The sequence below is a fragment of the Blastococcus saxobsidens genome (assembly GCF_010682065.1).
GTDB classification, from domain to species: Bacteria; Actinomycetota; Actinomycetes; order Mycobacteriales; family Geodermatophilaceae; genus Blastococcus; species Blastococcus saxobsidens_B.
The window spans coordinates 169,969-212,585 of the sequence record NZ_JAAGWG010000007.1; the positions used below are offsets into that span (position 1 = coordinate 169,969).

Here is a 42,617-nt window from a genome sequence, read left to right on the forward strand (position 1 = left end):
GCACGTCGACGTCGCCCACGCTGTCCCGGTCGGCGTTCAGACCGAAGAACACCGTGCCGTCGTAGGACGTCATGCCGATCGACAGCCCCTGGCCCCGGGCCAGCGGCACGACCGGGAAGACCTGCAGCATCCGGCCGCCGGCCGCGTACAGGGGCACCTGCGGGCCGGGCACGTTCGTGACCACCAGGTTGAACAGCCGGCGGGACAGCCCGCGGGCGGCCCGGGCCCCGAGGGCGTGCAGCGTGGACGGGGCGAAGCCGCTGAGCTCGATGAGGCTGTCCGCGCCGACCGAGCGGCCGTGCTGGGTGATCCCCCGCATCGCGTAGGTCAGCCGGGTCAGGCGCACCCGCGGGTTCGGCTCACCGACCGGCAGGTCCACCAGGTGCGAGGACACGTGGCTGCCCGGCGCCCCCTCGTCGTCCTGCTCGGAGACCGGGACGAGGGCGCGGACCGACGTCCCGTTCACCACCGGCTCGCCGCGGGAGAGCAGCCACTCCCGGAGCGCCCCGGTGACCACGGTGAGCAGCACGTCGTTGACCGTGCCGCCGTGCGCCTTGCGCACCCGCTTGAGGTCGTCGAGGTCGGCGCAGGCCACGGCGACCCGGCGCTGCCGGCCGACCGGCGCGTTCAGCGGGCTGTGCGGCGCCGGCAGGATCGCCGAGGTGGCGGTGCGCAGCAGACCGCCGGCCAGCCCACCGAGCCGGGCGGTGGTGGTGCGCGCGTCGGTCACCACCGCGCGGGCCGCGCCGACGAGGGACGACGGCCGGCGCCGGTACTCCTCCAGCGCCGACCTCACCAGCTCCACGCCCGACGGCAGCGGACGCGGGTGCCACGGCGCCGGTTCGGGGGCCGGCGCGTCGGGCGAGACGTCGAGCAGCACCTGCGCGATGTCGACCGCGCCCAGGCCGTCGACGAGGGCGGGATGGGTCTTGGTCACCACCGCCACCCGGCCGCTCCCGAGCCCCTCGACCAGGTAGGCCTCCCAGAGCGGGCGGCGGCGGTCCAGCGGCCGGGAGGTCAGCCGGGAGACGAGCTCCAGCAGCTGGGTCTCCGTGCCCGGGCGGGGCAGCCCGGAGCGGCGCAGGTGGTAGGCGATGTCGAAGTCGGGGTCGTCCACCCAGACCGGGTCGGCCAGGTGCCCCGGCACCTCGGCGACGCGCTGCCGGTACCGCGGGACCAGCGACAGCCGCGCCTCGATCAGCGACGCGAGGGCGTCCAGGCCGCCGGGGGGCGTCTCGAGGATCAGCACCCCGCCGACGTGCATCGGCGTGCCGGGCTCCTCCAGGTAGAAGAAGGAGGCATCCAGGGGGCTCAGGCGCTCCATCATGCATCTCCTTCCGGGCCGGGGGCCTCACGCTACGTCGGGGGCCCGGATCTGGCGAAACGCCGCCGATCAGCCGGCCCGACGGGCCAGGAGCCCCCGGCGGCCCGCGGCGGGGGCGCGCACCCCGGCCAGCTCGGCGGCCAGCGCGCGCAGCTCGCCGCGCAGCGGGGATCCCGGCGCCACCTCGGCCAGCGTGCGGCCGGCGGCGAGCGCCGCATCGGTGGCTCGACGGTCGGCCGGGAGGAACACGCGGGGCCGCCGGCCGGTGAACCGCTCGAGCGCCGCCGCGACCTCCTCGCGCGGATCGCCGGGCACCGGGCCGCGACGGAGCTGGTTGACCACGAGCACGGGCTCGACGTCGGGCAGCACCTCGCGGAGCTGGTCGAGCGCCCGGACGCACCGCTGGAGCGCGACCGGGTCGGCGCCGGTCACGCACAGCACCGTGTCGGCGTGCTCCAGGACCGCCAGCGTCGCCCCGTTGCGCCGGGGGGCGACCGTGTCGAAGGAGAGCTCCTCGTCGTCCTCCACGCTGAACGCGCAGTCGACGACCGTGAGGCGGGCCAGGCGACGCGCCTCCTCCAGGACCGTGGTGACCGCCGAGGGGCGCAGCTCCGGCCAGCGGTCGGCGCGGGCCAGCCCGGTGAGCACCCTCAGGTGCGGGCGGACGGCCCATGCCAACGACACCAGCGCGCGCGCGTCCAGCGTGCCGGCCCCGGCCTGCCGCGCGGCCCCGGCCAGCCCCGGCGACTCGTCCAGCAGACCCAGCACCTGCGCGACGACGCCGCCGCACACGTCGGCGTCGACCAGCAGGGAGGGCACGTCCAGCCGCGCGGCCTCGTCGGCGAGACCGACCGCGACGGTGGTGCGGCCGGGAGCGCCGGTGGGACCCCAGACGGCGACCACCCGGCCACCGCCGTCGGCGGCGGGGACCGGCTCGTCCGCCGGCGCGACCGGCGCCGGCAGTGCGCCCCGCAGGTCGGCGACGTCCCGGCTCTCCACCGGCCCGCCGGAGACGGCGTCGCGCAGGGCGGCGGCGATCGCTTGCGGATCGGCGTCGGCGGGCAGCACCTGGACGACGCCGAGCTGGCGCAGCCGCTGGGCCGCGCGCTCGTCACCGGGTTCGACCAGCCCGACCACGGCGACTCCCGCCGCGTGCAGCCGGGCCACGGTCTCGCCGTCCAGCCGGCGGAGCTCCGCGGAGAGCAGGGCCGCCTGACCGGTACCGGTGGCCGCGGCGGCGAGCAGCTCGGCGACGTCGACGCACCGGCGGACGACGGTCACGCCGTGGTCGTCGCGGTCCAGGGCGCCGACGAGCTCGGACTCCCACCCCGCGCCGGTGACCGCGGTGAAGACCTGCAGCGCCATCAGCCGGCCGGTCCAGCCGGTGCGGGCGCCGGGGCCTCGGCCGCCGGCGGAGGCGCGTCCGGTGCCGGGGCCGGCGCCGGGGGCACGTCCGGCGCCGGGGGCGTGCTCGGCGCCGCGGGCGCGCTGCTCGCGGGAGCGGTCGGCCGCGCGGCGCTCCCGACCGTGACCGGGCGGTCCGCCGGGTCGACGACCGACTCGTGCGCGACCACCACCAGGGGACGGCCGGCGATGGCGGCCAGCACGTCGGCGGCGTCGTCCGCGGGGACGCTGACCACGACCTGGACCGTGGTCGTCGGCGTCGACAGCACTCCCTCGCTGCTCCCGGAGACCGCCTGCACCGGCACGCCGCCGACGACGAGCGTGACGCTGCCGACCGCCGGGCCCGTGGCGCCGGCGGCGGGGTCGGCGACCGCGTAGACGTCGATCAGCCGGCCGCGCTGGACGCCCGGGGGCAGGTAGCCGGCCTGCACGGGCAGGGCCACCTGCACCAGGTCGGCCGGCTCCTCCAGCGCCGCGAACGGCAGGAGCTCACCGGCGCGCACGCCGCGGGACAGGACGCTGCCCTCCGGCCGGGTGTTCCCCGACAGGTAGAGGGAGGCTGCCTCGTCCAGCCGCACGTCGACCACGACGAGGTCCTCGCCGGTCAGCTCGGTGCCCGCGGCGAGGTCCGAGGCGGCGCTCCACACCGGCACGGTGGCGTCGGCGGCGCTGACCACGCGGGCGCCCAGCAGGACCGAGCCCAGCACCAGCAGCACGCCCAGGACCAGGCGGAGGTCGAGCCAGCTGGGGGCGCGGACCCGGCGGGGCGCCGGCCCGGCCGGGAGCTCCCCGGGATCGACGTTGACCGGATTCCGGGCGGCGGTCACGGCGTCTCACCTCTTCCAGCACGTCGGACGCCCAGGAAGGCGCGTTGACACGCCGTTGCCGAGTGCGGACGACGTTCGAACGCAGATGATGCGACACGAATGCGTTTCCGTGCATCCGCCATCCACACGAACGTGTGTGGACAACGGTCACCTTCCACCGGTGCGGCTGACAGACTGGGCGGCGACCGGATGGAGAACGCAGATGCCCACGCCCCGTTTCCTGACCCTCGACGACGTCGCCGAGATCCTCAACGTCTCGTGGTCGCAGGCCTATGCGCTCGTCCGCCGCAAGGAGCTGCTCGCGATCCAGATCGGCGGCCGCGGCCAGTGGCGGGTCGAGGTGGACGAGCTCGAGCGCTTCATCCAGCAGAAGTACGCCGAGGCCCGGGCCGGCACGGTTCCCGAGGAGCCCGCCACTCCGGAGAGCACCCCGGCAGCCGGAGCCGAGCAGCGCGCCTGACCGCGCGTCCTCGAGCCCGCGGGCTCAGTCCCAGCCGGGCAGGAGTGTCCGGACGACGGCCACCGCGTCGATGACGACGGCGTGCACCTGCCGCACCGCGCCGGCCCGCCGCGGCTCGTCGGCCGCGTGCTCGGCCAGATCCACGTGGTCGGCGCCCACCCGGTCGATGGTCCCGGTGAGGACCGTCCCCTCGTCCAGCACGACCTGAACGGCGCTCCGGTCGCGCGCCAGTCCGCGTAGCGCCCGCCGCAGGTCCAGCCGCACCCGCACCGGGGCGTCCTCCTCATCGGCCGGTGCCGCCCGGCGACCCAGGCCGGACACCGCGCGCACCGCACCGGTCGACACCAGCTGGTCACGACCGCGCCCGTCGTCGACCAGCAGCCAGTCCACCCCGACGTCGGCCAGCACACCCGTCACCCGGCCCGCGCCCCGGCAGGTGAGGACGACCTCGCTGCCGACCGAGCCGGCGAGCCGCTCGGCGAGCCGGACAGCGCCCATCTCCGCGCGGGCCCGCGACGCCCACTCCGCGCGCCCCTCGGCGTCCTCGGCCGCCTCGAACTGGGCCTGGAGGTCCGCGAAGAGCTGCTGCCACCGCATACGCACAGCCTAGATCGTGCTGATACTTGCGTTTGCGTGCATTTGCTTGCTTTAGTGTGGTCCCGTCAACGAGAGGAGGGTCATGTCGGTACTGCGACTGCTCGGCACGGCGCTCGGCATGTCCGCGATCGCCGCCTGTCTGACGGCCCTCGCACCGTCGCTCGCCGAGTCCGTGGGGGCGCTGTCCGTTCCGCAGGCGACCGTCGACGCCGCCGGCGCCGACGTCCTCGTGCTGCATCTCGTGGGCCTGCTCGCCTGGCTCGCCTGGGCCTGGGGCGCACTGGGCCTCCTCCTGACCGCGGCCTCCGCACTGCCCGGCCTGGCCGGCGATCTGGCCGCCGGCACGGTGCGCCGGGTGCTGCCCGCGGGTGCCCGCCGCGCCGCCGCGATCGCACTGGGCATCGGCCTCGGCATCGCCCCGCCGGCGCTTGGCGTCGCAGCGGGCGCGGTCGACGGCACGACCACCACGCAGGAACTCGCGAGGCCCACCGTCCGCTCCGCCGTGCCCGACTGGGCGGCCTCCACCGTGCCCGAGCGGCAGCCGACCCACGTCCCCGACTGGGCGGCCCCCGCCCCCGCCGGGGTCCCGGACTGGCCGCAGGTCGCCGCCGGTGAGCACGTCGTCGTCCGTGGCGACTGCCTGTGGTCCATCGCCGAGCGCCGCCTGGCGGCCGGCACCGGCTCCGAGCCGACGTCCGCGGAGGTGGCCGTCGCCGTCCGGGCGTGGTGGCAGGCCAACGCCGACGTCATCGGCCCCGACCCCGACCTCCTCCTGCCGGGCCAGGTCCTGCGCCCGCCCGTCCTGCCCTGACCCGCACCTCTACCTCGCCCGACCTGGGAGCCCCGATGACCGCGCCGTCCCGCACCGCCCCGTCCACCACCCACCCGGCACTCCGGCTGGCCGTCGTCGCCACGCCGCAGCCCCCGCTCGAGGAGCGGCCGGCGCTGCGCCTGGTGCAGCCGGGGGCCACGGTCCCGCGACCGGCGCACCGGCCCGGTCCGCGGCCGCGGACGCTGGCCGCCCCCGTGCCCGACGGCGACTTCGGGCCGGTGTGGTCGGCGCGGTCCGACCTCCCGGGCGCCGCGGAGACCGGGCGCGCCCTGCTGACCACCACGCTCGAGGCGCTCACCGGGCGCCGGCCGCTCACCCAGCTGCGCCCGTTCACCGCGGCCGGCCTCTACGCCGCGCTGACCAGCGGCCGCCGCCCCGGGTGGTGCGCCGAGGGGAGCGCCCCGGTGATCCTCGGCCGGGTCCGGGTGTGCGAGCCGGTGGACGGGGTGGCCGAGATCAGCGCCGTCGCCCATCGCGCCGGCCGGGCGCACGCGGTCGCCGCCCGCCTGGAGGGCATCGACGGTCGCTGGCGGTGCACCGCCCTGCAGATCGGCTGAGCCGAGCCGGTCGCCCCGGACAGCACGACGCCCCGCCGACCATCGTGGTCGGCGGGGCGTCGTCGGGTCAGCGGATCAGTTGGCTCCGGCTCCCCCGTGGCACTGCTTGTACTTCTTGCCCGAGCCGCAGGGGCAGGGCGCGTTGCGCGGGGTCTCCTTGGTGCCGGAGACCGTCGCGGTCTTGGCCGCCTTCGCCCGACCGCCGTCGGCCGCCGAGGCGTCCAGGCTGGGCGCGGAGTACGTCAGGTTCTCCGGAGGCCGGGGCTGGTCGAGACCCTTGACCGCCAGCTCCGGACCGGTGCCCGAGGGCGCCGGCTCCGCTGCGACCGGAGCCGCGGGAGCGGCCGGCGCAGCTGCGGGCTTGGTCCGGCGGGCGGTCGCCGGGGCGGGGGTGGTCGCCGGCGCGGGAGCGGGTGCGGTCGTGCCCCCGGCGGCCTTGGCAGCGGCGGCCTGGCGGGCCAGCACCTTCGCCGTCCCCTCCTGCGCCGCGGCCAGCGCCTTGGCCTCGGCCTCGGCCTGCTTGGCCTTGGCCTCCGCCTCCTGCTCGTCCTTGGTCTTCACCTCGAGGTTGAAGAGGAAGCCGACCGACTCCTCCTTGATGCCGTCGAGCATCGCCACGAACATGTCGTAGCCCTCGCGCTGGTACTCCACGACCGGGTCGCGGTTGGCCATCGCGCGCAGGTGGATGCCGGCCCGCAGGTAGTCCATCTCGTAGAGGTGCTCGCGCCACTTGCGGTCCATGACCGAGAGCAGCACCCGGCGCTCCAGCTCGCGCATGACCTCCGCGCCGAGCTTCGCCTCGCGGTCGGCGTACGCACGGTGCACGTCGTCGAGCAGCGCCTGCTTCAGGCTGCCGGGGGTGAGGTCGGTCTGCTCCCCGCCGGCCACCTGGTCGACGAGCTCGTCGATGGTCGGGCCCACCGGGTACAGCGCCTTGAGGCCGGTCCACAGCTGCTCGAGGTCCCAGTCCTCGGCGTAACCGGTCTCGGTCGCGCCGTCGACGTAGGCGGCGACCACGTCGTCGACCATCGTGCGGACCTGCTCGTGCAGGTCCGCGCCGTCGAGCACCTTGCGCCGCTCGTCGTAGATGACGGTGCGCTGGCGGTTGAGCACCTCGTCGTACTTCAGGACGTCCTTGCGGACCTCGTGGTTCTGCTGCTCCACCTGGGTCTGCGCCGACAGGATCGCCCGGGTGACCATCTTCGACTCGATGGGCTGGTCGTCGGGCACCCGCAGGGTGTTCATCATCGACTCGAGCATCGGGCCGTTGAACCGGCGCATCAGGTCGTCGCCGAGGGAGAGGTAGAAGCGCGACTCCCCCGGGTCGCCCTGGCGGCCGGAGCGGCCGCGCAGCTGGTTGTCGATGCGGCGGCTCTCGTGCCGCTCGGTGCCCAGCACGTACAGACCGCCGGCCTCGGTGACCGCCTCGTGCTCGGCCTTCACCTGTGCCTTCGCGACCTCCAGCGCCTCGTCCCAGGCGGCCTCGTACTCCTCCGGCGTCTCCGACGGGGAGAGCCCCCGGGCGCGGAGCGTCTCGTCGGCGATGAAGTCGGCGCTGCCCCCGAGCTGGATGTCGGTGCCCCGACCGGCCATGTTGGTGGCCACGGTGACCGCGCCCGGCCGCCCGGCCTGGGCGATGATCGTCGCCTCCCGGGCGTGGTTCTTCGCGTTCAGGACCTCGTGCGGGATGCCGCGCTTGAGCAGGAACTTCGCCAGGAGCTCGGACTTCTCGACGCTGGCGGTACCGACCAGCACCGGCTGGCCGACCTCGTGGCGCTCGGCGATGTCCTCGACGACGGCCTCGAACTTCGCCTGCTCCGTCTTGTAGATGACGTCGGAGCGGTCCTGCCGGACCATCGGCCGGTTCGTCGGGATCGGCACGACGCCCAGCTTGTAGGTCTGGTGCAGCTCGGCGGCCTCGGTCTGGGCCGTACCGGTCATCCCGGAGAGCTTCTCGTAGAGCCGGAAGTAGTTCTGGAGGGTGATCGTGGCGAGCGTCTGGTTCTCGTCCTTGATCTTCACCTTCTCCTTGGCCTCGATGGCCTGGTGCATGCCCTCGTTGTAGCGGCGCCCGGCCAGCACGCGGCCGGTGAACTCGTCGACGATGAGGACCTCGCCGTTGCTGACGATGTACTGCTGGTCCTTCTTGAACAGCTCCTTGGCCTTGAGCGCGTTGTTCAGGTAGCCGATCAGCGGGGTGTTGACCGCCTCGTAGAGGTTGTCGATGCCGAGCTGGTCCTCGACGAACTCCACGCCCTCCTCGGTGACGGCGACCGTGCGCTTGGCCTCCTCCACCTCGTAGTGGACGTCGCGCTTCATCATCGGGACGATCCGCGCGAACTCGAGGTACCACTTGCCCGCGGTCTCGGCCGGGCCGCTGATGATCAGCGGGGTGCGGGCCTCGTCGATGAGGATCGAGTCGACCTCGTCGACGATCGCGTAGTGGTGGCCGCGCTGGACCAGGTCGGCCTTGCTCCACGCCATGTTGTCGCGCAGGTAGTCGAAGCCGAACTCGTTGTTCGTGCCGTAGGTGATGTCGGCGGCGTAGTGCTCGCGGCGCTCGGCCGGGGTCTGGCCGGACAGGATCGTGCCCACGCTCAGCCCGAGGAAGCGGTGCACGCGGCCCATCCACTCGGCGTCGCGCTTGGCCAGGTAGTCGTTGACCGTGACGACGTGCACGCCCTTGCCGGTGAGCGCGTTGAGGTAGGCCGGCAGCACGCCGGTCAGGGTCTTGCCCTCACCGGTGCGCATCTCGGCGATGTTGCCCAGGTGCAGCGCCGCACCGCCCATCAGCTGGACGCGGAAGTGCCGCTGGCCCAGCGTCCGGGTGGCCGCCTCCCGGACGACGGCGAAGGCCTCGGGCAGCAGCGCGTCGAGGGACTCCCCGTCGGCGTGCCGCTCCTTGAACTCATCGGTCTTGGCCCGCAGCTCGGCGTCGGTGAGGTCGGTGTAGTCGTCGGCGATCGACTCGACCGCATCGGCGATTCTGGAGAGCCGACGGACGAGCTTGCCCTCACCGGCACGGAGGATCTTCGAGAACACCACGTCCCCAGCGTAGGCGGCCCGGTCGGCAGTGCGGTCCCCCCGACCGCCTGGAGCGGCGCCCGGGCACCACGCGCCCCATCCGTACGCTCCCGGTATGGCCCGCGACCTCTCCGACCCCGGCCCCGGCCTGCTGGAGTTCCTCACCGAGCGGCACCTCGCCACGCTCACCACGTTGCGCGCCGACGGCACGCCCCACGTGGTGCCGGTCGGCGTCACCTACGACGCCGCGACGCGCACCGCACGAGTGATCACCTCGGGCACGTCGGCGAAGGCGCGGCACGTCCGCGACGGGCAGGGTCGCGTCGCCGTCTGCCAGGTGGACGGGCGGCGCTGGGCGACCCTGGAAGGAGCGGCGGTGGTCCGGGACGACGCCGAGTCCGTCGCCGACGCGGTCGAGCGCTACGCACGCCGGTACCGGCAGCCCAGGGAGAACCCGGCGCGCGTCGTCATCGAGATCTCGGTCGACCGGATCCTCGGCAACGCCTGATCCGGCGACCGGGCGGGGGCGCGGTCGGCCGCGCCCCCGCCCAGGGTCAGACGGTCGCCGCCTCGGGGGCGGCGGGCACCGGTGCCGCGCCGTCCTGCGCGACGGGATCGAGCCGGATCAGCCCGTAGTCGTAGGCGTGCCGGCGGTAGACGACCGTCGGCTGCCCGGTGTCGGCGCACTGGAAGAGGAAGAAGTCGTGACCGACCAGCTCCATCTCGTGGAGCGCCTGGTCGACGGTCATCGGCGTGGCGGGGTGGTGCTTCTCGCGCACCACCTGGCCGGGCAGGTGTTCGTCCAGCTCGGTGACGTGCGGCCCGGAGGCGAGCTCGCGGTCGAGCTGGAGCTGCTGCTCGATGTTCAGTTCGGGGTGCCCCGCGTCCAGGGGGCTGCCGGCGAGCCGGACGCTCTCCGGGGTACGGCGCCCGTGGTGCACGCGGCGGCGGTCGGCCGCCCGGCGCAGCCGGTTGTCCAGCTTCCCGGACGCCAGGTCCAGCGCGGCGTAGAAGTCGGGGCCGGCGGCTTCGGCCCGGACCACCGGCCCCTTGCCGCGCAGCGTGATCTCCACGCGCTGGCAGGCGGCCGACTGGCGGGGGTTCTTCTCGTGGAACAGTTCCACGTCGATGCGCGAGAGCTTGGCGTCGAACCGCTCCAGCTGACCGACCTTGTCCTCGACGTGCTGTCGGTAGTGCTCGGGAACTTCGACGTTACGACCACGGACCACGATCTCCATGAGACCTCCCGGTTGGGACGGGTATTGGTCGCTTCGACGCTAGTCCCTCCGCCGTGGTCCCGACAGTCGATCGAGGTCGTGGCCGGGGACGGTCGGGAGCCGGTACGGGCCGGGCCCGGGACACGCCCCGGGCGTCGTCCCCGACGGTCTCGGTGTGGCCGCCACGACCGCCGCGAGCACCGGTGCCGAGTCCGGTGCGAGCCCGGCCGACAGCACCCGCGCCGCCTCGCACAGCGTGGCCCCGGTGGTGACGACGTCGTCCACGAGCACGAGCAACGCCCCCGGTGGCGGGGCCGCGGCACCCGGGTCGGGCGCGAAGCTGCCGGCGAGGTTGGCCCGGCGCTGCGCCGGCGTCAGCCCGGCGGAGTCACGCACCCGCCCGCGACGGCGGAGCAGCCGCTGCTGCCGGGCCGGGACCCCGGCGGCCCGCAGCTCGGTCACCGCCCGGGACGTCAGCTCGCGCACGTGGTCCCGCCCGCGCGCCCGCAGCGCCGCCCGTGACGCGGGCAGCGGCACGAGCACCACGGGGGCGGCCGGGTGCAGGGACCCGAGGCGGACGGCGGCGACCGCGAGTGCCAGCGCGGCCCCGAGGGGCCGGGCCAGCTCGGCGCGGCCGTGCTCCTTGAAGGCGTTGACCAGCGGTCGCACGGGACCGGCGTAGGCACCCGCGGCCACGGTCGGTGGCAGGCCCACCGGGAAGCGGCGCGGCTGGGCCAGCCGCGGCACGGTGAGCAGCGCGGCGCACGGAGGGCAGACGCTGCGGCCGGGCACGCCGCAGCCGGCGCAGGTGCGCGGCAGCACCAGGTCGGCGAGCGCAGCCCCCACCTCCCGGAGCGTCGAACCGGCCATTCCCGCAGCCTATGGCCCCGTCCCGAGGCTCGGGCCGAGCCTGCGAGGCCTGAGGAGGACGGGGTCCTTCCCCTGTGGACGGGGCGCGACGCTCAGAGCGGGTAGAACGGCGCCGCGCCGGGCAACGGCTCCGCCCCGCGGACCAGCGTCACCCACGTCCCGCCGGCCAGTTGCCACATCGTGTCCTGGGCGATGACCAGGGCCTGCCGGTCGGGCGCGACAGCCAGCGACGTCGGCTGGCTGGGCAGCCCGGAGGTGGTCACCTGCACCAGCCCCCACCCGTCGACGCCCACCGCGTACGGGACGATGCGGTCCTCCCCCTCGTCCCCGGCCAGTACGAGCAGCGTGGCACTGTCCCGCCAGGCGACGTCGGTGACCTGGGCCAGGCTCGGCGCCACCTCCCGCAGGTCGCGCAGCACCACGGCGCCGTCGTCGGACCGGACGACGGTGCCCACGTACAGCCGGCGGCCCCCCGGGCCGTCGACGACGACGGCCGCGCGGACACCGTCCGGGGAGAGCTGCAGGACCTCGGTGCGGCCGAGCCCGGCCAGCGTGGGGGCGGCGACCGGCTGCGGCGGACCACCGGCAGGGACCCGCACCACCTCGGTGCCGTCCCGCACCACCCAGGCCTCGCTCCGGGTGGCGGCGACGGTGGGAGCGCTCAGCGTCGCTCCGCTGAGCACCGGGGAGAGCTCGCCGTCGTACGGGCCGGCCAGCAGCGTGGCGCCGGTCGGGTCGGGGCGGACGCCGACCAGGAAGGACAGCCGGCCGCTGGCCTCCTCGGCCGACACGGCGGCGCTGCTGAGCCCGTAGGCGCCCTCGCCGGCCGGCCCCGGGGTCGGTTCGCCCCGGAGGACCGTGCGCAGGGCACCGCCCTCCAGGTAGTGGCCGACGCCGTCGATCGGCACCGCATCGGGGTCGAAGGCCGCCCAGTCCTCGACCGTCTGCTGCTCCGGGACGTCGGCCGGCTGCACCGGCTCACCGTCCACCAGGACGACGACCTCGTTGATCCGCGGCCGATCCAGCTGGGTGAGCGTCCAGACCAGCTGGGCACAGATCTTGGCCAGCTCGGGCGACGGCTCGGCCGGCAGCCCGGTCAGCTCGACCGTCGCCAGCTGGTCCTCGACGGTGACCGCCCGGCTCAGCCGCACGCCCGCGATCGGGTTGCGGACCCCCTGGGCCAGCGGGGCCGATGGGCCGGCCAGCAGCCGGTCCACCGCCTGCGTCGGCTGCGACTCCCCGGCGATCAGGTAGCGCGGATCGGGCACCACCCGCTGCTCGGTCGGGTCGAGGAAGTACAACTGGATCTGGTCGTAGAGCCGCTCGAAGTCAGGCTGCAGCATGATCAGGCCGTCCGGGGGGTCGCTCAGCCGCCACTCGCCCTCGACCTGCTCGAGGCGGAACTCGCGGGTGAAGAGGTCGCGGCCGCTCATGGTGAAGACGCCCCGCGGGTCCACCGTGCCGACGAGGTTCGCCGTCACCGCCACCGTCCCGGAGTCGGTGATCGCGGTGGCGTAGTCGGTCCGGATGATGCTGATGCCGGTCTCGTCCTGCCAGGTCTCGGCCGCGAGCGGCGTGAGGTGCTGACGCGCCACGGGGTGCGGGGACACCGTGCTGGCCGAGGCATCGATGAAGGTGCGCACGACCTCCTCGGGGCTGGCGCCCGGCGCCGGCGGCAGCGGCTCGATGCCGACGGACTCCGCGGGGCGCTGCGGCGCCTGGGTGATGATGTTGGTCGGCGAGCTGCTGGGCACCGTCGAGCACGACACCAGGGGCAGCGCCGCGGCCAGCAGCACCGCCGGCAGCGTGCGTCGGCGACTCATCGGGGGCCTCCCGCACGGCGCAGCCGGACCGGGCGCAGCGGCAGCGGCGAGCTGGTCAGGTCCTCCCCCGCCACCAGGGGGACCGTGAGGCGGAACTGGGCACCGGCGCCGGGCTGGCCCCACACCTGCAGCCAGCCGCCGTGCAGACGGGCGTCCTCGAGGCTGATCGACAGGCCCAGGCCGCTGCCGCCGACGGTCCGCACCCGGGAGGGGTCGGCCCGCCAGAATCGGTCGAACACGTGCTGGGCCTCCCCGGCGCTCAGCCCCACGCCGTGGTCCCGGACCGTCACGGCGGCGGCCGAACGGTTGGACGCCAGGGTGATCTCCACCGGGTGCCCGGCCCCGTGCTCGATGGCGTTGCCCACCAGGTTGCGCAGGATGCGCTCGACGCGGCGGGCGTCGACCTCGGCGAGCACCGCCTCCGCCGGGACGGTGACCTGCAGCTCGCACTCGTGCCGCAGCGCCAGCGCCGTCATGCCGTCGACGACCCGGTCGACCAGCGCGCCGAGGTCGGTGGGTGCGGAGTCCAGGACGGCGGCGCCGGCGTCGTAGCGGCTGATCTCCAGCAGGTCGGTGAGCAGCGCCTCGAACCGGTCGAGCTCGGTGTGCAGCAGCTCGGCGGAGCGGGCCACGTGCGGGGCGAACTCGTCGCGGGACTCGTGCAGGATCTCCGCGGCCATCTGCACGGTGGTCAGCGGGGTGCGCAGCTCGTGCGACACGTCGGAGGTGAACCGCTGCTGCAGCTGGGAGAGCCCCTCGAGCTGGGTGATCTGCCGCTGGAGGCTGTCGGCCATGGCGTTGAAGCTGGTGGCCAGGCGGGCGAGGTCGTCCTCACCACGGACGACCATGCGTTCCTCGAGCTGGCCCTCCGCGAGCCGTTGCGCCGTGCCGGCCGCGCGCCGCACCGGGTCCACGACCAGCCGGGTGACCAGCACCGCGATGCCGACGACGAGGAGGGTCAGCGCCACGCCGCTGATGACCACGGTGCTGCGGATCAGCGAGAGGCTCTCCTGCTCCTGCTGGAGCGGGAAGGCGTAGTACAGCTCGATGCGGTCGGGGCCCTGTGCGTCACCGGAGACGGGCGAGCCCACGAGCAGCGTCGACTGCAGGTCACCGGTGGCGTCGGGCACCTGGTCGTACTTGGACGCCTGGCTGCCGGAGTCGACGGCCGCCCGCAGCTCCCGCGGCAGCGCCTCGTAGAGCGGCCGGCGGGTGGTGGTCGTCCGGTCCTGGTTGGCGGGGCGGTAGACCATGACGACGTCGAAGTCGCCGGCGGCCCCGCCCCGCTGCAGCAGCGCGTTCACGGTGCGGTCGAGGGTGGAGCGGACGCTCGCCGCGTCGCCGGTGGCGATGCCGGCCACCTCGTTCTGCGCGTACACGACGCCGGCCTGCACCTGGTCGATCGCGGCCTGCCGCTTGACGTCGAGCAGCTGGTCCCGGATCTGGCTGAACAGCACCATGCTGACGATCACCACCACCGTGCCCGCCACCACCGTGGTGATGGCGCCGATGCGGACCTGCAGCGAGGAGCGCCAGGTGGCCAGCGCACGGCGCGCCTCCCGGCGGGTGGCCTGTCGCAGCCGCCGTCGGCCGGTGCCGGCCCGCCGCCACAGACCGCGCCGGATGCGCCGCAGCTCGTCGGCCAGGGGGCGCCGGTCGGGGGCGCTCGGCCCCGACCCGGCGTCCGTCTCGGGCAGACGAGTGGCGGTCACCGCTCCATTGTCGCGGACCCGGCACCGGATCCGGGGAGCGCGCGCCCGGCGACCACGGTCAGGGCGGGCCGGCCTTGTAGCCGACCCCGCGCACGGTCAGCACGACCTCGGGCTTCTCCGGGTCGCGCTCGACCTTGGCGCGCAGGCGCTGGACGTGCACGTTCACCAGGCGGGTGTCGGCGGCGTGCCGGTAGCCCCACACCTGCTCGAGCAGCAGCTCGCGGGTGAACACCTGCCGCGGCTTGCGGGCCAGCGCCACCAGCAGGTCGAACTCCAGCGGGGTGAGAGCGATGGGCACGCCGTCGCGGCTCACCTGGTGCGCCGGGACGTCGATCTGCACGTCGCCGATGCTCAGGTTCTCGGCCTGGCCGGTCTCGCCACGGCGCAGCTGGGCCCGCACGCGGGCCACCAGCTCCACCGGCTTGAACGGCTTGGTCACGTAGTCGTCGGCGCCGGCCTCCAGCCCCTGGACGACGTCGATCGTGTCGCCCTTGGCCGTGAGCATGACGATGGGCACCGACGACTGCTGCCGGATGTCCTGGGCGATCTGCAGGCCGTTGCGGCCGGGCAGCATCAGGTCCAGGAGGACGAGGTCCGGCCGGGTCTGCTGGAAGACGCTGAGCGCGCGGTTGCCGTCGGAGACGAACGCAGGCTCGTACCCCTCGCGCCGCAGCACGATGCCGAGCATCTCGGCGAGGGCGGCGTCGTCGTCGACGACCAGGACACGGCCGCGACTGGGCCCGTTCTGGGGAGCGGTGGGTGGCACGGCGACCATTCTGCGCTGATCACGCAAGAAGTTGTCCCACCCGCCCGGGTGAGACGCCCCAGAAAGCGGGCCTTCCGGTTCCGGAAGGCTCGCTTTCTGGGGTGCCGGGACGGATCGGCCCGGCCGCAGGGACCCGAGGCGCGCGAAGCGTGTCGCGGGGAGCGGCCGGGTCCTTTCAGTAGCGGTAGTGGTCGCTCTTGTAGGGACCCTCGACCGGCACACCGATGTAGTCGGCCTGCACCTTGGACAGCTCGGTCAGCTTCACGCCGAGCGCGTCGAGGTGCAGCCGGGCCACGTGCTCGTCCAGCTTCTTGGGCAGCACGGTGACGCCGGGGGTCTGGCCCTCGTAGGCGGCGCGGTTGTTCCACAGCTCGATCTGGGCGAGGACCTGGTTGGAGAACGAGGCGCTCATGACGAAGCTGGGGTGCCCGGTGGCGTTGCCCAGGTTCAGCAGCCGGCCCTCGGACAGCAGGATGATCGTGTGGCCGTCGGCGAACCGCCACTCGTCGACCTGCGGCTTGATCGTCGTCCGGGTGATGCCCGGGGTCCTGGCCAGGCCGGCGACGTCGATCTCGTTGTCGAAGTGCCCGATGTTGCCGATGATCGCCTGGTGCTTGGTCTGACCGAGCTGCTCGGCCGAGATGATGTCCTTGTTGCCGGTCGCGGTGATGATGATGTCGGCCTTGCCGATGACCTCGTCCAGCGTGGTCACCTCGTAACCGTGCATCGCCGCCTGCAGGGCGTTGATCGGGTCGATCTCGGTGACGATGACGCGGGCGCCCTGGCCGCGCAGCGACTCGGCACACCCCTTGCCGACGTCGCCGTAGCCGCAGACGACGGCGACCTTGCCGCCGATCATCACGTCGGTGGCGCGGTTGATGCCGTCGATCAGCGAGTGCCGGCAGCCGTAGAGGTTGTCGAACTTGCTCTTGGTGACCGAGTCGTTGACGTTGATGGCCGGGAAGAGCAGGCGGCCGTCGCGGGCGAGCTCGTAGAGCCGCATGACGCCGGTGGTGGTCTCCTCGGTGACGCCGGTGATGCCCTGGCCGATGCGGGTCCAGTAGCCGCCGTCCTCGGCGAGCGTGCCGCGGAGCGTCTCGAGGATGACGCCGTACTCCTCGGAGTCGGCCTCGGTGGTGTCGGGGACGACGCCGTCGGCCTCGAAGCGGGTGCCGAGGTGGATCAGCAGGGTGGCGTCGCCGCCGTCGTCGAGCAGCATGTTCGGGCCGACGACCTCGCCGGAGGAGTCGCGGAACTCGAACAGCCGCTGGGTGCACCACCAGTACTCGGGCAGCGTCTCGCCCTTCCAGGCGAAGACCGGCACGCCGGCGGGCTCCTCCGGGGTGCCCTCGCCGACGACGATCGCGGCGGCGGCGTGGTCCTGGGTGGAGAAGATGTTGCAGCTGACCCAGCGCACGTCGGCGCCCAGCGCGGTGAGGGTCTCGATGAGGACGGCGGTCTGCACGGTCATGTGCAGGGAACCGGCGATGCGGGCGCCGGCCAGCGGCTGGGCGTCGCCGTACTCGGCGCGCAGGGCCATGAGGCCGGGCATCTCGTGCTCGGCGAGCTGGATCTCCTTGCGGCCGAACGGCGCGAGGCAGAGGTCGGCGACCTTGTGGTCGGCCTCGCCGGTGGGCGTGGTCAGCGTGCGGGTGCCAGTGCTGGCGGTCATGTCGCTCCAGTGTCCGCGCCCGGCCGTGGTCCGGCGGGCGCTGAGGGGTCGCTGAGAATGAGCGAGCATGCCGAGGCTTCGGCGGGGCTCGTGCCGCAGCCCAGGATAGGACGGCGGCCCGGAGAGGGACGGCCCTCCCGGCTCGAACGGATCGGTTGTGCCCCACCTACTTCGGCACGAATCCCGTCCGACTGGAGTCAGGACTCGCAGCCGACCCCGTCACCGTCGCGGTCGAACTTCGGCTGCCAGCCGGGGTCACCGGCCCGGATGGGTGCCGCCCCGGCGGCCTTGACGTCCGAGCAGTTGGCGTAGAAGGCACTCGGCGCGGGGGCAGGAGCCGGAGCGGGTGCCGGTGCAGGAGCCGGCGCAGGCGCGGGCGCAGGCGCAGGCGCGGGCTCGGGGGCCGGAGCGGGTGCCGGCGCGGGCTTGGGAACGGGGGCGGGAGCGGGTGCCGGAGCGGGCAGCTCCGCGACGACCCCGCCGGGCAGTGGCTCGTCCGGGCAGCTGCTCAGGACGGTGGCCATCGTGTTCTGCTCCGCCTGGGTGATCCAGGCGCCGTAGCGGACCTTCACGGCCACCTGCCGGGCGACGTAGGCGCAGCGGTACCCGCGCACCGGCGGCAGCCAGGTCGCCGCGTCGCCGTCGCCCTTCTGCATGTTCAGCGGGCCGTCGACGGCCAGCAGGTTCAGCGGGTCGTTGGCGAAGGCGGTGCGGGTGGTCGTGTCCCAGCCCTGCGCGCCCTTCTGCCAGGCGTCGGACAGCGCGACGACGTGGTCGATCTGGACGTCGTCGCTGGTGCCCTGTCCGCGGACGAAGTCGATGCTGCGGCCGGAGTAGGGGTCGGCCAGCGTGCCGGTGAGCACGACGCAGTTGCGCGTGCCCGGCTTGAAGGCCTCACCGGTGAGGTCGCGGGCGAGGACGTCGTTGCGGGTGTCGCAGCCGTTGCGGTCGGTGTCCACCCAGCCGGAGCCGAACAGGCCGCGGTCGTAGCCGGTGCGCGGGGCCCGGCCCTTCACCTCGAGTGCCGCGAGGGCGGCCAGCGCGGAGGTGGGCGCGGCCGTGCCGACCACGGCCCGGGTGCTCGTCTCGTCGAGCATGCCGGCCGCATTCGCGATGCGATCGGCCTCGACGGCCGCCTCCGCGGTCTCCTGCTCGGCGAGCGCCGCATCGGCCGCCGCCGCGGCCGCGTCCAGCTCGGCAGCGCTCAGCGAGGGCGGAGTCTCCCGGGACGAGGACTCGGTCGACGGCGCCGTCTCGGCGCACCCGCCGAGCAGGGTCAGCGCCACGAGGGCGGCGAGTGCCCCTGGGACGGAACGACGCGGACGGGTGGAGCGAGCGGTCACGACAGATCCCCCGGGGCGAGAAGACAGCGCCCCGAAGCTAGGCGCGGCGGCGCCCGCCCCCTGCCGCGACACGCTGGCCCCTTCGACGTCAGGGTCTCGCGGTCAGGCCCCGATGCATCGCGGCCGGCCGTCCGGTCCGGACGAACCCGTGACTGCTCGCCTCCGTCAGGTGCCCTCGTACAGGCGTGTCCAGGTCTGCCGGTCGGAGAGCTCGGGCAGGGCAGCGCGCCAGCTCTCGCGGGCAGCGGCGCCCTCCCGCATGAGGCGTACCAGCACCGTTCCGCCCTGCCGCGCCAACCGCAGCATCACGTCGCGGTCGAAGCGACGCAGTCGGACCCCTTCCTGGGAGGGGTCGGTCACCACCGCGGTGTCGAACAGGGAGACGTGCCACCAGTGCGCGTCGGCCGCGTTGATGGCGGCCGTCCCGCGGTTGCGGCGGCGCAGCTGCCACGCGATCCGCTTGGCCAGCACCAGCCCGAGCATCGACGGATGCCCCGCCGGCGCGGTCCGCTGCATGTCGACCGCCGCCACGCCCGGAACCGCGGAGGCGGGGTGATTGGTGGTCTCGGGGTAGGACGCCCACAGCTTGCGGACCTCCGCCGCTGTCTTCGTCCCGCCGTCGGCCAGCACGTCGGGCCCACGGAGGAAGTCCTCCACCGCACGGATCAGGAGCGCGGCCAGGCCGTAGCGCATGGACACCACGGCGTCGATGAGCTGCTTGGCCAGGTGGTCGGTGATACGCCGCCGGTCGAAGTCACTGTGCAGGGCGCTGGTGATCAGGGAGTTTCGGTAGCTGAAGTACCGGGACCAGTCGTCCCAGTTCTTCCACGAGAAGTCCGCGTGCCAGACCCCCGCGCCGGGGAGGGTCACGGTCGGGAACCCGGCCGCCCGCGCGCGCAGGCCGAACTCGATGTCGTCCCACTGGAAGAAGACGGGCAGCGGGTAGCCGATCGCCGAGACGACCTCCGAGGGGATCAGGCAGGTCCACCAGGCGTTGTAGTCACCGTCGATCCGCAGGTCCTGCTGTTCCTCGGTCACGTCCGCATTGGTGAGCGCGTCGGCCACCGGCTTGCCGGCCCGCAGGATGGACAGGTCGGCCGACTCCGCGCCGACGTGCAAGCGGTCCGGGTGGAGCAGGTTCAGCATCTGGCCGCCCACGAGCACCGGCTCGTCGGCGCGGTCGGCGAAGGCCCTCAGCCGGACGACGGTGTCGGGCTCGAGCCGGATGTCGTCGTCCATGAGCAGCAGGTTGACCCGCTCGACGGTCTCGTTGCGGACCGCCTCGTAGATGCCGCGAGTGAATCCGCCGGCCCCCCCGAGGTTGGGCTGGCGGATGTAGCGCAGCGCCGAGCCGAGAGCCTGGTGGACGTCGGCGAAGCCGGGGCGGCTGTCGACGGTGTCGGTGCCCTGGTCGACGACGTACACCGCGGCGAGCTCACCCGCGACCGCGCGGTCGGCCGCCAGCGTCTGCAGGGTCGCGAGGCAGTCGTCGGCCCGGTTGTAGGTGCAGATGACCACCGCGGTCGCTCTCCGTGGCCGGATGGCAGCGACCGACCACTCCACGTTCTCGACGAGAAGGCCCTCGGTGTCGGTCTCGAACTCGACCCACAACGCGCCGCCGTCCACGAAGCGGTCGAGTGCAAGAGCGAAGGTGAGCGACTGCTCGTGAGCGTCCTGGACGCGCTGCGTCGCGACCGTGCGCGGCTTCCCCTTGCTGTCGGAGGCCATGACGCGGACGAGCCCGGCCCCGCTCACGACAGCATGCAGGTCGACCGAGCGCGCGGAGGTCCAGCGCTGCCAGTAGGAGGCCGGGAAGCGACCGAAGTAGGTGTTGGTCGACACCGTGGCGTGGCCGTCGAGGTTCAGCCTGCCGCGCTCGCGGACCGCGACCCCGGCGACCGTCGTGAAGTACATCTCGGGAGGGACATCGGGGGTGGGCCCGTCGAACAGCGTGCGCTGGGCGAGCAGACGGCCACGGCGCTGGGCCGGGTGCCGTGCGGGGGCAGGGACTGAGGCTGGGACAGCCTGTGGCTGGACGGCCATCACCAAGGTGTCGTCTCCGTTCGAGCGCCGGCGCATGGGAGAAAGGTAACCGGGTTCGTGCCCGCTCAGCCTCCGATCTACCCCTCTCCGCCACCAAGCGACAGATCATGACTCTCTGTTCACAGCGACCGACGGAGAGCTATCTCGCGGGCTGTCGTCTCGTCAGCCCGCAGCAGGACCCGGTACTCGCGCTCCTCCCGGCCCGGGAAGTCGAAGAGCATCGAAGCCAGCACCCATCCCGCGGCCGGCCGGGAGCCGACCAGGTCGAGGACCGTCACGGCCGAGGAGTGCAGGTCACCGTCGACGTGCACGAAGTCCACGGTCCCCGAGTTGGCTGCCGGAAACGCCGGAAGGGTGTCCGCGAACCAGCCGACCACCGACCCGGCGCCGGCCACATCGGGCAGCGCACCGACGGCGAAGGCACCCGCACACACGTGCGGCCGGTTGTCCTCCGGCAGCCTTCGGAGGAGTCGAAGCCGTGGACCATCCACCGCTCGCGCTGGGCCACCACCCCGTTCCTCACCAACCTCGCCGGCAAGAGCCTGACCGGGCCGGCCATCGCTGCACCGCCGTCCGCCGGAGCGTCCGGGACGGGGGGCGACCGGAGCGGCTATCGGCCGGCCTGCCGCCTGCGCGTGCGTCGACGCTGCCACCACCACAGTCCCGACTGCAGGACCACGACCAGCCCCGCGCCGGCCGCGGCGGCGGCCCCCACCCGCAGTCCTGGTGGGGTGTACTCCAGGGCGAGCGTGTGCTCACCGGCCGGCACCGACACGGCCAGCAGACCGGCCGGGCCGTCGATCGCCGGAACCTCGTCGCCGTCGACGGTGACGGAGTACCCGGGCCACGCCAGCCGGGCGAAGAGCACCCGGCCGGCATCCTCGGCGCGGTACCGGACCACTTCATCGGCCTCCTCCGCGGAGTCGGCCAGCACCTCGATGGCGGGTGAGGTCCACGACACCCGCCCCTCGTCGGCGTACGGCTCGTCACGGACCCACACCGCGCGCACCGGGCTCCGCTCCACGACCCGCCAGCCGGGCGGGGGCTGCCCGTCGACGACCTCGTCCCCCAGCAGGTCCCGCTGCAGCACCAGGGTCGAGACGCGCAGCGCGTCGACCAGCGGCACCGGGTACCCCGGGCCAGCGGGCTGCCACAGCCGGCCGAACGCCTCCGGGCACGTGGCTCCCCGATAGTCCATGCAGAGTGCGTCGGAGAACTCCTGGAAGCCGATACCGCTGTAGCTGGCCACCGTCGCGGTGCCGGTCGCCCGCACGAGGTTGCCGAAGGTGATCTCGCCGTCCCTCATCTGCTCCGTCGTGATCACGTCGTGCCGTGCCAGTTGCAGCGCCGTCCCCTCGTAGGCCGTCGTCCCGCCGGCGAGTGCGGTCAGGTCCGAGGCGGCCCGCAGGCCGAACCCACCCGGCCGGTACGGCAGGGCAGCGGTCTGGAAGGCGACGACGGCGATCGTGCCGGCGACCAGCACGGCCCCCAGCGCCGGCAGACCGCGCCGCCGGCCGACCACCACGGCGAGGGCGGTCGCGGTCGCCACCAGCAGCAGCCCGGTGGCGTGCACCCGGTCGAGGTCGCTCGGGTGCACCGCCCAGGCGAGGTAGCCGCCGCCCAGCACGATCGCGCCGCTGGCCACGGCCCGCCGACGGGGGACGTCGGTCGCCAGGCCGGCGGAGAGCACCACCGCGAAGAGGACCGCCACCGCCAGGTAGAGGTACTCCACCAGCCGGACCGGCCAGCGGAACAACCACAGGTTCGAAGGGCCCAAGGTGGCGAGGAGGTAGAACCCGGCGATGCCGAGGAGCCCGGCCAGCGACCGCGCCCGGCGACGCAGCCTCGACCAGCGCAGCCACGGCAGCAGCGGCAGCACGAACCAGGCCAGGTAGGTCGACGGCTGGGTCTCCAGCAGCGCACCGCCCCAGTTCGTGATCGAGGGCAGGTAGGTCGGGGAGCTGGCGGCGGCGAGATCGCCCAGATCGGGCACCAGGAAGGTGTCGTTGGCCAGGACGGCGAGGTCCTGGCGCAAGGAGACCTCCCCGGCGCCGAGCAGCGGCAGGTACACCGGCAGCGCGACGAGGCCGGCGCAGGCGCCCATCACGACCAGGTGGAAGAGCCTCGTGTAGCGGCGTCGCAGGAGCAGCTCGGCACCGAGCGCCGTCAGCACGACGACCATGCCCAGCGCCCCGTAGGGGTTACCGGTCGTCATCACGAGGGCACCGGCGAGGAAGGGGACGAACGGGTTGAGGCGGCCCCGGGCGTGCCTGCGGGCCGCCCACCAGAACCAGGTCACCCAGGTGAAGGCCATGAGCCCCGCGGGCCATCCGGCGGCCTCGTACCAGAGGGTGAAGCCGGAGAACGGGACGGCGAGCGCGACCACGGCCGCAGGCCAGCGGCGGGCGCCGTGCTCGCGGGCGACGAGGAAGGTGCCCATCGCCAGCAGCCCGAGGAACTCCACCATGACCACGGCTGCCGCCTGCGCGAGGTCGTCGAAGTAGGACACGAGCACGAAGTTCGCGAGGTTGACCGGGTTCCAGATCCCGGTCAGGGCCTCGGCGGCGTAGTTGCCACCCATCCAGCCGGCCGGGTCCATGGTCACCCAGTCGCCGTTCCGCAACCGCTGGCCGAAGACGTGCCACAAGGGGGCGAACTGCTCGTACTGGTCGCCGACGTAGTAGAAGAGCCGCTGCTGCACGTAGGGAATCGCACCGATCACCCAGGCCGCCGCGCCGATACCCAGGGTGACCAGCCATTCCGGCACCCGGCGGCTCCGGTGGGAGGAAGGACCGGGCACCGCCGCCGACGGTGCGCCGGGGACCTCGTCCGCGGGGCCGCTCCCGGTCGCCGGCGACGTCTCGGCGCCCACGGCCGCCTGGACGCCGGTCGAACCCCTCATCGGGGCACGCCCCGCGGCGTCGGAGCATCCGCACCGGGCTCGGCGTCCCGACCGGGTGCGGTGGCCGGGCGTCCGGTCAACAGTCGGCGGGAGAGCAGGAAGGTCACCGGGATCGCGGCCACCGCGGCGATGAGCGGAGCCAGCCGCTCGTCCACGGCGACCCACTCCACCAGCACGACGACACCGACCGTGGTCATGACGTAGTTGGTCGCGTTGGTCAGCGGGAAGAGGGCCAGTTTCCGCCACGTCGGGCGGGTGCGGAACGTCCAGTAGCAGTTGAGCAGGAACGACCCGACCATTGCCACCAGGATCGCTACCAGGTGTGCCACCAGGTAGTGCGACACCGTGCTCAGCAGCAGGTACGTGCCGTAGTAGACGCCGGTGTTCACCACACCGACGACGGCGAACCGGAAGGCGTGGTGCAGGGTCGTACGGTCGGCTCTCACCTGGAGGGCCGGCGGTCCGTGCCCTCCGGCGCCAGCTGGGAACGCGCGTACCGCCCGTCCGCGTCGGCGGGGACGTCGGAGGCGACCCAGTTGCCCACCATCACGGTGGTGCGCCGGGGCGCCGGCCTGAGGCGCTGCTCGTCCGGTGCCAGCTCGTCGCTCGCCTCCGCGACCAGGAAGTGTGGTCGGTGCTTGCTCTCGTAGTAGATCCGGCCGACGTACTCCCCGATCACGCCCAGGAACAGCAGCTGCAGCCCACCCAGGCCGATCACCGCGGCGACGAGCGTGACGTAGCCGGGCACCACGATGCCTCCGGCGATGGCCGCCACGACGAGGTACCCGGCGTAGCCGAAGGCGAGCGTGGTGACCACCAGACCCACGTAGATGGCCAGCCGCAGCGGAGCGTTGTTGAACGACATGACGCCGTCGATGCCGTAGTTGAGCAGCCTGCGGAGGGTCCACCGACTGGTGTCCCCGCCGAACCGGGCCTCGTTGCGGTAGTCGATGGTGGCCGTCGGGAAGCCGATCCAGGCGAACAGCCCCTTGGAGAACCGGTTGTACTCACCCAGCTGCAGCAGCGCGTCGACCGCGCGGCGGCTCAGCAGCCGGAAGTCGCCGACGCCGTCCTCGATGCGGACCTCGACGAGCGAGTTGACCAGCTTGTAGTACATCCGGGACAGCAGGCTCCGGCCGAAGGCGTCGCCCTCGCGGTTCCGCCGGGCCACCACCTGGTCGTGCCCCTGCTCCCAGAGCTCCAGCATCTCGCGCAGCAGCCGCGGCGGGTGCTGCAGATCGGCGTCCATGATCACGACGGCGTCGCCACGTGCGTAGGCCAGGCCGGCCAGCATCGCCGACTCCTTGCCGAAGTTCCGGCTGAGCGAGACGTACCGGACCCGCGGATCCGCTGCGTTCAGCTCCTGCAGCACCTGGGTCGTCCGGTCCCGGCTGCCGTCGTCGACCAGCACGAACTCGAAGTCGGCCGTGGTGCTCTCCAGCACCGCCGTGACCTGGGCGACGAGCTCGGGCAGGACCCGCTCCTCGTCGTGGCACGGGACCACCACGGACAACAGCATGCAGGCGCCTCCCAGCTATCCGGCCGACACCCCGGGCGGTCGGACACGGGGCCGGCACTGATGGTGCATCCCCGCCATACTGACCGACGCCACGCGACACCGCAGCACCGCCTACGCCGGGCCTGCCGAAGATCAGGACAGGTTGGTCGTCACCCGGTAGAGGACGGCGGGGCCGCGGGCGCTGACCGGGGCGCCGGCCGGGACGAACGCCGAGCGGCCCTTCTCCAGGCTCAGCTCACCGTCGACCGAGGCCAGGACGGCCGCCCCCTCCGTGCACAGCAGCAGCTGGGGCCCCCGGGTGGTGAGGACACCCGACTGCTCGTCCAGGTGCACGCGGGTGAGGTCGAAGTCGGCCACCGGCACCGGGTAGCGCAGGCCACCCGGACCGAGCACGGGGTGCAGCACCGGCACGCGCCCGTCGGAGAAGTCCAGCACCTCGATGAGCGCCGCGAGGTCCACGTGCTTGGCGGTCAGGCCACCGCGCAGCACGTTGTCCGAGCTCGCCATCACCTCGACGCCGGCGCCCGACAGGTAGGCGTGCAGGTTGCCCGCGGGCAGGAACACCGCCTCGCCCGGCGCCAGCTTCAGGTGGTTGCACATCAGCGAGATGACCACGCCCGGGTCACCGGGGTAGGTCTCCGCGAGCGTCGCCGCCCAGCGGTAGGTGTTGATGAACTCCGGGTCGTGCGCCGCCACGAACCGTGCGGCAGCGGTCGAGACCGCCGACACCAGCTCCGTGCGCCGCTCCCCCGTCAGCGCCAGCAGCTGCGGGATCGCCGCCCGCAGCCCACCCCGGGCGAGCGCGGCGATCGTCGGCTTGAGCTCGGGCACCTGGAGCTTGGCCAGGCAGTGCAGCGACTCCTCCACCGGCCGGAACCCGCACAGCGCCTCGAAGGTGGTGAGCGCCAGCAGCAGCTCCGGCTTGTGGAACGGGTCCTTGAACGTGCGGGTCGGGTCGTCGTGCGGGATCCCGGCGGCCTCCTCGGCCGCGTACCCGGCCGCGGCCTGCTGCGTCGTCGGGTGGGCCTGCAGCGACAGCGGCGTCTCGGCGGCGAGCACCTTCATCAGGAACGGCAGCCGCGGGCCGAACCGCTGCAGCACCGGCCCGCCGAGGAGGGTCTCGGGCTCGGCGGTGATCGCCTTGTCCAGCGGCCGCCCGTCGGACAGGACGCTCGGCTCGTCGGGGTGCGCACCCACCCACAGCTCTGCGTGCGGCCGGTCGGCGGGCACGGGCTGACCCAGGAGGTCGGGGATGACGGTCCGGCTGCCCCATGGGTAGAAGCGCACACCGTTGCTGAGCTGCCACATCGTGCTCGCAGGTTACGTGCGGGACCGCCGGTTCAGGAATGCCCGACGGCGCACCCGGTGGGCAGGATCACCCCGACGGGTCGCGGTCAGACGCCGGCCCGCACGTCCGGAGCGCCCAGCCGGGCGGCGTCGGCGGTCCGGTCGTCGGGCATCCGCTGCGACTCCCGCTCGGCCGCCACCCGCGCCTCGTAGTGCGCGATCTCACGGGCCAGGAAGTCCTCTTCCCATCCGTGCACCGTCGCCATGAGACGCGCGACCTCCGGGGCGGATTCCACGCCCCGGTGCGGCGTCTCGATCGAGATGCGGGTCCGCCGGGTCAGGACGTCGTCGAGGTGCAGCGCGCCCTCGGCGGTCACCGCGTGGACGACCTCCGCGCCGAGGTGGGCGGGAGCCCCGGGCAGCGGGAGACCGAGCGACGGGTCGGCCCGGACCAGGTCCAGCACGGCGGTCACCTGGTCGCCGTGGCGGCCCAGCAGCCGCTCGACCGCCTCCTGCGGCACCCCGTACCCGGCCGCCAGCTCCGCGGCTCGGTCCCGCACCTCCGCCCACCCGCGGGCACCCACCAGCGGCAGCTCCGCGGTGCGCGACCTCGGCGCCCCCGGCAGCCGCTCGACGGCGGCGTCGACGGCATCGGCCGCCATCACCCGGTAGGTCGTGTACTTGCCGCCGGCCACGAGCACCAGGCCCGGCACCGGCATGACGACGGCGTGCTCGCGGGAGAGCCGGCTCGTCTCGTCGGACTCCCCGGCCAGCAGTGGCCGCAGGCCTGCGTAGACGCCGACGATGTCCTCGGTCGACAGCGGCCGGGTGAGCACCCGGTTGACCTGCTCGAGCAGGTACTCGATGTCGGCGCTGCTCGCAGCCGGGTGGTCGCGGTCGAGCTTCCACGGGGTGTCGGTGGTGCCGACGATCCACTGCTCGGCCCACGGGATGACGAACAGCACGCTGGTCGGCGTCCTGAGGATCAGCCCGTTCGGGCCCACGTCACCGCCGTCGATGGCGGCCTTCGGCACCAGCAGGTGGACGCCCTTGGATGCGCGCACCTTCAGGCTCGGCGCGGACACGCCGAGCATCGCGCCGACGTCGTCGCTCCACACCCCTGTGGCGGCGATGACGGTGCGCGCCCGGACGGTGAAGGAGGAGCCGTCGGTGAGGTCCGCCACCTCCGCACCGATCACCGCGGCGTCCGGCCCGTCCCCGTCGCGGAGCAGTCCGACCACCCGGGCACTGGACAGCACGGAGGCCCCGTAGCCGGCCGCCGTCCGCACCACCGCGAGGGTGTGCCGGGCGTCGTCGACCTGGGCGTCCCAGTACTTGATGGCGCCGCGCACGGCGTCCCGGCGGAGGCCGGGAAAGGCCTCGAGGGTCCCGCGGCGGGACAGGTGCCGGTGGCGCGGGATCGCCCGGTCCCGGGCGAACGCGGCGCCCATCAGGTCGTACAGCGCGACGCCCGCACCGTAGTAGGCGCGCTGCCAGACCGGCGCGGTCAGCGGCAGCAGGAACGGCAGCGGCCGGACCAGGTGCGGGGCGATGGTGCGCACCAGCCGGGCGCGCTCCTTGAGCGCTTCGTGCACCAGCGGGAACGCCATCTGCTCCAGATAGCGCAGCCCGCCGTGGATCAGCTTGCTGGAGCGGCTGGAGGTGCCCGCGGCCCAGTCGCGGGCCTCCAGCAGACCCACCGACAGCCCGCGGCTGGCGGCGTCCAGCGCGGCACCGGCGCCGGTCACCCCGCCGCCGATGACGAGGACGTCGACGACGTCGGTGGCCAGGCGGGTGCGGTCGGCGCGCCGGCGCTCCGGCGACAGCAGCGTGCGGTCGGTCTCCCCCGGGTGCATGACTCCTACTGTCCCCCGTGCACGCGGTCCGGCGCCGAGAACCGGGTCACACCGTTTCCGTGTCTCAGTGCGCCGCGGCCCCGTCCTTCTTCTTGCGGTGCACGGTCAGGCTCATCACCAGGACGACGATCGCCCCGACGATCAGCCCGAGGATCGCGCTGCCCAGCGTGTTGACCAGCCAGCCCACGACCCCGCCGAGGGCGCCGGTCGCGTCGTGCGCCGCCTCCTCGAGGTGGTGCACGAACTCGTAGAGCGGGTGGAAGCCCAGCTCGTCGGTGCCCAGCAGGATGATGTGCCCGCCGACCCACAGCATCGCGGCGGTGCCCACCACGGTCAGGCCGGTGAGGAGCTTCGGCATCCCCTTGACCAGGCCGCGGCCGAAGGCGGCCACGCCCTTGCCCGAGCGCTGGGCCAGGCTCAGCCCGATGTCGTCCATCTTCACGATCAGTCCGACGACGCCGTAGACGAGCACGGTGATGCCCAGGGCGACGACGATCAGGATGATCGCCCGGGACACGAACGCCTCGCTGGCCACCTCGTTCAGCGAGATCACCATGATCTCGGCCGACAGGATGAAGTCGGTGCGGACGGCCCCGGAGACGATCGTCTTCTCGTCGGGCATCGCGTCCTCGACCGACGCGTGCTCCTCGGCGTGGCCGCTGAACCTGTGCCAGATCTTCTCCGCGCCCTCGTAGCAGAGGTACGCCCCACCGATCATCAGTATCGGTGTCAGCAGGAACGGCAGGAACTGGCTGAGCAGCAGGATCGCCGGCAGGATGATCAGCAGCTTGTTGCGCAGCGACCCCAGCGCGATCTTCCGGATGATCGGCAGCTCGCGGTCGGCGTTCAGGCCGTGCACGTACTGCGGCGTGACCGCGGTGTCGTCCACCACGACGCCGGCGGCCTTGATGCTGGCCCGCCCGGCCGCCGCCCCGATGTCGTCGATCGAAGCGGCCGCGGCGCGCGCGAGCACCGCCACGTCGTCCAGCAGAGCTACGAGCCCACCCGCCACGCCGAGGTCCTTCCGTCGGTCGGCGCCCGTGCGCCGTCCCAGTGATGCTGGCCTGTCCGTCCCGGTCCTGCACGGGCACCCCACCCCCGTTGCCCAGTCGGGGACGGCGGGAACGCCCGGCGCGACCTCAGCCGGGCGACGCCCGCTCGGAGTCGAGCGCCAGCGCCAGGTAGACGGCGCCGAAGTCGGCGACGGCGACCTGCCGAGCCAGCCGCGGCAACCGGCCGAAGCGCAGGGGGTCCCCGTGCTCGGCCAGCCCGCTGACCGGGATGTTGTTGGTCGCGGCGGTCCGCAGCACCTGCTGCAGCGCCTCGTCCGCCGAGCGCGGCTCGCGCTCCCCCGCGCCGTCGTGCCCGCCGGCGTCGGGATCCCTGATCGTCAGCAGGCGCAGCCGCCGGCCCTCGTCGTCCGACCGGTCGCGGAAGAAGTCGTCGCCGTCGCGCGGGGCCAGCGGCCCGCCGAGCACGGCGCAGGCGGCCACCCGCTGGTCGGGCAGCCGGAACCCGGTCACGGGCAGCCCGGCGAGGGTGGCCAGCTGGTCGGCCACCCGGGTCGCCGCCGCGCCCGCGAGCGGCCCCTCCGCGGCGATCACCGGCAGCGCGTCGAGCAGCTCCAGGGCCAGCGTCTTGGCCGGGTTGACGAACGACTCCCGCGCCGGCCCGCACTCCCCCGCCGTCTCGTCGAGGGCCGTGGCGACGCCCTCGATGTCCGCCACCCCCTCGCCGAGCAGCCCGAGGCCGGTGGCCAGCCGCAGCATCGGGGTCAGCAGCGACCACAGCGTCGTGTGCTGCACCCGACTGCTCGGCAGCGCCACGTACGGCGACCGCGCGGTGGCGCACGCCGCGTGCAGCGGCGCGTCCTCCGCACCGATGCCCACGAGCGAGACCCCGCGGCGCGCCGCCTCGTACGCCGGGTTGACGGCATAGCTGCCGGCGCCGGTGCGCGTGGCGACGACGGCGATGTCGCTGGGGCCGGCCCACACCGGGAGCGCCGGACCGGGGACGACGTCGACCGTCACCGGGCTGGACGGCCCGAGCAGGGCACGCAGCACGGAGGCGGCCACCGCCCCCTCCCGCCGGCCCACGATGATCAGGCCACGGGGACGGCCGCCGTCGGTGACCCGCTCGAGCCCGGCCTCCTCGGTCAGCCGGGTGGTCTCGCGGACCTGGGCGCCGGCGCCGGCCACCGCCGGCAGCAGCCCGCGCGGATCACGGGCACGCAGCAGTTCGAGGTCGTCGAGGACCTCCTCGGCGAGCTCGGGAGAGGTCATGACGTCCGGTCGCGCGCCTCGTCGAGGAGCAGGACCGGGATGCCGTCCCGCACGGGGAAGCCCCGGTTGCAGGTGCCGCACACCAGCTCGCTCGCCGCCTCGTCGACGGTCAGCGGGGTGTGGTGGGTGTCGGGGCAGGCGAGGATCGCGAGCAGGTCGGCGTCCAGGCCCAGCGGGCCGCTCGCCGTCGTGCCCTGGGTGCCGGTCATGACTGCTCCTGTCCGCCGCGCACGGTGCTCAGCACACGGTCGCGCAGCTCGGTCATCCGCGCCACGTCGGGCGCCTCCACGTTCAGCCGCAGCAGCGGCTCGGTGTTGCTGGCGCGCAGGTTGAACCACGCGCCGTCGGGCAGCTCGACGGTGAGACCGTCCAGCTCGTCCACCGTCGCCCCCTCGTCCTCGAAGATGCCGCGCACCTCCGCCACGCGCGCCGGCGCGTCGGCGACCGTGGAGTTGATCTCGCCCGACGCCGCGTACCGCGAGTAGGCCGCGGTCAGGTCCGACAGCGGGCGGCTCTGCTCACCCAGCGCGGCCAGGACGTGCATGGCCGCGAGCATGCCCGTGTCGGCCCGCCAGAAGTCGCGGAAGTAGTAGTGCGCCGAGTGCTCGCCTCCGAAGATCGCGTCGGTGCGGGCCATCTCGGCCTTGATGAACGAGTGCCCCACCCGCGTGCGCACCGGCTGCCCGCCGTGCTCGCGGACGATCTCCGGCACGGCCCGGGAGGTGATCAGGTTGTGGATGATCGTCGTCCCGCGACCCTTGGCCAGCTCCCGGACGGCGACCAGGGCGGTGATCGCCGAGGGGCTCACCGGCTCGCCGCGCTCGTCGACGACGAACACCCGGTCGGCGTCGCCGTCGAAGGCCAGCCCGATGTCGGCGCCGTGCTCGACGACCGCGCGCTGCAGGTCGACGAGGTTGGCCGGGTCGAGCGGGTTGGCCTCGTGGTTGGGGAACGACCCGTCGAGCTCGAAGTACATCTCGACGACGTCGAGGGGCAGGCCGGCCAGCACCACCGGGACGGTGTGCCCGCCCATGCCGTTGCCCGCGTCGACGACGACCCGCAGCCGCCGGATGGTCGACAGGTCCACGAGCGAGCGCAGGTGGGCGGCGTACTCGGCCAGCACGTCGCGCTGGGACACCGACCCGACGCGGTCGGGGACGCGCTCGTAGTCGTCCCGCTCCGCCCACTCGCGGATCGTGACCAGACCGGAGTCCTGGCCGATCGGTGCGGCGCCGGCCCGGCACATCTTGATGCCGTTGTAGCGGGCCGGGTTGTGGCTGGCGGTGAACATCGCGCCCGGCAGGTCCAGCGAGCCGGCGGCGAAGTACAGCAGGTCGGTGGAGCCGAGGCCCGCCTCCACGACGTCGAGACCGCGGGCGATCACGCCCTCGGCGAAGGCGCGGGACAGTGGGATGGAGGACTCCCGCATGTCGTGGGCCGTGACCACGGTCGTGGCTCGGGAGTCGGCGAGCACGAACTCGGCGAACGCCGCGCCGATGGCGCGGGCGGTCGACTCGTCCCAGTCGTCGGGGACGACGCCACGGACGTCGTAGGCCTTGATCAACGAGGACAGGTCCGGCACGGGCACGACCCTATCGGTGCCCTCGCCATCGGACCCGCTCGCGCGGGCGGGAAGGCTTACGGGAGGTCGGGCAGGACCCGCAGGTGACCGCGGCGGGTGCCGCTGCCGTCGTCCGCAGGGTCGCGGGGAGGCTCGGGACGGGCCGCCTCGCGGACCGCGTCGGCCAGCGCCAGCAGGTCGTCACCGGTCGGACCGGAGTCCTCGATGTCGATCTCGTGCCGGACGACGTCCCAGCCGCGGGGCACGGTCAGCCGCTCCCCGTGGAACTCGCACAGGTCGTAGCTGTGCGGCTCGCTGAACGTCGCAAGCGGACCCACGACAGCGGTCGACTCCGCGTAGACGTAGGTCAGGGTCGCCGCTGCCGGTTGCGCGCAGCCGCTGCGCGAGCAGCGACGTGACTGCCTCACCACCGGTTCCTCACGCAGGGCAGAGTAATCCCGCTGCGGGGCGCGCGACAGCAGGCGCACCGGGAATCCGGCCGGTGCGCACCATCCTGCACGATGGTCCCGTGGGCATCGTCACCGGTCGGGCGCGGGATGCGGGCCATCGCGGCGCGACCGGCGAAATCGTCGCGGAACTCCTCCGGGGCCCCGGCGTGTCGCCGCTCGCCGTAGGCTTCGGCCCGTCATGAGCACGCCCCGGCGCCGTCCCGCCCGCTCCCGCCGCGACCGTCACGGCCGCGGCCTGCGCGGACGCCTCGTGCCGACCGAGGTGCCCCTGGCGCGCAGCCGCGCCGAGCAGTTCGACGACCTGGTCCTGGACGCGGTGGAGGACCTCGAGCGCCGCTGGGAGCGGGAGCTGGCCGGCGTCGAGTTCGCCGTCGAGGACGTCCCCTGGGTGGAGCACACCCGGCCCGACGAGGTGGTCCTCGACACCGACGTCCTGGACGACGGCGGCGTGCCGCTGGCCCGCGTGGTGCCCGCGCGCCGGGAGCAGGGCCAGGAGATCCCGCCGCGCGTCGTCGTCTACCGCCGGCCGCTGGAGCTGCGGGCCAACGACCGGGACGACCTGGCCGATCTGGTGCGCGACGTCGTCGTCGACCAGGTGGCCACGCTGCTCGGGCGCGACCCCGAGGAGATCGACCCCACCGGTTGAGCCGCACGGGGACTGCGATGCTGGTGCCGATGGACGTCCCCGCCGCCACCGCCTGGCTCGTGCTGGGCGCGGTGCTCGGCGCGCTGCTGGTGGCCGCCGTCGTGGCGGGCGTCCTGGCCGCCCGCCGGCGGCCGGCCCCTCCTCCGGCGGAGGCGCACCAGGCCACGCCACAGGTGGACGACCTGGCCGACTTCCTGGAGCACCCGCCCGGCACCCGGGCCGAGCCGCCCGCCCCGACGGGCTGGGCGACGCTCGCCGCCCCGCTCCCGGCACCCGCCCCTCCCCCACCGGCGGACCGCTCCGGCCGCGGCTCCCTCCCGCTGGCCGCGCTGTGCGTCGCCGCCCTGGCCCTGGTCGGCGTGGCCGCCGCGGTCGCGGCGGCCACCGACGACGCGGACTCCGCGGCCCCGGCGGCGCCGCCGACACCCGGGCCGGGCGCCGAGCCCGCGGATCCCGCCCGGCTGGAGGGTCGGCTGGGCGCCGGCGGGATGGTGCTGGAGCAGCGGGTCGTGGGCGTGACCGCCACCTATCCGGAGATCCGGCTGCGCGACGACGACGGGACGACGCACCTGGAGCTGCGTCTGCCCACCTGGAACTGCCTCCGCGCCGAGGCGCCCGAGGACCCCGCGGCGGCCGGCTGCGTCCCCTCGCTGGTCGAGCACGTGGAGCTCTCGTCGCCGGAGCTCGCCGTCGAGCGGGACGGCGACCGGATCCGGCTGAGCGGGCGGGCCGCGGCGGAGCTGCGCCCCGCCGGCGCCCCGCCGGAGCCCAGCGGGCACACCTACGAGTTCGAGGTCACCGTCGCGCCGGGCGACGCCGCGGAGCGGCCGCTCACCGGCGAGGTCCGGATCGGCGCCCGGACCGCGCCGCTGGTCGCGGAGCTCAGCGAGCTCGACGCCGGCTGAGCCCCGGCAGCGGCGACCCGACCCGCGCCGGCACCGTCAGGCTCACCACCGGTGCGCCCATCTCGGTGCGCAGCCCCGCCTCGTCGGTGCTCCACCACGGCCAGCGGTCGGTCCCGTCGACGAGGGTGAGCAGCACCCCCGGTGCCGGGCCCGTCCCGGCGACGGCGACCTCCAACTGGCCGAGGGCTGCGTGCAGGCGGGCGGTGGCGCGCAGGAAGTCGCCGGTGCGCCGGTCGGGCACGGCGGCGAGCAGCGCGGGGAGCACGCGCTCCAGCACCCGGGGGTCCCGGGAGCGTTGCACCGGCCCCACGTCGTCGAGGACGTCGACCAGCCGGGTGCTGCGCGCGTTGCCCAGCACCGACGTCGGCAGCCGGGCGGCGAGGGCGGCGGCGGTCGGGTCACCCAGCGGCAGGCCGGCCAGGCGCACCGACCGCGGACCGCGCAGCGAGCCGAGGAGCTGCAGCACCCCGTCGGCGAGCTGCCCGGCGGCGGCCTGGTCGCGGGCCAGCAGGCGGGCCGGTGGGCGGCCACCCGGCAGCGGCGTCCGCGACTGGCCGAGGAGCTCCACGACCGTGGACAGCCCCCGGCGACGGAGAGCGAGGAATGCCGCCGCCCGCGGCGCCTCGCCGGGCGCGTCGCCGGGCGCGTCGTCGACGACGACGGCCACCGGCCGCAGCCGTGGAGTGCGTGCGGCGCCCTCGTTGAGCACCGCGGTGAGCCACGGCCCCCGGGCCGTGACCGGCGCGGAGAGGCGGGCCATCAGCGGGCCTGCCGCCCGGACCTCACGGACCACCCGGGCGTGTCCGCTGACCACACGAGCGGCGCGGTCGACCATGCCCCGAACAGAACCACAGCCGCCGACAGGGGCCGTCGGCGGCTGCGGGACGTGCTGGAACGGCCCCGTCCCGGGCCCCGCCGCGAGCGGAGCGAGGGGTGGGGAGGACGGGGTCCTTCTTCAGATGGCGCGGCGGCGCAGCCGGCGGCGCTCACGCTCCGACAGCCCACCCCAGATGCCGAAGCGCTCGTCGTTGGACAGCGCGTACTCCAGGCACTCGGCCTTGACCTCGCAGCCGGTGCAGATCTTCTTGGCCTCCCGGGTCGAGCCGCCCTTCTCCGGGAAGAACGCCTCCGGGTCGGTCTCGGCGCACAGGGCCTGCTCCTGCCAGGACTGCGCGTCGGGCTCCAGCCCGAAGCCCATGAACCCGACGAAGGCCTGCCCGGTGCCCTGACCCACGGCCTGACCCATGCCCTGGCCGGCAGCGGCCCCCAGACGGTCGACCGACCGCTCGGAACCGTTCACGTAATCGCTCAACCACGACACCTCAGCCATGACGGTGCGTCCCCTCTCGCTCTCGTCCCGGTGCTCGGCCGCCAGGAGGTTCCCGGGCCGTTCAGCACTCGTCGACACCGCCGGAATTACACGCGTGTCGTTGCCACCCCGTCAACTTTGCCCGGTGTAAGCGACACGCCACACCAGCCCCATGCGTCACAGGGCCTTCGTCACATCTCGTGGCACCCCCCGACACGCCCGGCGAACAGTCGACAAGTGCTCATCAGGCACCATGCGTTTCGTGCAGATCGTCGTGCTGGCTGGTGGGACCGGAGGGGCTCGATTCCTCCGCGGGGTGCGCGCGGCGGCTCCCGAGGCGGAGATCACGGCCGTGGTCAACACCGGTGACGACGTGACGCTGCACGGGCTGCGGATCTGCCCGGACCTCGACACGGTCGTCTACACCCTCGGCGGCGGCATCGACGAGGAGCGCGGCTGGGGCCGGGCCGGCGAGAGCTGGACGGTCAAGGAGGAGCTCGCCGCCTACGGCGCGGACCCCGCCTGGTTCGGGCTCGGCGACCGGGACCTGGCCACCCACCTGATCCGCACCCGCATGCTCGACGCCGGCTACCCGCTCTCCGCGGTCACCGCCGCGCTCGCCGACCGGTGGCAGCCCGGGGTGACGGTGCTGCCGATGAGCGACCAGCGGGTGGAGACCCACGTCGTCGTGACCGAATCCGAGGACGGCCGCCCGCGCGCCATCCACTTCCAGGAGTGGTGGGTGCGCCACCGGGCGTCCCTGGAGCCCTCGGCCTTCGTCCAGGTGGGCGTGGAGGCCGCGCGACCCGCGCCGGGCGTCGTGGAGGCGTTCGCGGCCGCCGACGCGGTGCTGCTGGCGCCGTCCAACCCGGTGGTCTCGATCGGCACCGTCCTCGGCGTCCCCGGGCTGCGCGACGCGCTGCTGGCCTCACCCGCCCGGATCGCCGGTGTCTCGCCGATCGTGGGCGGCGCGGTGGTGCGCGGCATGGCCGACCGCTGCCTGCCGGCCCTGGGCATCGAGGTCAGCGCGGAGGGCGTGGGCCGGCACTACGGCGCCCGGGGCGACGGCGGGCTGCTCGATGCCTGGCTGGTCGCCGAGGACGACGCCGCGGACGTGCCCGGGGTCGACGTGCGCCGGCTGCCGCTGCTGATGTCCTCCCCGGAGGCCACCGCCGATCTCGCCCGAGCGGCCCTCGACGCCTGCACCCGGTGACCGGCCTCCCGTCCGGCCTCTCGGTCCACCCCGTTCCGGGCCTGCCGGAGTTCGCGCCCGGGGACGACCTGGCGGCGGCGCTCGTCGCCGCCGCGCCCTGGCTGGACGACGGCGACGTCGTCGTCGTGACCTCGAAGGTGGTCTCCAAGGTCGAGGGGCGCCTGGTCCGGGTGGAGCCCGGGGCGGACCGGGAGGCCGCCCGCCAGCGCGCCGTGGACGACGAGACCGTCCGGGTCGTCGCCCGCCGCGGGCCGCTGAAGATCGTGCAGACCCGGCAGGGCTGGGTCGTGGCCGCGGCCGGCATCGACGCCTCCAACGTGGCCGCCGACTCCCTCGTGCTGCTCCCCGAGGACGGCGACGCGTCGGCCCGGCGGCTGCGGGCGCGGCTGCGCGAGCTGGCCGGCGTGGACGTCGCCGTCGTCGTGAGCGACACGTTCGGTCGCACCTGGCGGGAGGGGCTCACCGACGTCGCCGTGGGCGCGGCCGGCATCGAGGCCCTCGACGACCACCGCGGCGCCGTCGACGCCCACGGCAACCGGCTGGAGACCACCCGGATCGCGGTCGTCGACGAGCTGGCCTCGGCGGCGGACCTGGTGAAGGGCAAGCTGGCCGGCGTCCCCGTGGCGGTCGTCCGGGGCCTGCCGCTGAAGCGGCCCGCCGACGACGCCGACGAGGGCACCCGGCCGCTGGTGCGGCTCCCCGCCGACGACCTCTTCCCCTACGGCAGCCGTGACGTGGTGCCCTCCCGCGCGCCGGCCGCCGGCGGCCTGCGGCCCCGCACCGGGGAGCGCGAGGCGGTCGCGGCCGCCTTCCGCGTGGCCAGCGCGGCGCTGCCGGAGTTCCCCGTGGTGCTGCGGCACGGCGGCGAGGGCGACGGCGCCGTCGACGTGCACCTCACCGACGCGCTGACCACGACGACCGCCGTGAACGCCGGCGCGGTCATCGGCGCCGCGATCGTGCAGTTGCACGCGCAGGGCTGGGCCACCCGCTGGGAGCCGGTCGCCACCGCCGGCGGCACCTCACTCGTCGGGAGGCTGTGGCTCGGCGATCCGGCGCCGTGAGCTGCGCGGATCGGTAACGTCGCTCCCCATGCGCGGGATCATCCTGGCCGGGGGCACCGGGAGCCGTCTGTTCCCCATCACGCAGGCGGTGAGCAAGCAGCTCATGCCGGTCTACGACAAGCCGATGATCTACTACCCGCTCTCCACGCTGATGATGGCCGGGGTGCGCGAGGTGCTGGTCATCACCACGCCCGGTGACCAGGAGGCCTTCCGCCACCTGCTCGGCGACGGCAGCCGGCTGGGCATGCGGATCGAGTACGCCGTCCAGCCCCGGCCCGAGGGCCTGGCGCAGGCGTTCCTCATCGGCGCGGAGTTCCTCGCCGGCGAGCCCGCGGCCCTGGTCCTGGGCGACAACATCTTCTACGGCGCGGGCCTGGGCACGGCGCTGTCCCGGCTGCCTGCACCCGCCGGCGGGCACGTCTTCGCCTACCACGTGGCCAACCCGCAGGAGTACGGCGTCGTGGAGTTCGACCCGTCCGGCCGGGTGCTCTCCATCGAGGAGAAGCCGGCCCGCCCGAAGAGCTCCTACGCCGTGCCCGGCCTGTACTTCTACGCCGGTGACGTCGTCGAGGTCGCGAAGGGCATCACGCCCAGCGCCCGCGGCGAGCTGGAGATCACCGCCGTCAACGAGCACTACCTGCACGAGGGCAGGCTCACCGTCACCGCGCTGGACCGCGGCACCGCCTGGCTCGACACCGGCACCTTCGCCTCGCTGCGCCAGGCCACCGAGTTCGTCTCGGTGGTCGAGGAGCGCCAGGGCCTGAAGATCGGCTGCATCGAGGAGGTCGCCTGGCGCAACGGCTGGCTGGACGACGAGGGCCTGCGGGCCATCGCCGAGCCGCTGGGCAAGAGCGGCTACGGCGACTACCTGCTGGGCCTGCTGGCCGACCGCTAGACCCGGCGGTAGTTCGTCGGGGCGAACCGGGGCCCGCGCCGGGGCCGCCGCGGCCCGCCGGCGAGGATCAGCCGGACCACCCGCTGCCGGTGGCCCCGCCACGGCTCGAGCAGGGCCAGCATCTCCTCGTCGTCGGCGTTCCGCTGCCCGGCCAGCGCGAACCCCACGGTGTTCTTCAGGTGGTAGTCACCGACGCTCACCGTGTCGGGGCAGCCGAGCGCCCGCTGCACGACCTCGGCCGCCGTCCACACGCCGATGCCTGGCACGATCCGCAGCCGGCGCTGGAGCTCCGCCGAGTCGCACCCGGTCTCCGGCTCCATCCGGTGCGCGACCCCGGCGACCGCCCGCAGGGCACGGCGCCGGGCGCCGTCCAGACCGCAGCGGTGCCACTCCCAGTCGGTGACCTCCAGGACCCGCCGGGCCGAGGGGACCACCCGCATGCCCGCGGGCGCCGGGCCGGGTGCCGGCTCCCCGGCCAGCCGGCAGAGCTCGCGGAAGACCCGGTAGGCCTCCACCGTCGTCACCTTCTGCTCCAGGACCGCGGGCAGCAGCGCGTCCCACGTCCGCCCCGTCCGGCCCAGCCGCAGGTGCGGGTGGGTGCGGTGCAGCTCGGTCACGAGCGGGGAGGCGTTCCCCGGCCGGAACTCCTCCGGCCGGTCGTCGGCGCCCAGCCAGCCCGGCACCGCGGAGCCGGCCCGCTCGGCACCGGGCCCCCACGCCTCGACCCGCACCTCGCCCGCTGCCCGGGAGATCCGCACGGTCGCCGGGCCGTCCGGGGTGCTGGTCGTCCGCCAGAGGCCCCCGTCGGCGGCCTGCATCGTCGGGTCGGCCGCGCCCCGCCGGTGCGGGGACAGCGCCCGGACGACGTCCAGCGGCCAGTCGGGCACCCAGGCGGTCGAGAAGTCGGCGGCCCGGCTGCCCGACGTGCCGGTGCCCGTGGTGGTGCTCGTGCTCAGCAGGTGCTCCCGGAGGTGGTCAGCGAGGGGCCATCCGCAGCGCGCCGTCCATCCGGATGACCTCGCCGTTGAGGTAGCCGTTCTCGACGATCGAGAGGGCAAGGTGGGCGAAGTCCGACGGGCGGCCGAGCCGCTTGGGGAAGGGTATGCCCGCCGAGAGGGCTGCCCGCGCCTCCTCGGGCAGGCTGCCCAGCAGGGGCGTGTCGACCAGCCCCGGGGCGATCGTGCAGACCCGCACGCCGACGCTGGACAGGTCGCGGGCCGCCGGCAGCGTCATGCCGACCACGCCGCCCTTGGAGGCGGAGTACGCCAGCTGGCCGATCTGGCCGTCGTAGGCGGCGATCGAGGCGGTGTTAACGACGACGCCGCGCTCGCCCTCCTCCCCCGGCTCGGTCTGCGCCATCGCGGCCGAGGCGAAACGCAGCACGTTGAACGTGCCGACCAGGTTCACGGCGAGGACCTTGCTGAAGGCGCCCAGGTCGTGCGGCTCGCCGTTGCGCCCCACGGTCCGCTGGGCGACGCCGATGCCGGCGCAGCTGATCGCGATGCGCAGCGGCCGGTCCTTGCCGGTCGCCTCGGCGATCGCGGCCTGCACCGACGCCTCGTCGGTGACGTCGGTGCGGACGAAGGTCGTGTGGCCGCCGAGGTCGGTGGCGAGCGCCTGCCCGCGCTCCTCGTTCAGGTCCAGGATGGTCACGGCGGCACCCCGGGCGGCCAGCGCCCGGGTGGTGGCCTCACCGAGCCCGGAGGCCCCCCCGCTGACAACGGCTGCGACGTCGAAGCTCAACATGTGCGGCAGCCAATCATGGCGCCTAGGCGAACTGTGAGCCGTGTCGCTCCTGCACCTCGGCGAGCAGCTGCTTGACCCGCTCGGCGTCGGCGACCGGGCAGACCATGGTGACGTCGGCGGTGTGCACCACGACGCTGTCGCGGACCCCGACCAGCGCGACCAGGTGCGCGGGGTCGTCGCTGAAGACGATGTTCCCCGAGCCGTCCAGGACCACGACCGGGCCGCGGACGGCGTTGCCGTGCCCGTCCCCCTCGAGCGTGGACGCCAGCGCGGGCCAGGAGCCCACGTCCAGCCAGTCGACGTCGAGGTCGGCCACCAGCACCCGGCCCGGCTCGGCGGCCGCCGGCTCGAGGACCGCGTAGTCGACGCTGATCTTGGGCAGCGTCGGGAAGACGGCGGCCAGCACGGCGGCGCGCTCGGGGCCGGCCGGCGCGGTGACGATGCGGGCCAGGCCGTCGGCGGTCTCGGGCAGGTGCTGGGCCAGCGCCTCCAGCACGGTGCTCGCCCGCCAGACGAACATGCCGGAGTTCCACAGGTACTCCCCGCTGGCCAGGTAGCCCTCGGCGGTGGCCCGGTCGGGCTTCTCGCGGAACGCGGCGGCCTCGGCGACGCCCGCGAGGCCCGTCGCGGCACCCCGCCGCACGTACCCGAACCCGGTGGCCGGGGACGTGGGCGTGATGCCCAGGGTGACCAGCGCCCGCGGGCGGGCGGCGAGTGCGTCGAAGGCGGTGCGCAGCGTGTGCGCGAACCGCTCGACCGGCCGGATGACGTGGTCGGCGCTGACCACCGCGAGCTCGGCGTCGGGGTCGACGTCGGCGACCAGCGCGGCGGCCAGGCCGACCGCGTTGGCGGTGTCCCGCGGCACGGGCTCGAGGATCAGCCGGTCAGTGGAGAGCTCGGGCAGGTCGGCCCGCACCTGGTCGGCGTAGCGGGCCGCGGTGCAGACCCAGACGCAGTCGGCCGGGACGACGGTGCGCACCCGGGCGAACGCCTCGGCCAGGAGGCTGTGCGCGCCGCCGTCGGCGTCGGCGACCACGTCGAGCAGCTGCTTGGGCCGGCCGGCGCGCGACAGCGGCCACAGCCGCGTCCCGGACCCGCCGGCCATGATCACCGCGTGCCGCACGTCAGCTGTCCCCGTGCCCGTCGGGGGCGGGGGCGGGGGCGCGCACCACGGCCAGGTCCTTGGCCCTCCGCTGGAAACGGGCCCCCGCCGCCACCCGGCCGCTGACGTAGGAGACGAGCATCCGGCTCCCCAGCCCGGCCCGGAACGCCCCCCGCAGCGGGGCGTTGCGCCGGCCGGGGTACTGGCCGGAGAGGTAGCGGAGCGCACTGGTGTGGTGCACCCGCTGCATGCGGTGCGGCTCGCGCCGGGTGGCGTGCCCGCCCTCGTGCTCCACCACGGCCGTCGGCACGTAGACGTGCAGCCAGCCGCGACGGCCCAGCCGCTGGGCGAGGTCGACGTCCTCGAAGTACATGAAGTAGCCGGGGTCGAAGCCGCCCACCGACCAGAACGCCTCCACGTCGACCAGCAGGCAGGAGCCGGAGAGCCAGCCGGCCGGGCGCTCGCGCGGCGCCTCGCGCTCCCGCCGGTACCGGGCGGTCCACGGGTTGCCCGGCCACGCCCAGCCCAGCAGGGCGTGCCCGGCGCCGGTGGACAGGCGGGGCAGGTCGCGGGCGGAGGGGTACAGCTCACCCGCCGGCGTCATGATCGCCGGTCCGAGCGTGGCGGCCCGGGGCCAGCGGTCGGCCGCGGCGAGCAGCTCGTCGACCGACCCCGGGGAGAAGCGCAGGTCGGGGTTGGCGATCAGCGCCCGCCCGGTGCGCAGCCCGGCCAGCCCGGCGTTGGCCGCGGCGCCGTACCCGATGTTCCCGCCGGTGCGCAGCACGCGCACGTGGGCGTGCTGCGCAGCCGCCCGCTCCGGGGCGCCGTCGGTGGAGCCGTTGTCTGCGAGGACGACCTCGACGGGTCGGCTCGTCGCGGCGGCCAGCGACTCGATGAAGCCGTCGAGCGCCTCACCCGGCGAATAGGTGATGGCGACGACGCGCAGCGGGGAGGAGTCCGTCGGAGTGCCCACCCCCGAACCCTAGGCAGTGCGGCTCCGACGGCACCGATCTGACCCGCGGGTGACTCCTGGGGGCGATGCGACGGAACGTGCCGCCTCAGGCCCGAAACCCGCTCTGTCATCGTGCGGTCCGCACCTGACAGGTACCGTCGATGCCCGTGACTGACACAGGACCTGATCTCGTCGTCGTGGGCTCCGGTTTCTTCGGCCTCACGGTCGCGGAGCGCGTGGCCACCCAGCTGGACAAGCGGGTCCTGGTCATCGACCGGCGCGACCACATCGGCGGGAACGCCTACTCCGCCCCCGAGCCGGAGACCGGTATCGAGGTGCACGTCTACGGCGCCCACCTCTTCCACACGTCCAACGAGCGGGTCTGGCAGTACGTCAACCAGTTCACCGAGTTCACGAACTACCAGCACAAGGTCTACTCG

General features: G+C 74.3%; 41 protein-coding genes (1 of these 41 running past the window's edge). 11 read left to right on the top strand and 30 right to left on the bottom strand.

The annotated features are described in order from the left end of the window. From GCU60_RS06160 to GCU60_RS06170, 3 genes are all read right to left on the bottom strand, one after another. Positions 1-1,327, bottom strand: the 5' portion of a protein-coding gene (locus GCU60_RS06160; RefSeq protein WP_163203241.1) for a WS/DGAT/MGAT family O-acyltransferase. 53 nt of this gene lie to the left of the window's left edge; 1,327 of the gene's 1,380 nt are visible here — the first part of the coding sequence; the start codon lies at positions 1,325-1,327; its stop codon lies off the left edge, out of view. Positions 1,328-1,393: 66 nt separating this feature from the next. Further along, positions 1,394-2,689 carry an AAA family ATPase gene (locus GCU60_RS06165; RefSeq protein ID WP_163203243.1) on the bottom strand — a complete coding sequence of 432 codons (1,296 nt, stop codon included), beginning with the start codon at positions 2,687-2,689 and terminating at the stop codon, positions 1,394-1,396. Further along, complete coding sequence (locus GCU60_RS06170) at positions 2,689-3,555, bottom strand: SAF domain-containing protein (RefSeq protein WP_163203245.1); 867 nt, start codon at positions 3,553-3,555, stop codon at positions 2,689-2,691. The genes GCU60_RS06165 and GCU60_RS06170 overlap by 1 nt, the downstream gene beginning before the upstream one ends. 202 nt (positions 3,556-3,757) lie before the next feature. On the opposite strand from GCU60_RS06170, the gene GCU60_RS06175 reads away from it, so the two are divergent. Continuing rightward, positions 3,758-4,015 (top strand): helix-turn-helix domain-containing protein, encoded by a 258-nt coding sequence (locus tag GCU60_RS06175; protein WP_163203247.1) that lies wholly within the window; start codon positions 3,758-3,760, stop codon positions 4,013-4,015. Between the two features lie 24 nt (positions 4,016-4,039). Here the strand turns inward: GCU60_RS06175 and GCU60_RS06180 are convergent, their stop codons facing one another. Then, on the bottom strand, positions 4,040-4,612 hold the full coding sequence (locus tag GCU60_RS06180) for a hypothetical protein (protein ID WP_163203249.1): 573 nt from the start codon (positions 4,610-4,612) through the stop codon (positions 4,040-4,042). Positions 4,613-4,694: 82 nt separating this feature from the next. Between GCU60_RS06180 and GCU60_RS06185 the strand changes: the two genes are divergently transcribed. Both GCU60_RS06185 and GCU60_RS06190 read left to right on the top strand, forming a co-directional pair. Continuing rightward, the gene (locus tag GCU60_RS06185) at positions 4,695-5,423 is read left to right on the top strand and encodes a LysM peptidoglycan-binding domain-containing protein (protein ID WP_163203251.1); all 729 of its coding nucleotides are present in this window, start codon (positions 4,695-4,697) and stop codon (positions 5,421-5,423) included. Positions 5,424-5,458: 35 nt separating this feature from the next. Next, entirely contained in the window at positions 5,459-6,001 is a 543-nt protein-coding gene (locus GCU60_RS06190) for an Rv3235 family protein (RefSeq protein ID WP_163203253.1), read from the top strand. 75 nt (positions 6,002-6,076) lie between these two features. Here the strand turns inward: GCU60_RS06190 and secA are convergent, their stop codons facing one another. After that, positions 6,077-9,046 carry a preprotein translocase subunit SecA gene (gene secA / locus GCU60_RS06195; RefSeq protein ID WP_163203255.1) on the bottom strand — a complete coding sequence of 990 codons (2,970 nt, stop codon included), beginning with the start codon at positions 9,044-9,046 and terminating at the stop codon, positions 6,077-6,079. A 94-nt stretch (positions 9,047-9,140) separates the two neighbouring features. On the opposite strand from secA, the gene GCU60_RS06200 reads away from it, so the two are divergent. Continuing rightward, the gene (locus tag GCU60_RS06200; protein WP_163203257.1) at positions 9,141-9,533 is read left to right on the top strand and encodes a pyridoxamine 5'-phosphate oxidase family protein; all 393 of its coding nucleotides are present in this window, start codon (positions 9,141-9,143) and stop codon (positions 9,531-9,533) included. 46 nt (positions 9,534-9,579) lie between these two features. Here the strand turns inward: GCU60_RS06200 and hpf are convergent, their stop codons facing one another. The 19 genes from hpf to GCU60_RS06295 form a co-directional block, all read right to left on the bottom strand. Further along, a complete protein-coding gene (gene hpf / locus GCU60_RS06205) occupies positions 9,580-10,263 on the bottom strand; it encodes a ribosome hibernation-promoting factor, HPF/YfiA family (protein ID WP_163203259.1) in 684 nt (227 codons plus the stop codon). Between the two features lie 39 nt (positions 10,264-10,302). Next, complete coding sequence (locus GCU60_RS06210) at positions 10,303-11,112, bottom strand: ComF family protein (protein WP_239520490.1); 810 nt, start codon at positions 11,110-11,112, stop codon at positions 10,303-10,305. A gap of 92 nt (positions 11,113-11,204) precedes the next feature. Then, positions 11,205-12,935 carry an LpqB family beta-propeller domain-containing protein gene (locus GCU60_RS06215; protein WP_163203261.1) on the bottom strand — a complete coding sequence of 577 codons (1,731 nt, stop codon included), beginning with the start codon at positions 12,933-12,935 and terminating at the stop codon, positions 11,205-11,207. Continuing rightward, positions 12,932-14,647, bottom strand: coding sequence for an MtrAB system histidine kinase MtrB (gene mtrB / locus GCU60_RS06220; RefSeq protein WP_163203263.1), 1,716 nt, complete (start codon positions 14,645-14,647; stop codon positions 12,932-12,934). The genes GCU60_RS06215 and mtrB overlap by 4 nt, the downstream gene beginning before the upstream one ends. 58 nt (positions 14,648-14,705) lie before the next feature. Continuing rightward, entirely contained in the window at positions 14,706-15,422 is a 717-nt protein-coding gene (gene mtrA, locus GCU60_RS06225) for an MtrAB system response regulator MtrA (RefSeq protein ID WP_163203265.1), read from the bottom strand. Between the two features lie 166 nt (positions 15,423-15,588). Beyond that, positions 15,589-17,085 carry an adenosylhomocysteinase gene (gene ahcY, locus GCU60_RS06230; RefSeq protein WP_163203267.1) on the bottom strand — a complete coding sequence of 499 codons (1,497 nt, stop codon included), beginning with the start codon at positions 17,083-17,085 and terminating at the stop codon, positions 15,589-15,591. 197 nt (positions 17,086-17,282) lie between these two features. Further along, positions 17,283-18,428 carry a GmrSD restriction endonuclease domain-containing protein gene (locus GCU60_RS06235; protein WP_163203269.1) on the bottom strand — a complete coding sequence of 382 codons (1,146 nt, stop codon included), beginning with the start codon at positions 18,426-18,428 and terminating at the stop codon, positions 17,283-17,285. 165 nt (positions 18,429-18,593) lie between these two features. Next, entirely contained in the window at positions 18,594-20,342 is a 1,749-nt protein-coding gene (locus GCU60_RS06240) for a glycosyltransferase (RefSeq protein WP_204261502.1), read from the bottom strand. Positions 20,343-20,590: 248 nt separating this feature from the next. Next, a complete protein-coding gene (locus GCU60_RS06245) occupies positions 20,591-20,905 on the bottom strand; it encodes a class I SAM-dependent methyltransferase (RefSeq protein WP_163203271.1) in 315 nt (104 codons plus the stop codon). Positions 20,906-21,081: 176 nt separating this feature from the next. After that, positions 21,082-23,373, bottom strand: a complete 2,292-nt coding sequence (locus GCU60_RS06250) for a hypothetical protein (protein ID WP_204261503.1) — start codon at positions 23,371-23,373, stop codon at positions 21,082-21,084. Further along, entirely contained in the window at positions 23,370-23,819 is a 450-nt protein-coding gene (locus GCU60_RS06255; RefSeq protein ID WP_204261504.1) for a GtrA family protein, read from the bottom strand. The genes GCU60_RS06250 and GCU60_RS06255 overlap by 4 nt, the downstream gene beginning before the upstream one ends. Further along, positions 23,816-24,892 carry a glycosyltransferase family 2 protein gene (locus tag GCU60_RS06260; RefSeq protein ID WP_163203273.1) on the bottom strand — a complete coding sequence of 359 codons (1,077 nt, stop codon included), beginning with the start codon at positions 24,890-24,892 and terminating at the stop codon, positions 23,816-23,818. Before GCU60_RS06260 ends, GCU60_RS06255 begins: the two co-directional genes overlap by 4 nt. A gap of 132 nt (positions 24,893-25,024) precedes the next feature. Next, positions 25,025-26,200, bottom strand: a complete 1,176-nt coding sequence (gene manA / locus GCU60_RS06265; RefSeq protein ID WP_163203275.1) for a mannose-6-phosphate isomerase, class I — start codon at positions 26,198-26,200, stop codon at positions 25,025-25,027. Between the two features lie 86 nt (positions 26,201-26,286). Continuing rightward, the gene (locus GCU60_RS06270) at positions 26,287-28,035 is read right to left on the bottom strand and encodes a glycerol-3-phosphate dehydrogenase/oxidase (protein WP_163203277.1); all 1,749 of its coding nucleotides are present in this window, start codon (positions 28,033-28,035) and stop codon (positions 26,287-26,289) included. Positions 28,036-28,099: 64 nt separating this feature from the next. Further along, the gene (locus GCU60_RS06275; protein WP_163203279.1) at positions 28,100-29,047 is read right to left on the bottom strand and encodes a DUF808 family protein; all 948 of its coding nucleotides are present in this window, start codon (positions 29,045-29,047) and stop codon (positions 28,100-28,102) included. 127 nt (positions 29,048-29,174) lie between these two features. After that, on the bottom strand, positions 29,175-30,317 hold the full coding sequence (locus GCU60_RS06280; protein ID WP_163203281.1) for an SIS domain-containing protein: 1,143 nt from the start codon (positions 30,315-30,317) through the stop codon (positions 29,175-29,177). Continuing rightward, positions 30,314-30,526: a Trm112 family protein gene (locus tag GCU60_RS06285; RefSeq protein WP_239520491.1), complete on the bottom strand. Its 213-nt coding sequence runs from the start codon at positions 30,524-30,526 to the stop codon at positions 30,314-30,316. Before GCU60_RS06285 ends, GCU60_RS06280 begins: the two co-directional genes overlap by 4 nt. Beyond that, on the bottom strand, positions 30,523-31,899 hold the full coding sequence (locus GCU60_RS06290; protein ID WP_163203283.1) for a phosphomannomutase/phosphoglucomutase: 1,377 nt from the start codon (positions 31,897-31,899) through the stop codon (positions 30,523-30,525). Before GCU60_RS06290 ends, GCU60_RS06285 begins: the two co-directional genes overlap by 4 nt. Positions 31,900-31,955: 56 nt before the next feature. After that, positions 31,956-32,306 carry a DUF3499 family protein gene (locus tag GCU60_RS06295; RefSeq protein WP_163203285.1) on the bottom strand — a complete coding sequence of 117 codons (351 nt, stop codon included), beginning with the start codon at positions 32,304-32,306 and terminating at the stop codon, positions 31,956-31,958. 101 nt (positions 32,307-32,407) lie between these two features. Between GCU60_RS06295 and GCU60_RS20935 the strand changes: the two genes are divergently transcribed. Genes GCU60_RS20935 through GCU60_RS06305 form a run of 3 tightly spaced genes read left to right on the top strand, consistent with a single transcriptional unit; the run spans position 32,408 to position 33,899 of the window. Then, positions 32,408-32,530, top strand: coding sequence for a hypothetical protein (locus tag GCU60_RS20935; RefSeq protein ID WP_275585437.1), 123 nt, complete (start codon positions 32,408-32,410; stop codon positions 32,528-32,530). After that, positions 32,527-32,994: a metallopeptidase family protein gene (locus GCU60_RS06300; RefSeq protein WP_163203287.1), complete on the top strand. Its 468-nt coding sequence runs from the start codon at positions 32,527-32,529 to the stop codon at positions 32,992-32,994. Before GCU60_RS20935 ends, GCU60_RS06300 begins: the two co-directional genes overlap by 4 nt. A gap of 29 nt (positions 32,995-33,023) precedes the next feature. Further along, positions 33,024-33,899: a hypothetical protein gene (locus GCU60_RS06305; RefSeq protein ID WP_163203289.1), complete on the top strand. Its 876-nt coding sequence runs from the start codon at positions 33,024-33,026 to the stop codon at positions 33,897-33,899. Here GCU60_RS06305 and GCU60_RS06310 read toward each other — a convergent pair. After that, the gene (locus tag GCU60_RS06310) at positions 33,877-34,734 is read right to left on the bottom strand and encodes a hypothetical protein (RefSeq protein ID WP_163203291.1); all 858 of its coding nucleotides are present in this window, start codon (positions 34,732-34,734) and stop codon (positions 33,877-33,879) included. The genes GCU60_RS06305 and GCU60_RS06310 overlap by 23 nt on opposite strands. A 120-nt stretch (positions 34,735-34,854) precedes the next feature. After that, positions 34,855-35,229, bottom strand: a complete 375-nt coding sequence (locus GCU60_RS22045; RefSeq protein ID WP_163203293.1) for a WhiB family transcriptional regulator — start codon at positions 35,227-35,229, stop codon at positions 34,855-34,857. A 241-nt stretch (positions 35,230-35,470) separates the two neighbouring features. Here GCU60_RS22045 and cofD point away from each other — a divergent pair, with 241 nt between their 5' ends. From cofD to rfbA, 3 genes are read left to right on the top strand one after another with little or no spacing between them, the layout of a single operon-like run. Further along, positions 35,471-36,421, top strand: coding sequence for a 2-phospho-L-lactate transferase (gene cofD, locus GCU60_RS06320; RefSeq protein ID WP_163203295.1), 951 nt, complete (start codon positions 35,471-35,473; stop codon positions 36,419-36,421). Beyond that, on the top strand, positions 36,418-37,482 hold the full coding sequence (locus GCU60_RS06325) for a coenzyme F420-0:L-glutamate ligase (RefSeq protein WP_163203297.1): 1,065 nt from the start codon (positions 36,418-36,420) through the stop codon (positions 37,480-37,482). Before cofD ends, GCU60_RS06325 begins: the two co-directional genes overlap by 4 nt. 28 nt (positions 37,483-37,510) lie before the next feature. Next, positions 37,511-38,377 (top strand): glucose-1-phosphate thymidylyltransferase RfbA, encoded by an 867-nt coding sequence (rfbA, locus tag GCU60_RS06330; RefSeq protein WP_163203299.1) that lies wholly within the window; start codon positions 37,511-37,513, stop codon positions 38,375-38,377. Here rfbA and GCU60_RS06335 read toward each other — a convergent pair. The 4 genes from GCU60_RS06335 to GCU60_RS06350 form a co-directional block, all read right to left on the bottom strand. Next, entirely contained in the window at positions 38,374-39,264 is an 891-nt protein-coding gene (locus tag GCU60_RS06335) for a DNA-3-methyladenine glycosylase 2 family protein (protein WP_163203301.1), read from the bottom strand. The two genes, rfbA and GCU60_RS06335, sit on opposite strands and share 4 nt — an antisense overlap. 88 nt (positions 39,265-39,352) lie before the next feature. Further along, positions 39,353-40,123, bottom strand: a complete 771-nt coding sequence (locus GCU60_RS06340) for an SDR family NAD(P)-dependent oxidoreductase (protein ID WP_163203303.1) — start codon at positions 40,121-40,123, stop codon at positions 39,353-39,355. A 22-nt stretch (positions 40,124-40,145) separates the two neighbouring features. Beyond that, complete coding sequence (locus GCU60_RS06345) at positions 40,146-41,246, bottom strand: sugar phosphate nucleotidyltransferase (RefSeq protein ID WP_163203305.1); 1,101 nt, start codon at positions 41,244-41,246, stop codon at positions 40,146-40,148. 1 nt (position 41,247) lies between these two features. Further along, complete coding sequence (locus tag GCU60_RS06350) at positions 41,248-42,198, bottom strand: glycosyltransferase (RefSeq protein WP_163203307.1); 951 nt, start codon at positions 42,196-42,198, stop codon at positions 41,248-41,250. A 146-nt stretch (positions 42,199-42,344) separates the two neighbouring features. Here GCU60_RS06350 and GCU60_RS06355 point away from each other — a divergent pair. Continuing rightward, positions 42,345-42,617, top strand: a 273-nt coding sequence (locus GCU60_RS06355; RefSeq protein WP_163203309.1) for an NAD(P)-binding protein, incomplete at its 3' end; no start/stop codon positions are given.

Bases quoted from the DNA above. Each gene is read 5' to 3' on its own strand.
- GCU60_RS06165 (WP_163203243.1), bottom strand. From the start codon at position 2,689: ATGGCGCTGCAGGTCTTCACCGCGGTCACCGGCGCGGGGTGGGAGTCC.
- GCU60_RS06175 (WP_163203247.1), top strand. From the start codon at position 3,758: ATGCCCACGCCCCGTTTCCTGACCCTCGACGACGTCGCCGAGATCCTC.
- GCU60_RS06180 (WP_163203249.1), bottom strand. From the start codon at position 4,612: ATGCGGTGGCAGCAGCTCTTCGCGGACCTCCAGGCCCAGTTCGAGGCG.
- GCU60_RS06185 (WP_163203251.1), top strand. From the start codon at position 4,695: ATGTCGGTACTGCGACTGCTCGGCACGGCGCTCGGCATGTCCGCGATC.
- GCU60_RS06190 (WP_163203253.1), top strand. From the start codon at position 5,459: ATGACCGCGCCGTCCCGCACCGCCCCGTCCACCACCCACCCGGCACTC.
- GCU60_RS06200 (WP_163203257.1), top strand. From the start codon at position 9,141: ATGGCCCGCGACCTCTCCGACCCCGGCCCCGGCCTGCTGGAGTTCCTC.
- hpf (WP_163203259.1), bottom strand. From the start codon at position 10,263: ATGGAGATCGTGGTCCGTGGTCGTAACGTCGAAGTTCCCGAGCACTAC.
- GCU60_RS06210 (WP_239520490.1), bottom strand. From the start codon at position 11,112: ATGGCCGGTTCGACGCTCCGGGAGGTGGGGGCTGCGCTCGCCGACCTG.
- GCU60_RS06215 (WP_163203261.1), bottom strand. From the start codon at position 12,935: ATGAGTCGCCGACGCACGCTGCCGGCGGTGCTGCTGGCCGCGGCGCTG.
- mtrA (WP_163203265.1), bottom strand. From the start codon at position 15,422: ATGGTCGCCGTGCCACCCACCGCTCCCCAGAACGGGCCCAGTCGCGGC.
- ahcY (WP_163203267.1), bottom strand. From the start codon at position 17,085: ATGACCGCCAGCACTGGCACCCGCACGCTGACCACGCCCACCGGCGAG.
- GCU60_RS06240 (WP_204261502.1), bottom strand. From the start codon at position 20,342: ATGTACTTCACGACGGTCGCCGGGGTCGCGGTCCGCGAGCGCGGCAGG.
- GCU60_RS06250 (WP_204261503.1), bottom strand. From the start codon at position 23,373: ATGAGGGGTTCGACCGGCGTCCAGGCGGCCGTGGGCGCCGAGACGTCG.
- GCU60_RS06260 (WP_163203273.1), bottom strand. From the start codon at position 24,892: ATGCTGTTGTCCGTGGTGGTCCCGTGCCACGACGAGGAGCGGGTCCTG.
- manA (WP_163203275.1), bottom strand. From the start codon at position 26,200: ATGTGGCAGCTCAGCAACGGTGTGCGCTTCTACCCATGGGGCAGCCGG.
- GCU60_RS06270 (WP_163203277.1), bottom strand. From the start codon at position 28,035: ATGCACCCGGGGGAGACCGACCGCACGCTGCTGTCGCCGGAGCGCCGG.
- GCU60_RS06280 (WP_163203281.1), bottom strand. From the start codon at position 30,317: ATGACCTCTCCCGAGCTCGCCGAGGAGGTCCTCGACGACCTCGAACTG.
- GCU60_RS06285 (WP_239520491.1), bottom strand. From the start codon at position 30,526: ATGACCGGCACCCAGGGCACGACGGCGAGCGGCCCGCTGGGCCTGGAC.
- GCU60_RS06300 (WP_163203287.1), top strand. From the start codon at position 32,527: ATGAGCACGCCCCGGCGCCGTCCCGCCCGCTCCCGCCGCGACCGTCAC.
- GCU60_RS06305 (WP_163203289.1), top strand. From the start codon at position 33,024: ATGGACGTCCCCGCCGCCACCGCCTGGCTCGTGCTGGGCGCGGTGCTC.
- GCU60_RS06310 (WP_163203291.1), bottom strand. From the start codon at position 34,734: ATGGTCGACCGCGCCGCTCGTGTGGTCAGCGGACACGCCCGGGTGGTC.
- GCU60_RS22045 (WP_163203293.1), bottom strand. From the start codon at position 35,229: ATGGCTGAGGTGTCGTGGTTGAGCGATTACGTGAACGGTTCCGAGCGG.
- rfbA (WP_163203299.1), top strand. From the start codon at position 37,511: ATGCGCGGGATCATCCTGGCCGGGGGCACCGGGAGCCGTCTGTTCCCC.
- GCU60_RS06340 (WP_163203303.1), bottom strand. From the start codon at position 40,123: ATGTTGAGCTTCGACGTCGCAGCCGTTGTCAGCGGGGGGGCCTCCGGG.